We start from the raw sequence: 55,890 nt of genomic DNA on the forward strand, positions 1-55,890 counted from the left end.
GAAGCGGGGGAAAAGCTGGAGATAACTTCAAAGGCTTACCTATCGCTATTTCCGTCAGATTTGGCAACTTACGGCAGGGACGCAAAGGCACTGCTGAAGGAATTGCAGAGCCAGAATGAGCGTATGTTCCTGCTGACCTTTCTGGTGATGAATACCGGCGAGACGGAGCAGGAGCTGGAAACCAATGTGTTTCAAGCTTCCAGTATCGCGCAGAAGTACAACTGCAACCTGCGCCGTCTGGGCTTTCAGCAGGAGCAGGGGCTGATGAGCTGTCTGCCGCTGGCACAGAACCTGATTGAGATTCAGCGCAGCATGACTACCAGCAGCACGGCAATTTTCGTTCCGTTTACCACCCAGGAACTGTTTCAGACCGGGAAAGAGGCTCTGTACTATGGGCTGAATGCTCTGTCCAACAACCTGATTATGGTTGACCGGAAAAAGCTCAAAAACCCCAACGGGCTGATTCTGGGTACTCCCGGTTCCGGTAAATCCTTCTCTGCCAAGCGAGAAATCGCCAATGCGTTTCTGGTGACGGATGACGATGTAATTGTGTGCGATCCGGAAGCCGAGTACACGGCACTGGTGAAGAAATTTGAGGGGCAGGTCATTAAAATCAGCCCTTCCAGCGCGCAGTATATCAACCCGATGGACATCAATGCGAACTATTCGGAAGAGGATACCCTGCGAAGTTCTGTCAAATGTAGATAATCTGACAATACGAACATGGCTCACACGTAGTCTTCGACACCGAATATCAGCCAGCACACATATGAGGACGGAAAATGTAGCAGCTTTTGAAAAATTGCTTTTTCTGCTCAAAGTGCTATAATCGGAATATACCGAATACAAAGGGAGGAAAGCTCCCATGCCAAGACCGCCACGGTGCCGTCGAATTTGTGGCGTACCACAGGTCGATACATTCTGTCCTAACGGGTGCGAGAATACCGAGCCGATCCTGCTGACGCTGGACGAATACGAGGTCATTCGGCTGGTTGACTTGGAGCAGCAAACCCACGAGCAGTGTGCCGCTCAAATGGAGATTTCCCGCTCTACCGTGCAGGAGATTTACGAAAGCGCACGGAGCAAGATCGTAGCGTGTCTTGTCCACGGGAAACCGCTGCACATCACCGGGGGAAACTACCGCATCTGCGGAGGACAGGAGGCAGCTCACTGCGGCCGTTGCTGCCGGATGCAGAGAGCCAACATGGAAAAATCAGGCAAAACTTGCAAAGGAGATTCCATTATGAAAATTGCAGTTACCTATGACAACGGTCAGATCTTTCAGCATTTCGGTCACACCGAGCAGTTCAAGCTTTATGAATCTGTGGACGGCAAAATCGTCCATGCGGAAGTCGTTGATACCAACGGCAGCGGTCACGGCGCACTGGCAGGATTCCTGATGTAGGACGGATTTTGCGGACATTCAAAATAAAAAAGAATGTGGAGGTAACAGACAATGGCAAAATCATTATTTGAGGAACTGGGCGGCAAATACGAAAGGCAAGGGGATTATTTGATACCGTGCTTAACTGTACCCGCCGAAGAAGAACAGGCAATAGGCATCTGGGGGCAACGGCATTTAGATTATCTAAAACAGTACCGTAAAGTTACATACACCAATCTTCTTACAAGCGGCAGGCTAAACGCCTACCTTGCCGACATCAACAGACAGGCACAGGAACGCTTTGAAAGGCTCATAGAGGGTATGAAACAGGCACAGGGCATAACGGAACAGCTAAAGGCAGAAAACGCCTTAGAATGGACAGGATGCCTCAATAACATAAGGGCTTGTGCGAGGGAGATTGTGGAAAAGGAAATTATTTTTGCATAAACAGATGATTAGTGGCAGGGGGAAATCCTGCCGCTTTTTCTGCTTTAGTTTGTCAGCTTGACAAATAAAGGGTTAAGGAATATAATTAGATTCAGTATTATACAAGGAGTTAATAAATATGCGGCAAGGTATTCTTAAATAAACTGTCAATTTGATAGTGGGAACAAAAAGTAGCAGTCTCGTTTCACTTTTAATATGGGGCTTAGTTTTTTGTACCCAGTTTAAGAATACTTTTATCATGTAATTTTATATGCCCGAAAACATATAAGTGTTTTGGGGCTATTGGAGTTATTTACCCAGTGATAGGAGTATTTATCACTGGGTATTTTTATGCCCTTTTTTGGGTGTTGATAGGAGGAAAATCACATGAAAATAATTAACTTAGGCATTCTGGCTCACGTTGACGCAGGAAAGACAACATTAACGGAAAGTTTATTGTATACCAGTGGTGCAATTGCAGAACTAGGGAGCGTAGATGAAGGCACAACAAGGACAGATACAATGAATTTGGAGCGTCAAAGGGGAATCACTATCCAGACAGCAGTGACATCTTTTCAGTGGGAGGATGTAAAAGTCAACATTATAGATACGCCAGGCCATATGGATTTTTTGGCGGAAGTATACCGTTCTTTATCCGTATTAGACGGAGCAGTATTATTAGTTTCTGCAAAGGATGGCATACAGGCACAGACCCGTATACTGTTTCATGCACTACAGACAATGAAGATTCCGACAATTTTTTTCATCAATAAAATTGACCAAGAGGGGATTGATTTGCCAATGGTATATCGAGAAATGAAAGCAAAGCTTTCTTCGGAAATTATAGTGAAGCAAAAGGTTGGGCAGCATCCCCATATAAATGTAACGGACAATGACGATATGGAACAGTGGGATGCGGTAATTATGGGAAACGATGAACTATTAGAGAAATATATGTCAGGGAAACCGTTTAAAATGTCAGAACTGGAACAGGAAGAAAACAGGAGATTCCAAAACGGAACGTTATTTCCCGTTTATCACGGAAGCGCTAAAAACAATCTGGGGATTCGGCAGCTTATAGAAGTGATTGCCAGTAAATTTTATTCATCAACGCCTGAAGGTCAATCTGAACTATGCGGGCAGGTTTTTAAGATTGAATATTCAGAGAAAAGGCGGCGTTTTGTTTATGTGCGTATATATAGCGGAACATTGCATTTGAGGGATGTTATTAGAATATCTGAAAAAGAGAAAATAAAAATCACAGAGATGTGTGTTCCGACAAACGGTGAATTATATTCATCCGATACAGCCTGCTCTGGTGATATTGTAATTTTACCAAATGATGTTTTGCAGCTAAACAGTATTTTGGGGAACGGAATACTGTTGCCGCAGAGAAAATTTATTGAAAATCCTCTCCCTATGCTCCAAACAACGATTGCAGTAAAGAAATCTGAACAGCGGGAAATATTGCTTGGGGCACTTACAGAAATTTCAGATGGCGACCCTCTTTTAAAATATTATGTGGATACTACAACGCATGAGATTATACTTTCTTTTTTGGGGAAAGTGCAGATGGAAGTCATTTGTGCCATCCTTGAGGAAAAATATCATGTGGAGGCAGAAATAAAAGAGCCTACTGTTATATATATGGAAAGACCGCTTAGAAAAGCAGAATATACCATCCACATAGAAGTCCCGCCAAATCCTTTCTGGGCTTCTGTCGGGTTGTCCATAGAGCCGCTCCCTATTGGAAGCGGAGTGCAGTATGAAAGCAGAGTTTCACTTGGATATTTAAATCAATCGTTCCAAAATGCGGTTATGGAGGGGGTTCTTTATGGCTGCGAGCAGGGGCTGTATGGATGGAAAGTGACAGACTGTAAAATCTGTTTTGAATATGGATTGTATTATAGTCCTGTAAGTACCCCCGCAGACTTTCGGCTGCTTTCCCCTATCGTATTGGAGCAGGCTTTAAAAAAAGCAGGGACAGAACTATTAGAGCCATATCTCCACTTTGAAATTTATGCACCGCAGGAATATCTCTCACGGGCGTATCATGATGCTCCAAGGTATTGTGCAGATATTGTAAGTACTCAGATAAAGAATGACGAGGTCATTCTGAAAGGAGAAATCCCTGCTAGATGTATTCAAGAATACAGGAACGATTTAACTTATTTCACAAATGGGCAGGGAGTCTGCTTGACAGAGTTAAAAGGATACCAGCCAGCTATTGGTAAATTTATTTGCCAACCCCGCCGCCCGAATAGCCGTATAGATAAGGTTCGGCATATGTTCCACAAGTTAGCTTAACAGCTTGCAAAAGTCATATAAAATGAGATTTGAAAGGATTAGAGACTAATTATGATGAAATGCGAATGGATATTGTGTCCTGTTTGTGGGAACAAAACCCGTAATAAAATTAGGAAGGACACTGTTTTGGAGAATTATCCCCTTTATTGTCCAAAATGCAGACAAGAAAGATTGATTAAAGTTGACAACTTGAAGATAACTGTCATCAAAGAGCCAGACGCTTAAGACGCAGAGCCGATGAAATTGTGGAACAATTCACGAATCATCGGCTCTTTTTGTTTCGTATTTGAAAGAACAAACTCACCAAATAAAAAAAACGATATTCGGGTGGGTTATTTTGTTATACCCTAAATTACCCTCTGAATTTGTTTTTAAATTTGGAGGGATTTTTTTATGTCCTTTTTTCGGGCAGTTATCTATCTGCTCATACGAAGCAAAATTTATCAATACATAGCATATCAGAGAACGGCAGGAAACCAGTTAAAAAAATTTCTGCCTATGCAACGGCACTTCCTGCCTTGAATGTAGAAGTACAATCTCCATACAACAGAATTAATATTTCCCATAACCGTAAAGGTCATAGAGCCTTTGCGGTTTTTCTTTTGTCGATTTTTGTTGGAAAGTGCCATAGGGCTATTAGTGGTGTTAGGTGTCGTTCGCCACCTCTCCATCTGGATTTTGAACATTTCAAAAATTCAGATGGGAGGTACTTACAGTGAAATACGCACCGAGAAAGGTATATATCAAGGAAAGCGGCAGATATGTGGAACTGTCCTATACGGATTTCTGCCGCCGCAGGGAATCCGACCAGACCTATATGGACAAGCTGTTTATCCCCATTCAAGGCTGTCTGCTTGAAGTCGTGAGGGAGCAATACACGGACTTCTACCGAGATAAGGAACGGTGGCGTTATCTGAAAAAATTAGATACGAAGAACAGCCTGCTTTCTCTGGATGGATTTACGGACAGCGAGGGGAAGCCTTTAGACTTTATCGCTGATGAAGCGGCAGACATTGCGGAAACCGTTGTCAATGCGGTTATGGTGGACAGGCTGAAAGCCGCCCTGCCTTTGCTGTCGGATAGTGAACAGGAATTGATACAGGCAATCTTTTTTGACGGACTTTCTGAGCGTGAAGTCGGGGCGAGGTTCGGCATAACCCAGAGCGTTGTGAACAAACGCAAAGCCAGAATCCTAAGAAAACTAAGAAAGATAATAGAAAATTAAAATTTAAGGCGTTCAGCCCCCTTGTTTTTTCCTTTGGGAAAATGAGGGGGTTTTTCTCTGCCCTCTCAATCAATTCTGATTGGAGGAAAAGAAGCATGGCATATAACCACGGACGGGAGGACAGGAAATGGCGTATCTGGAAAGAAGCGGAGGAAAAGCTGCTGCGTGAGTGCGGCGTTGATGAAGCGACCATTGAGCAGATACGCATTGCGGACAGGGCAGACTTCAATTCCAACAGGCGGTTTTACCGATGGACGAATGACATTGCGGAATACCTTGAGGACATGGCAGACAGGGAGCGGCAGACGGAAGTGGGTACGGTTGCGGAGTTACTGGACGAGATTGAGAGCGAAAATCTCTATCAAGTATTAGTCGCGGTGGACGGGCGTACCTTGAAAATCGTCCTGCTGAAAATGCAGGGGTATTCCACAAAGGAGATTGCCCCGCTCGTGCATTTGACGACTGGTGCCATCTATGCGAGGTTAGACCATCTGCGGAAGAAGCTACGAAAATTTTATAGCGTCTAAAACAGCCTGCCGTCCTGCGGGCTACTGGGTGAGGGATGGAAATCCCCTCACTTATTTTTTGCAGGAGGCAAGCGGGATGGCATACAGAGTTAAGGCGTACACGCTTCGGGAGGAATCCACGGAAAGCGGCACAAGGTATTTTATCAGCTTTAAGGACGGGCAGGGCAAATCCCACGAGTTGGAAGTGTCGGAACAGTTCTTTATGGAGTTTCGGCAGATGGAACGCAGGAACAGGAATCTCCTCCAATGGGACGAGCGGCACAGGGAGTTTTCGGAAGTATGGGACGAAACGCTGAACAGGCGGGCGTTGAAGCTGCCTAAGAGCATAGAGGAACAAATGATTGAGGCAGAACGGGCAGAACTGCTCTGTAAGGCGGTTGACGGACTGCCAGAGATACAAAGGCGGCGTTTCCTGCTCTACTACGAGTATGAGTTCAATTTTTACCAAATCGCCGCTATGGAGCATTGCACCGCTTCGGCAATACAGAAATCTGTTGCGATTGCAAAGGAGAAAGTAAAGGCGGAAATGAGGAAGTATCTCCAACCGTGACCGACACCGCCCGAAAAAGAAATCTGTTTTTTATTTGTGTGGGATTGGCGGCATTACATACTCTCACTTTTTCTTCGTGGGAGTAAATCTATTTTTAAGGAGGTCAACGCCTATGTGCAACGAAAACAAAAACACCGCCCGAAAGGAGGAAAGCCATGCAGAAGTTACAGACAGTCAACGCCGAAACGCTCCTTTATGAACCGCTTGAGAAGCCGTCCTTTGTGGTGGACAGCCTTATCCCCACAGGCTTGTCGCTGTTCTGCGGCTCACAGAAGATAGGAAAGAGCTGGCTCATGCTGAAGCTATGTTTATGCGTGTCGCAGGGACTTCCCTTGTGGGATATGCCGACAATGGAGGGCGACGTGCTTTACCTCTGCCTTGAGGACACGTTCTGCCGTATACAGGACAGGCTGTTCCGATTGACGAACGAAGCGAGCAGGCGGCTTCACTTTGCCGTGGCAAGCTGCAAGCTGTCAGACGGTCTTATCGTGCAGCTTGAAGATTATCTGAAAGATTACCCAAACAGCAGGCTTATTGTCATTGACACTTTGCAGAAAGTCCGTACAGCTTCAAAAGACAATGCCTACGCAAGCGACTATGGGGACATCTCACTAATCAAAGACTTTGCCGACAGGCATTCATTGGCGGTCATTGTCGTACACCACATCCGAAAGCAGAATGACAGCGATGTGTTCAACAAGGTGTCTGGGACGACAGGCTTAACGGGGAGTGCGGACGCTACCTTTGTTCTGGAAAAGGAGAAACGGGCATCCGACACCGCCAAGCTGTATGTGACGGGCAGGGACACGCCCTATCAGGAATACACGCTGCGTTTCCGTGATTGCAGTTGGGAACTTGTGGAGAGAAAAACGCAGGAGCAGCTTGCGAAAGAAACGATACCAGACGTCCTTTTTCGGTTGGTGGATTTTATGAGGGATAAGGAAGAATGGGCAGGCACGGCAACGGAGCTGTTAGCCGCTATGAGGGAAACGGAAACCATACCCACGGTGATTACGAAATGGCTCAATGAATACCGCACCACATTTTTAAATGAGAACCATATCGTTTATCAGTACAGCCGCAAAAAACACGGCAGGCAGATTTCGCTTGCAAAGCGGGCGGGTGACAGCGGTGACGGTGGTGACAGCGATATTGGGATACCCCCTGTTACTGTCATTGACGCTTAAAGCCGTGTAAAGCTGGCGACTCTGCCCTGCGGGTGACAGCGGTGACGGCGGTGACAGTGATTTTAGGATACCCTGCCGCTGTCATCCCTGCGGGAGAACACCCCGTAAACGCAAAGTGCAGGCGTAGGATTTACCCGCCCTTTTCGGCGTGTAAAACCACCCCTGCGGTCAGAAAAATCCTTCCGATTTTTCCGACTGCGTTTACAGGGTGTAACACACTACACTTTGCCCTGCAAAGTCGTGTGCCAGACGTTCCCTCTGGACTCCCTTATGGCAGGTCTTACGCCCTGCTTATCCTACGCTCCACGCTTCGGATAAAAGAATGGCAGCATGACGGTGACGGCTCTTGCGAGGGGGTATTCCAAAAACACCGTCATCATCGACATGACCGTCATGCAGGGAATAAGGGTGACAGTTGAGGCAGTCGGTAGGGGGTATCCCAAAACTGCTGTCACCGCCGTCACCGCTGTCACCCAAAGGGCAGTTTACCCGCCGAAGAAAGGAAGATGATGAATTATGCCCTATGCAATCCTGCGTTTCCAGAAACGCAAAGCGGGCGGCGTTGCGGCTTGCGAACGCCACAACGAGCGTAAAAAAGAAGCCTATAAAAGCAATCCAGATATAGATATGGAACGCTCGAAAGATAACTACCATCTTGTGAATCCGCCGAGGTACACCTACAAGAAAGAGATTAACCGCATGGTAGCCGAAGCAGGGTGCAGGACGAGGAAAGATAGCGTGATGATGGTGGAAACGCTTATCACGGCTTCGCCAGAATTTATGAACAGCCTGCCGCCCAAAGAACAGAAAGCGTATTTTACGATGGCTCTGGATTTCATTTCAGAGCGTGTCGGGGAGAAAAATATCCTCTCCGCAGTCGTCCACATGGACGAGAGAACGCCGCATATGCACCTCTGTTTTGTGCCGATTACACCAGACAATAAGCTGTCTGCCAAAACAATTTTAGGCAATCAAAAGAGCCTGTCCGAATGGCAGACCGCCTACCATGAGCGGATGTCCTCACGGTGGAATCAGCTTGAAAGAGGTCAGTCCTCAATGGAAACGAAGCGGAAACATGTCCCCACATGGCTCTATAAGTTGGGCGGCAGGCTTGATAAACAGTATGAGGAAATTGTGTCTGCACTGTCCGACATCAACGCCTTTAATGCAGGGAAGAAGCGTGACAAGGCTCTGGAACTGATTGCGGCATGGCTCCCAGACGTGGAGAAATTCTCAAAGGAAATCAGTAAGCAGAGTGCCTATATCAATAGCCTAAAGGAGCAAATCGGGCAGGAATCAGACTATGCGGGGCGTATGCGTGATGAAAAGTATGAGCAGGAACTAAAGGTGCAGAAAGCGAACCAGAAGATATTTGAGTTGCAGAGAACCAACGAGCAGATGGGGCGGCTGCTCTCAAAGATACCGCCCGAAGTGTTGGAAGAATTGCAGAAAAACCATAAAAGCAGAGCGAAAGAAAGGTAGATATGTGAATGAAGAAACAGGATTTTAAGGTGTTAAAGACCAAAGACTTGTACCCGTTTCCCGACAATCCGTTTCATGTGGCAGAGGATGAAACGCTGTCAGAATTAGCGGAAAGCATCAAGGAATTTGGCATTGTCACGCCGATAATCACACGCCCGAAAGAGGACGGGAACGGCTATGAAGTGATTGCAGGGCAGCGGCGTGTCCGTGCGTCTGAACTTGCAGGGATAAATACCGTGCCTGCGTTTGTCCTGCCCTTAGACCGTGACCGAGCCATCATCACCCTTGTAGACAGTAATTTACAGCGTGAGAATATCCTGCCATCAGAGCGGGCGTTTGCCTACAAGATGAAATCCGAAGCCATGAAGCGGCAGGGTTTCCGCACAGACTTAACCTCGTCACAAGTTGTGACGAAGTTGCGGACGGACGACAAGGTGGCACAGGGCTTCGGCGTAGGCAGGATGACCGTACAAAGATTTATCCGTTTGACGGAACTGATACCGCCGATTTTGCGGATGGTGGACGAGGGGAAAATCGCCCTCACGCCTGCGGTGGAACTGTCCTTTTTGAAGAAAGACGAGCAGGAAAACCTCTTTGCCACGATGGAGAGCGAAGAAGCAACGCCCTCACTCTCACAGGCACAGCGGATGAAAAGCCTAAGCCAGAGCGGGCGGCTTGACATGGATACGATATTTGCAATTATGACGGAGGAAAAGGGAAACCAGAAAGAAACCTTGAAAATCAACACAAGCAAGCTGAAAAAGTATTTTCCGAAGAACACAACGCCGAAGCAGATGGAGGAAACCATCATTAAACTTTTGGAGCGTGAATTGCAGAGGAAACGGGGCAGGGACAGCCGCTAATCTTCTCTTTTCGGGAGGTAAATGCAGAAAATTGAGGTATGAAGAATGAAAGAAATCCAGTATGAGATTGTAAAGGAAATCGCCGTATTGTCTAAGGGCGACAGCGGCTACACAAAAGAAATCAATCTTATCTCATGGAACGGAAGAGAGCCGAAATATGACATCCGCAGCTTTTCCCCGAACCGTGAGAAGTGCGGAAAGGGTATCACGTTGAACGCTGATGAAGCAGCAGCACTCCTTGAAGCATTACAGAAAGAAGTAAACAGCGGGGATTGATGGTATCTGATTGACAGGGCGGGGCGTTTCCAGACGTTCTCCTGCCCTGTCTGGAAAGGAAGATTTAAGTATGGGCGAGGATAAGAAAGCAGATAAAAAGAGAAAGCGTATCGTGCCGAAAGCACCAGTTCAGATGATAATCAGCCGTGAATATGTCGGCACGCAGACAGTCACAGAAGCGTTTATCCCGATTATTTCCGAGGATATTCGGAAGAAGATTGCCGAGGGCGACACCTTCGACAATGAGGGGCTGTCCGCTTAGAATGTACGCAATGGAACATGAAAACAGATAGGACAGATATGGAGGTTTTACAGTATGGCAGGAATAAGAATGGAGAACAAGATTTATGAAGTCGGCATGTACTGCCGCTTGTCAAAAGACGATGGCACGGATAACGAGAGTGCGAGCATTGCGACACAGAAATCCATCCTCACGGATTATGTGAAAAAGCAGGGATGGCACTTAGCAAAAACGTATGTGGACGACGGTTACTCTGGTACAAATTTCCAAAGACCAAGTTTCCAGAACATGATTAAGGACATTGAAAGCGGTCTGATAAACTGCGTTATCACGAAAGATTTATCTCGTCTGGGGAGGAACTATCTTGATTGCGGACTGTATCTGGAAGTGTTTTTCCCAGAGCATAATGTGAGGTATATAGCGGTCAATGACGGCGTGGACACGCTCAATAAATCCGCTATGGACATCACGCCTTTCCGCAACATCCTAAACGAAATGTATTCCGCCGATGTGTCGGTCAAGATAAAATCGGCGTACCGAGCGAGGTTTCAGCAGGGGAAATTCATGGGGACGACAGCACCATACGGTTACGTCAAAGACCCCGCCGACCACAACCATCTGCTGATAGATGACAAAGTTGCCCATGTGGTAAGGGAAATATTTGACCTTGCGTTAGCGGGCAACGGAATCGCCAAAATCCGCAAGCACATCAACAAACAGCATATCTTACGCCCCGCCGCTTATGCGGCGGAGCAGGGGGCAACAGGCTATGAGAGGTATTTTGAGGAGAATGAGGAGAACCGTTATATTTGGAGCGAGAACAGCGTAAGGGGCATTTTAAGAAGCCCGATATATGCGGGAAACCTTGCAGGCTACAAGCGGATTGCCGCCAACATGAAAAGCAAGAAACGCCCCTCTAAGCTGCCCGAAGAATGGGAAGTGATACCAGACACCCATGAGGGGATAGTCACGCAGGAGGAATTTGATACCGTACAGCAGCTTATTACAAGCCGCAGATTACCAGAAAACAAGGGCGGCTTTGAGAACATCTTTGCAGGCGTTATTAAGTGTGCGGACTGCGGCTATGCGATGCGGGCTATGAGTGCCAACAGGAGGAAACGCCCCGACATCATCGACTGCGTACAATATTCCTGCAATAATTATGGCAGATACGGTAATATCATGTGTACCGCACACAGCATTGAAGCGAGGGACTTGTTCAACGCTGTCCTCACCGACATCAACCGATTTGCGGATATGGCAGTCAATGATGAAAAGGCAGTGAGGGCGATTGAAAAGCGGCTCACGGAAACAGACCAGAGCAAGGCAAAGGCACTGGAAAAGGAGCAAAGAAAACTGAACAAACGCCTTGCAGAACTGGACAGGCTGTTTTCCTCACTCTATGAAGATAAGGTGATGGAGCGTATTACCGAGCGGAATTTTGAGATGATGTCGGGAAAATACCAGAAAGAACAGCTTGAAATTGAAGCAAGGCTGAAAGAGGTAACGGAAACGCTCAGCGACAGCTATGAGAAGACGCAGGGTGTCCGTGATTTCCTCTCCCTAATCCGCAACTATCAAGGCATTAAGGAACTGGACGCAACCATCATAAACGCACTTATAGACAAGATACTTGTTTCGGAACGTGAGAAACTTACAGACGGAATGGTGCGGCAGGAAATCAAGATTTATTATAAATTCATCGGCTTTGTCGGTGAATTACATATCACACCGACAAAGCGGTGGACTGCGTTAAAGCCTAAGAATTGTACGGTGTGCGGTGTTGAATATGTTCCCCGCTCTGGCATATCGAAGTATTGTCCTGCTTGTGCCAAGAAGATACAGAGGGAGAAATCAAACGAGAGCAAACGCAGGAGCAGGGAGCGAAACAGACAGGCATGTATTGAACTGTCCGCAAAAAATGACCGACTGATGCAGAACGGCGTGGACACTTTGATTTGCGGAGGCATCGGCGGCGGTGCGCAGGCAGCACTCGCCGAAGCGGGCATCAAGCTCTACGGCGGTGTCAGCGGGGACGCTGACGCGGCGGTGAGCGCATTGCTCAACGGAAGTTTGGGCTACGATCCCAATGTTCACTGTGACCACCATGACCATGAACACGGCGAGGCTGGTCACTCCTGCGGTGACCACGGCTGCGGCAAGCATAGCTGCCATTGATATGGAACGCACACTGACACAACTTCCGTTCTGGTCATCCTTGACCGAACGCGAAATGGACACACTACGCCGAAGTGCCTTTGTCCGTCATTATAAAAAGGGTGCGTTCGTTCACAGCAGCGACAATGAATGTCTCGGAATGCTGTTTATTCTTTCCGGCGAGATCCGCACCTATCTTCTCTCTGATGAGGGGCGGGAGGTAACGCTGTTCCGCCTGTATCCGGGCGAACTATGCGTGCTTTCCGCCTCCTGCGTGATCAGTCAGATCACCTTTGATACACAAATGACTGCCGGAATGGATACGGACATTCTGATTATCTCTGCAAATGTCATTGCTGCACTCAAGGAGAAAAATCTCCATGTCCGCTGTTTTCTTTATGAACTGGCAACGAAACGGTTTTCTGATGTGATGTGGGCGATGCAGCAGATTATGTTCAAGGGATTGGATCAGCGGCTGGCAGAATTTCTCTTTGCCGAAGCGGAACGTACCGGCTCCGACACGATACGCATGACCCATGAGCAGATCGCCCAGCACATCAGCTCGGCACGGGAGGCAGTGGCACGGATGCTCAAAAGCTTCTCGGAGGACGGGCTGGTGGAGCTGAAGCGTGGTGCAATCACGCTGCGGGATAAGAACAGACTAAATCGTCTAAAATAAAAAGAAATGTGACTTCGTTACAGAAGAAAATCATAGATTTGCTACAATAAAAGCAGAAAAACAGGAAGGAGTATCCGCCATGAAAGAAACGAAATACGCAGGAACTCAAACCGAAAAAAACCTGATGGCTGCCTTTGCCGGTGAGTCCGAGGCGCGCAACAAATACACCTATTTTGCATCCAAGGCCAAGAAGGAAGGCTACGAGCAGATCGCGGCGCTGTTCCTCAAAACCGCTGATAATGAGAAGGAACACGCCAAGCTGTGGTTCAAAGAGCTGAACGGCATTGGCGACACCGCCGAAAACCTTCTCTCCGCCGCTGAGGGCGAGAACTACGAGTGGACGGATATGTACGACGGCTTTGCCAAAACCGCCGACGAGGAGGGTTTCCATGAGCTGGCCCAGCGTTTCCGCCTGGTAGCCGCCATTGAAAAGCATCATGAGGAGCGCTACCGTGCCCTGCTGCACAATGTGGAGATGGCGGAGGTCTTCGCCAAGAGTGAGGTCAAGGTATGGGAGTGCCGCAACTGCGGGCATATCGTGATCGGTGAGAAAGCACCGGAGGTCTGCCCGACCTGCAACCATCCCCAGAGCTACTTTGAAATTCACGCAGAAAACTATTAAAGAGAAAAGGAGAACGAATCATGGAGCAGAAGTTTTACATTTGCAAGCATTGCGGCAACATCATTGCCAAGGTCAAGGACACGGGCGTTCCCGTCATCTGTTGCGGTGAGCCGATGAGCGAGATCATCCCCGGTACCACCGACGCCGCCGTGGAGAAGCACGTCCCTGTCTGGACTGTGGAAAACGGCATCGTTCATGTCAAGGTCGGCTCCGTAGAGCATCCCATGCTGCCGGAGCACTACATCGAGTGGGTGTCCCTCCACACCAATCAGGGCAACCAGCGCAAGGAACTGCACCCGGGCGAGAAGCCGGAGGTCTGCTTTGCGCTCTGCGAGGGCGACGAAGTCGAGGCGGTCTACGCCTACTGCAACCTCCACAGTCTGTGGAAAGCGTGATCGTTCCGCGCATGGTATCTTAGAACCAACATAGAGAACTGAATGTCATGTATTGCAGGCAGGAGGCAAACAAGTCATGAAAGCACATAAATATTGGTCAATCGGAGCGGTAATTACCATGTTTGGAACTTTTTGCACTGGATATAAAGGCTCAAAAACAACGCATAAGTACCTTGCGCTTAGTTCCTTGATCTGCATGGTTATGGCAGTATATACGGGTCATAAAATGATTTCAGGGAATAAGAAAACAAAGAGAGTAAAACAAGCGGAAGCTGTGGATATTCTTTGAGTAAGATAGGAATCGTTATTGTTTCTGATGACGATAAAGTCGGGCTAATGTTGTGTGCGAAATAAAAAACAAGAAAGAAGAATTTCATTATGAAATATGTATGCGATGTGTGTGGTTGGGAATACGACGAAGAAAATGGCTATCCGGAAGGCGGCATTGCACCGGGTACAAAATGGGAAGATATTCCGGATGATTTTGAATGCCCCTTATGTTTTGTTGGCAAAGACCAGTTTTCTGTGGCTGAGTAAGGAAGCACAACAAAACCTATAAACAAAGAGCCGTGAAGCAGTATGTAAGATACCGCTTCACGGCTCTTTCTCACTTATATAAAAATTTGCCGTAACGTAACCTCGTCACAGAAAAATGCTTTGTACTGCGGTATGATAAAGCCACAATCAATCAACAAGAAAGAGGTGGCGAACATGAAAATCAAGCTCAATTCCGATCAGGAGATTGTCAGCACCATCAGAGAAGGACTCAAGCGCACCGGCGGGTACTGCCCCTGCCGCAGGGAGAGCACAGAGGCGACCAAATGTATGTGCCAGGAGTTTAAGGATCAAATTGCAGATCCGGGCTTCGAGGGATTCTGCCACTGTATGCTCTATTACAAATCCTTGCAGGATTAAGGGAGGAACGCTATGCTGTCAAAGAAACTGGCCGCCATAGATAAGACGCGGTGCGTCGCCTGCGGCGTGTGTGAAAATACCTGTCCACTGGGGGCCGTCAAGGTGCGCCGCGGCTGCTACGCCGCTGTGGAGGCGGAACGATGCGTAGGCTGCGGCAAGTGCGCAAAGATCTGTCCCGTCGGCTGCATTGAGGTGAAAGTGAGGGCTGACGCATGAAAGTAAAGCATTGGTACGATTACCTGTTGGTATATGCAATCATCTATTTTGCACTGGGCTTTTTCAATATCCTGTTCGCGTGGCTGGGCATGATCGATTTTCTTCTGCCGCTGTTCTTAGCCATCTTTGGTGGGAACAAATACTTTTGCAACCACCTCTGCGGACGGGGTCAACTGTTCAGCAAGCTGGGGACAGACCTTAAATGCTCCCGCTGCAAGCCCACGCCCCGCTGGATGTCCTCCAAGTGGTTCCGTTATGGCTTTTTGATCTTTTTCCTGACGATGTTCGGCAACATGGTGTTTCAGACATATCTGGTCGCTGCGGGTACTTCGTCCCTGCGGGAGGCCATTAAGCTGTTCTGGACCTTCCGTGTGCCGTGGGGCTGGGCCTACACCGCCGGAACGGTGACAGACTGGGTAGCCCAATTCAGCTTCGGCTTTTACAGCCTCATGCTGACCTCGCTGCTCATCGGCCTCATCGTCATGGTGCTCTACAAGCCCCGTACATGGTGTGCCTTCTGCCCCATGGGAACCATGACGCAGGGGATTTGCAAGCTGAAAAACAAAGAATAAACAAAGATAACAGAAAGGAGCCTTACTCATGGCTGAACTGAAAATTACTGCTGCGAATTTTGAAAATGAGGTACTGCGTTCCGACAAGCCCATTTTGCTGGACTTCTACGCCGACTGGTGCGGACCGTGCAAAATGCTCTCTCCCATACTGCATGAGCTTGCCGAAGAAAAAAGCGGCGCGCTCAAGGTGGGAAAGGTCAATGTGGACGAGCAGATGGAGCTGGCAATGCGTTTTCAGGTGTCCAGTATCCCGATGCTGGTCGTATTCAAGGATGGAAAGGCCGTTGCCAAATCGGTGGGCTATCGGCCTAAGTCGGAGATTGCCGCAATGGTGGAGGGCGCAAGATGAAAGTTGTAATCGTAGGCGGTGTGGCGGGCGGTGCTTCTGCCGCCGCCCGCATCCGCCGTTTGGATGAACACGCGCAGATCATCATGATCGAGCGCAGCGGCTATGTGTCCTATGCCAACTGCGGTCTGCCGTATTATGTGGGCGGTGTGATCAAGGAGCAGGAAGAATTGACGCTGCAAACTCCGGAGAGCTTTTGGGATCGCTTTCGCATTGATGTGCGAGTACGGCAGGAAGTAACTGCGATCAATCCCGCAGAGAAAATCGTCACCGTCCACGCACTGGACAGCGGGAAGGTCTACACGGAAACCTATGACAAACTGCTTCTTGCCCCCGGCGCAAAGCCGACGATTCCTGCGCTTTCCGGCGTGGACAGCGAGCGGGTCTTTTCCCTGCGCACCGTGGAAGACACCCTCCGCATTCGACGCTTTGTAGAGGATCAGAAGCCGAAAACCGCTGTTTTGGCTGGCGGCGGCTTTATCGGTCTGGAAATGGCGGAAAACCTTGTGGAGATGGGCGTTTCGGTTACCATCGTCCAGCGTCTGAAGCAGCTATTAGCGCCGCTGGATGCGGATATGGCCAGCTTTGTCCATGCGGAAATGCGCAGACACGGTGTGGCTCTGCGGTTGGATGAAACCGTCACCGGATTCCGACAGGACGGAGATTCCGTGCTGACGCTGCTGGAGGAAAGTGAGCCGCTGCGCTCCGACATGGTGCTGCTGGCCATCGGCGTCACGCCGGACACCCATCTGGCAAAAGAGGCCGGACTTGAGCTGGGCATCCGGGGCAGCATCGCTGTCAACGAGCGGATGGAAACCTCCGTGCCGGATATCTACGCTGTGGGCGATGCCGTAGAGGTCACCCATTTCGTGACCGGCCAAAAAGCATTGATCTCGCTGGCGGGGCCTGCCAACAAGCAGGGACGCATTGCCGCTGACAATATCTGCGGCGGAAACAGCCGCTTTCACGGCTCTCAGGGCTCGTCTGTTCTGAAACTGTTTGGCTTGACAGCGGCCTCCACGGGGATCAATGAGAAGGCAGCGCAGGCAGCAGGGATCGCTTACGACAAAGTCGTATTATTCCCGGCATCCCACGCTACCTATTATCCCGGCGCACAGTCTATGGCAATGAAGGTGATGTATGAAAAAGAAAGCCTGCGGCTGCTGGGTGCGCAGATCGTTGGCGGCGAGGGCGTGGACAAGCGCATTGATGTACTGGCAACGGCCATTCGCGCAAAAATGACAGCCTTGGAACTGACGGAGCTTGACCTTTCCTATGCGCCGCCCTATTCCTCTGCCAAACACCCGGTCAATATGGCCGGTTTTATGATCGAGGATTTGGAGAGCGGGAAGGTACGGCAGTTCCATTGGAATGAGGTTGAGGACTTGCCTTGCGATGGCAATGCGACACTGCTGGATGTCCGTACAGAAGGCGAATATCGGCGTGGGCACTTGAATGGATTCCGCAATATTCCACTGGACGATCTGCGGGAGCATTTGGACGAGTTAGACCGGGGTAAGCCTGTTTATGTGAATTGCCAGACAGGGCTTCGCAGTTATCTGGCCTGCCGACTTTTGACGCAGTACGGTTTCACCTGTTCCCATCTCTCCGGCGGATACAGTTTTTATCAGGTCGTAATACAAGAGCGGCAGACAGCGCGGAGCGCCTATCCCTGCGGAATGGAGAAGCTATGAGTGAGAATTTATTTGGCTTGACGGTTGCGGCAGATAAAGGCTTAGATGATTTGCAGTGCCAGCGCCTTTTAAGCGAAAATCGCAGGTATCAGGAAGTCATGCTGCAATACCGATGTGCGCTGAAAGCACTGGAAAGCAGGTTGGAAATTCTAAACGAAGAGTTTTCATTGCAGCATGATCGCAATCCGATAGAAAGTATAAAAAGCCGCTTGAAGTCGCCGTCCAGCATTATGAATAAGATGCAGAAACGCGGACTTCCTCTGGATTTTCCGACCATGCAGACAAATATCATGGATATTGCCGGTGTGCGGGTGATCTGCTCTTTCGAGGAGGATGTGTTCTTTTTGGCAAAGTGCTTAAAAAAACAGTCTGACATTGAAATCATCACAGAGAAAGATTATATTTCACACCCTAAGCCAAATGGCTATCGCAGTCTGCACCTGACGCTCCGGCTGCCGGTATTCTTTGCGGAAAAAGTGATCCATGTGCCGGTGGAGATACAACTCCGTACAATCGCTATGGACTTCTGGGCAAGCCTTGAGCATACCATCCGCTATAAGAAAAACTTGCCGATAAATGCTGAAGTCGAAACTGAACTGAAAGAGTGCGCCGATTCCAGCAGAGAATGGGACGGTAAGATGGAACATTTACTGCATATCATAACATAATGTGTCGAATATAAAATGAAAAGCACGCACTTTGGTGCTTGCCTTGGACTTGCCAGGGACCGCCTTATCCGCCTTGGGTGGGCGACCCCTGCGAGCCCCAACCAATTTCTCCGCTTTCTGGTTTTCAGGCATAGTCTTTTCTGCTTTCGGCGGACTGCCACGGCACAGCTTTTTCGGCTTCTATATTGTAAGGAACATGGCTTTTCGCTGAATGGAAAGCGAAGCTGACCCGGGCTGGAGCGGTCTGTGTTAAAACGATATATTTTTTTGGAAATTATCTTGATAAAATTTATCAAGATTGATATAATGGCATTAACAAGCAAGCGAAAAGAGGATGTGGAGCATGATCATCACCAAAGAGACGGACTACGCACTGCGCATTTTGCGGGTGCTGCTGGACGGGGAGAAGCATTCGGTGGCCGAGATGTCGGAAACGGAATTGATCCCCAATCAGTTTGCCTACCAGATTCTGCGCAAGCTCTCCGCCGGCAATTTGGTGCGGGTGAGCCGCGGCGCCCTCGGCGGCTGCGCGCTGTCCTGCGATCTGGACGCGACCTCCCTCTACGATCTCATGGGGGTCGTGGGGGAGCGGGGCATCCTGTGCGCCTGCATGGAGCCGGGATATGAATGCCGCTGGCAGGACAAGCATGGGCGGTGCGCCATCCACTGTCAGCTGGCGGCCTTGCAGCAAAAGCAGGACGAGGCGTTCCGTGCCGTGAGCCTGCGCAGGCTGCTGACCGGCGGATCCGATCCCCAAGATACAAGCAAGCTGTAAAATTTTAAGAGGAGGTACCCATATGCTGTTTCAAACCACGGCGGCGCACGAAGAGCTGCGCGCGAAGATCCGGAGTTTTGCGGAGGAGGAGATCAAGCCCCTCGCATTTTTAATGGATCAGAACAATGAGTTTCCCGAGGAGGCTGTCAAGAAGCTGGGTAAGCTGGGCTGGATGGGCATTCCCTACCCCAAGGAGTACGGCGGTGCCGGTCTTGATGCCCTGAGCTACGCCATCGCGGTGGAGGAGCTGGCCCGTGTGGACGGCGGCGCGGGCGTAATCCTCTCCGCCCACGTCTCCCTCGGCTCATGGCCCATTTTCGCCTATGGCACCGAGGAGCAGAAGAAGAAATATCTGGTTCCGCTGGCCAAGGGCGAGAAGATCGGCGCCTTCGGCCTCACGGAGTCCAACGCCGGATCCGACGCCGGCGGCACGGAGACCACGGCGCTGGATAAGGGGGACTACTACCTCCTCAACGGCGGCAAGATCTTCATTACCAACGCCCCTAAGGCGGACACCTATGTGGTTTTCGCCGTCACCACGCCGGACATCGGCACCCGGGGCATCTCCGCTTTCATCGTGGAGAAGGGCTGGAAGGGCTTTGAGTTCGGCGACCACTATGACAAGATGGGCATTCGCTCCTCCTCCACGGCGGAGCTGATCTTCAACGACGTGAAGGTTCCCAAGGAAAACCTATTGGGCAAGGAGGGCGAGGGCTTCAAGATTGCCATGTCCACGCTGGACGGCGGACGCATCGGCATCGCCGCGCAGGCGCTGGGCATCGCCCAAGGCGCGTTTGAGCACGCGTTGAGCTATTCCAAGGAGCGCGTCCAGTTCGGCAAGCCCATCGCGGCCCAGCAGAGCATCGCCTTCAAGCTGGCGGATATGGCCACCAAGCTGCGCTGCGCCCGGTTCCTCATCTACTCCGCGGCGGAGCTGAAGGAGCAGCACGCGCCTTACGGCATGGAGTCCGCCATGGCGAAGATGTACGCCTCGGACATCGCGCTGGAGGTCACCAACGATGCCTTGCAGATCCACGGCGGCAGTGGCTTCCTCAAGGGCATGGAGGTGGAACGGGCCTACCGCGACGCCAAGATCACCACCATCTACGAGGGCACTAACGAGATCCAGCGGGTGGTCATCGCCTCTCATCTGGTGGGCAGGCTGGGCAAGAGCTCCGGCGGCGAGAGCCGTTCGGCGGCCAAGAAACCCGCGCCCATCACCGGCATTCGCAAAAAGACCATCTTCCGGGAAGGGGATGCTGCCCAGCAGGTGGCCGACCTTGTAGCGGCGCTGAAGAAGGATGGTCACGACTTCTCCGTGGGCATCCCTATGGATACGCCCATCCCGCAGGCGGAGCGGGTGGTCTCCGCGGGCAAGGGCATCGGGGAGAAAAAGAACATGAAACTGGTAGAGTCGCTGGCCAAGGCTGCCGGCGCGGCCATCGGTTCTTCCCGCCCTGTGGCGGAGACTCTCAAATATCTGCCGCTGAACCGCTATGTGGGTATGTCCGGTCAGAAGTTCACCGGCAATCTGTACATCGCCTGTGGCATCTCCGGCGCATCCCAGCACCTTAAGGGCATCAAGGACGCCTCCACCATCGTGGCCATCAATAAGAACGGTAACGCGCCTATCTTCAAGAACTGCGACTACGGCATCGTGGGCGATGTGGAGGAGATCCTGCCCCTGCTCACTGCTGCGCTGGATAGCGGCGAAAAGCTGCCCGCGCCGCCTATGGTAAAGATGAAGCGGCCCACACCGCCGAAGCCCGCCCCCATCGGCGACCGCTACGTCTGCAGCGGCTGCGGCTACGAGTATGTGCCGGAGTTGGGCGACGAGGACGGCGAGATCGCGCCGGGTACGCTCTTTGAGCAGCTTCCCGCCGAGTGGGTGTGCCCGGAGTGCGCGGAGACGAAGGATCAATTTGTAAAGGCTTGAGCCGTGAAGGAGGTAAGATAAGATGTATTGCGTGCGTAAAGTAACAAACGACCTCTACTGGGTGGGCGCCAACGACCATCGCCTGGCCCTGTTTGAAAACTGCTTTCCCATTCCCCGGGGCGTAAGCTACAACGCTTACTGCCTGCTGGATGAAAAGACGGTGCTCTTTGACACGGTGGACTGGTCTGCCTGCCGCCAGCTTTTGGAAAATCTGGCGTATGTGCTGGATGGCCGCGAGCTGGACTACCTGCTGGTCAACCATCTGGAGCCGGATCACGCCGCCTGCATCGAGGAGATCCTGCTGCGCCATCCTAAGGTGAAGCTGATCTCCAACGAGAAGGCATTCATGCTCATGCGGCAGTTCGGCTTCCATGTGGACGGACATGAGTGCATCGAGGTGAAGGAGGGCGACACCTTCTCCTTTGGCAAGCACACCGTCACCTTTGTGGGCGCGCCTATGGTTCACTGGCCGGAGGCCATGGTGACCCTCGACGTCACCGACGGCGTCCTCTTTTCCGCCGACGCCTTCGGCACCTTCGGCGCGCTGGACGGTAAGCTGTTCGCCGACGAGGTGGACTTCGAGCGGGACTGGCTGGACGACGCCCGCCGCTATCTCACCAACATCGTGGGCAAGTACGGCCCCCACATCCAGCTCCTGCTGAAAAAGGCCGGCGGCGTTTTGGATCAGATCCAGTACATCTGCCCGCTCCACGGCCCCGTGTGGCGCAAGGATCTGGGCTGGTTCATCGAAAAGTACGACACATGGAGCCGCTATGCCCCTGAGACCCAGGGCGTGCTCATCGTCTACGCCTCCATGTACGGCAACACGGAGAACGCGGCGCAGGCGCTGGCGGCGTCGCTCTGCGATAAGGGCATGAGCAAGGTGGCGATGTACGATGTGTCCTCCACTCATGTCTCCCAGCTGATCTCCGAGGCGTTTAAGTACAGTCACATTGTCCTGGCCTCTGTGACCTACAATCTCGGCATCTACCCCGCCATGCATGACTTCCTCATGGATATGAAGGCACTGAATCTGCAAAACCGCACCTTTGCCATCATTGAAAACGGCTCATGGGCGGTGAAGTCCGGTGACCTCATGCAGAAATTTGTCAACGATGAGCTTAAGAACATGACGGTGCTCAACGAGCGGCTCAGCCTCGCCTCGTCCATGGGCACGGACAAGCGCACTGAGCTGGAAGCACTGGCGGACGCCATTCTGGAATCTATGAAGTAACTGGCAGGAAAGCCAAAACCAAGACAACAGACAACAAACAGCCCCGCCGTGTCGGCTGCAGAAAAACCGGCTTTCAAAAATAGAGCGGGCAAGCGTGATACTGCGCTTGCCCGCTCTTTGCCCAAAAGGACATGAAAAGTGACCGGAGAAGATGAGAGGATCGAAATGGAGATCAGAAAACGAAACGGGAAGTCTGTTCCTTTTCAACAGGAGAAAATTTTCAACGCCATGAAAAAAGCGTTTGATGGACAGGGAAGGGAGATTGGGGGCGGAGAACTGGAGGAGATCCTCGCCGCCGTTCTCAACAATCTCTCCGTCACAGTACCGCTCACCGTGGAACGTGTGCAGGACGAGGTGGAGCGGACGCTCATGGAGCGCGGACACTATGAGGTGGCCAAGGCGTACATCCTCTATCGCGAAAAGCGGTCTGCGCTGCGCCGCGTCCGGCATACCATCGCGCAGACGGTGGGGGATAACTCGCTTGACGAGGTGCTGCGCCGTATCCAGATGGATTTTACCGAGGAAATCTACTCCCTCGCGGCGCTTCAAATGAAGTTTGAGAGCTTCTGTCGCCCGGGCATGACGGAGGATGAGAGGGCTGAGGCACTGACCAAGGCAGCGGTAGAGCTGACTACGGCAGAGGCACCCAAGTGGGAGTTCATCGCGGCGCGGCTTCTGAACCACTCCTTTCGCTGTCGCAACGCACAGGAATGGGAGGGGCGCGGCGTCGGCGACCTCTATGGCAGGCTTCGCTATCTGACGGATAAGGGACTCTACGGTGACTATATTCTTGCCCACTATACCCACGAGGAGATCGCTATGGCGGAGGACTTTCTCTGCCCGGAACGGGACGAGTTGTTCACCTACTCCGGCCTTGACCTGCTGCTCAAACGCTATGTGATCCAGTCACGCAGCCGCGTGCCGCTGGAAACACCGCAGGAGATGTTTTTGGGTATCGCGCTGCATCTTGCTATGAACGAAGGCTCTGACCGCATGGGGTGGGTAAAACGCTTTTACGATATGCTCAGCCGTATGGAGGTCACGATGGCGACACCTACCATGTCCAACGCACGAAAGCCCTACCATCAGCTTTCAAGCTGCTTTGTGGACACTGTGCCGGACAGTCTGGACGGCATCTACCGCTCGCTGGACAACTTCGCAAAGGTCTCTAAATTTGGCGGTGGAATGGGGATGTACTTCGGTAAGGTGCGCGCTGCAGGCAGCACCATCCGCGGCTTTCAAGGGGCGGCGGGCGGTGTTATCCGCTGGATCCGGTTGGTCAACGACACCGCCGTGGCGGTGGATCAGTTGGGGATGCGGCAGGGCGCTGCGGCGGTTTACTTAGACGCATGGCACCGGGATCTGCCTGAATTCCTTCAACTGCGCACCAACAACGGCGACGACCGCATGAAGGCGCATGATGTGTTTCCCGCCGTGTGCTATCCGGATCTCTTCTGGCGGCTGGCGGAGGAGAACATAGACGCGCCGTGGCATCTCATGTGTCCGCATGAGATCCTCACGGTCAAGGGCTACGCACTGGAGGATTACTGGGGTACGGAATGGGAGAAGCGGTATCTGGACTGCGTCAATGACCCGCGCATCGAAAAGCGTAGCGTCACCGTCAAGGACATCGTGCGGCTGGTGCTTCGCTCGGCAGTGGAGACCGGCACGCCCTTCGCCTTCAACCGCGACAGCGTAAATCGTATGAACCCAAACGGCCACACGGGAATGATCTATTGCTCCAATCTCTGCACGGAGATCGCACAGAACATGGCGCCCATCGAGCATATCAGCACTGAGGTGCACACGGAGAACGGCGACACAGTGGTGGTGACGGCCACACTCCCCGGTGAGTTTGTGGTCTGCAACCTGGCGAGTCTGTCTCTCGGTAATCTGGCGGTGGAGGACGAGGCCTATATGGAACGCACGGTGGAAACGGCCATCCGCGCACTGGATAATGTGATCGACCTCAACTTCTACCCGTTGGAATACGCGCGGCTTACCAATCAGAAGTACCGCAGCATCGGCCTGGGCGTCAGCGGCTACCACCACATGCTGGCAAAGCGCGGCATCCGATGGGAGAGCGATGAGCACCTTGCCTTCACCGATGCGGTATTCGAGCATATCAACTACGCCGCCGTCAAGGCGGACACAGCACTGGCACGGGAAAAGGGCCGCTATGCGCTCTTTGAGGGCAGCGACTGGCAGACAGGCGCGTATTTTGAAAAGCGAGGTTATACCTCAGAAAAGTGGCGGGCGCTTGCGGAAACGGTGGCGGTGCAGGGAATGCGCAACGCCTATCTTCTGGCTGTCGCACCCACTTCCAGCACATCCATCCTCTCCGGCACGTCGGCGGGCATCGATCCAATTATGAAGAAATTCTTTTTAGAGGAAAAAAAGGGCAGCATGCTGCCCCGCGTTGCTCCGGAGCTTTCTATGGATACATGGTGGTACTATAAGGCGGCGCATCTGATCGACCAAAGCTGGTCGGTACGCGCCGCGGGCTTTCGCCAGAGACATATTGACCAGGCGCAGAGCATGAATCTCTATATCACCAACGACTATTCCATGCGTCAGGTGCTCAGACTGTATTTGGAGGCGTGGAGGGCCGGCGTCAAGACCATTTATTATGTCCGCAGCAAGGCCCTTGAGGTCGAGGCCTGTGAAAGCTGCTCGTCATAAGGAGGATAGCATGATGGAACTGAAGAAAAAGCCCCTCTTTAACCCGGAGGGCGACCCTGATGTGCGCCTGCGGCGCATGATCGGCGGCAATACCACCAACCTCAACGACTTCAACAATATGAAGTACGCTTGGGTCAGCGACTGGTACCGGCAGGCCATGAACAACTTTTGGATCCCTGAGGAGATCAATCTCTCGCAGGATGTGAAGGACTATCCCCGCCTGCTGTCAGCCGAGCGCAGCGCCTACGATAAAATTCTGAGTTTTCTTGTCTTTTTGGATTCCATTCAGACAGCGAACCTGCCTAATATCGGCGCCTACATTACAGCCAACGAGGTCAATCTCTGCCTGTCCATTCAGGCGTTTCAGGAGTGTGTCCACTCACAGAGCTACAGCTATATGCTCGACACCATCTGTTCCCCCGTGGAGCGCAATGACATCCTCTACCAATGGAAAACGGACGAGCATCTGCTGCGCCGCAACACCTTCATTGGGGACTGCTACAACGAGTTTCAGGAGCGGAAGGACGCTCCCACGCTGCTGCGCGTGATGATGGCGAACTATATTTTGGAGGGCATCTATTTTTACAGCGGCTTTATGTTCTTCTACAATCTCTCCCGAAACGGGAAGATGCCCGGCTCGGCGCAGGAGATCCGCTATATCAACCGCGACGAGAACACGCACTTGTGGCTGTTCCGCAATATCATCACGGAGCTGCAAAAGGAGCAGCCGGAGTTGTTCACCGCCGAGAGCGTACAAGCGCTGCGCGAGATGATGCGTGAGGGCGTGGAGCAGGAGATCGCATGGGGGCATTATGTGATCGGCGACGACATCCCGGGGTTGAACCGGCAGATGATCAGCGATTACATCCGCTATCTCGGCAATCTTCGCTGGACGAGCCTGGGCTATCCGGCATTGTATCCGGGCTTTGAGAGCGAACCGGAGAGCATGGAATGGGTCAGCCAGTACGCTGACGCCAATATGGTCAAGACCGATTTCTTTGAGGCACGCAGTACCGCCTACGCCAAGAGCACCGCACTGATAGACGATTTATAAGAAAACCAAAGACATCAGAATAGGAGGTATTTTTTATATGGATATCCGAACGGTAACAGATGCCATCCGCTATGTAGGGGTGGATGATAACACATTGGCACTCTTTGAAAACCAGTACCCCGTCCAGCCTATGGGAGTGAGCTACAACTCCTATGTCATTCTGGACGAGAAAATCGCCGTGATGGACAGCGTGGACGCACGGGCGGCGGAGGAATGGCTTTCCAATGTAGCGCAGGTGTTGGGGGGGCGCAACCCCGATTATCTTGTGGTCACACACATGGAGCCGGATCATTCCGGCAGCCTCATGCGGATAGCGCAAGAGTACCCGGAGATGAAGATCGTGGGAAACGCGAAAACATTTACCCTGATCAAGCAGTTCTTTGGCACGGGTGCATTGTCGGAAGACCGTATGCTGGAGGTTGGCGAGGGCAGCACGATCTCTCTGGGCTCACACCGGCTGCGCTTCCTGCTGGCACCGATGGTACACTGGCCGGAGGTGATGACGGCGTATGAGGAAACGGAAAAAATCCTGTTCTCGGCGGATGCCTTCGGACGCTTTGGCTCACTGGAACGGACTGCCCGTGCCCCCTGGGTGCCGCAGGCCCGACGGTATTATTACAATATTATCGGGAAATATGGCGCACAGGTGCAGGCTCTGCTGAAAAAGACCTCCGCGCTGGAGATCCAAACGATCTGCCCGCTCCATGGTCCCGTGCTTACAGAAGGGCTGGAGGAGTGTCTGCGGCTCTATGATCTCTGGTCACAATGGGAACCAGAAGAATCGGAGAGCATACTGATTGCCCACGCATCCATCCATGGAAATACTGCCCATGCGGCGAAGACCCTCAAGGGTAAATTAGAGAAAAAAGGCGTGCAGGTCAGCATATGTGATCTCACTGTGACAGATCTTTCCTACGCTGTTGCCAGTGCGTTCTACTGCGGGAAACTGGTGTTGGCCTGCTCCACTTATGACGGAGGACTGTTCCCGCCCATGAAGGCCTTTTTGGATCATTTACAGACAAAGGGATTCCGAAACCGCCGGATCGGCCTCATGGAAAACGGCTCATGGGCCCCTGCTGCCGCGCGGCTGATGCGCGCCGAGTTGGAAAAGATGAAGGAACTCCGACTGTGTGAAACGGAGGTATCGCTGCGCGGCGCACTGAACCAAACCAGCGAAGCGCAGATGGACGCTCTTGTGGCGGAGCTCTGCGCGGAATAAGCTGCAACAAACCGCAGCTATTCTCGTACAGATGATGGTCTTACTCATCTGCTTTATGTCCCAAGGGCAGAGTACCGTCATCTCAGGTTGAGGTCACGATGTGGTGTGGGGCGAGAACGGAGTCTTGAGAATACCCAAACAAAAGAAAGGAGCTGACAGATATGGCAGCTATGAATATGAATCAGGAGCAGTTTGAGCAGGCGACCCGGGGCGAAAAGCCCGTTTTGGTGGATTTCTGGGCGCCCTGGTGCGGCTATTGCCGGAGGATCGGCCCTGCGTATGAGAAGATTGGAGAGGAATACGCGGACAGCCTCGTTGTCAGCAAGATCAATATTGACGAGGAGCCGCGGCTGGCGGGGGCCGAGGGGATCGAGGTCATCCCAACTCTGGTGCTGTACCGGAACGGAAAGGCCGTGGATTCCATCACCGCGCCCGGCTCAAAGGCAGAGATCGACCGCTTCATTCAGGAAGCCTTGGCGAAATAACGGAGGATTCAGATATGAACAACAATCATGTTTATGATATGCTCGTGGTGGGCGGCGGCCCGGGCGGCTACACCGCCGCCCTGTACGCGGCCCGGGCGGGGCTGGACACCGTCGTGCTGGAAAAGCTGTCTGCTGGCGGGCAGATGGCCCTGACCGAGCAGATCGACAACTACCCCGGCTTTGAGAACGGGATCGACGGCTTCTCTCTGGCGGAGAAGATGCAAAAGCAGGCGGAGCGTTTTGGGGCACGCAGCGAATACGCGGAAGTTCTCCGCATGGATCTGACGGCGGTTCTCAAGCTCGTGGAGACCAGCGAGGGGATCTTCCGGGGGAAAACCGTGGTGCTGGCCACCGGCGCAGACCCCAGAACGCTGGGCGTTGCCGGAGAGACGGAGCTGTTGGGCCGGGGCGTGGCCTACTGCGCCGCCTGCGATGGGATGTTTTACAAGGACAAAACGGTGGTCGTGGTGGGCGGCGGCAATTCCGCCGCGGCAGATGCCCTCCTTCTCAGCCGCGTGGCGAAAAAGGTGATCCTCGTCCACCGCAGAGACACCCTGCGGGCCACCAAGATCTATCACGAGCCACTGGAACAGACCGAAAATGTGGAATTCCGCTGGAACAGCACCGTTTCCGCGCTGCTTTCCGGGGACAGGCTGACCGGCGTACGCCTGCGGGACACCGTCACCGGTGAGGAAAGCGTGGTGGACTGCGACGGCGTATTTGTCAGCGTGGGCCGACAGCCCGCCACGGCGCTGGCGGTGGGTCAACTGGCGCTGGACGGCGGCGGCTATATCGTGGCCGGAGAGACCACGGAAACCAGTATTCCCGGCGTTTACGCCGTGGGCGACGTGCGGACGAAGCCCCTCCGTCAGGTGGTCACCGCCGTGGCGGACGGCGCGGTGGCAGTCCACATGGCGGAGAAATATATCGCGGAAAACCGATAAGGAAGGTAGATTGAAAAAGCCATGTTTAAGGTCAGGCCGGATACGACCGCAGTGGGGATGCCGACATATCTGCAAGGAAAACTGCCAGAGTGATGGCAGATAAGATCACCCATGTAAGATCGGGAGATATGTTGTCTCTCCATATCCAGTCCACGCAACAGTGAGCAACTGAACACAAAACACAGCCACAGATGTACTCTGCGGCTGTGCTTTTATGCATAGTACTTACGGAAAGGATTCGATGAGCAGATTTCTGTGATACGGATTTTGGATTCTCGCAGAGAGGAATTTCGATTGAGTAAAGCATATGAGCAGAAAATTGACGTGGTAAATGTCATTACTGCTCCAGAAATTGAAATGCTGATTATTCATGCAGAAGGAGCATATGATCAGTTTAAGCGTTCTGGAAAAAAACAAGCGAATTTTGTAAAAGAAATCTTCGGATGCATGATGTGAAGTCGTATGAGATAGAATCGTCTTCGATGCCTCGTTGGGAAACCAACGAGGTATTTTTTTTGCCCCAATCCGACTGCATAGGACACTGAAAAAATCAAAACAAACCATATGTAGTCCTGCAAGGACAACCAAAGTGCGCCTACGAGGCCAACGCGAAACCGGAGGATTCTTGTTAAACTTACTTTGTAAGGACGAAAGTCCGGATGTCCCTTGAAAACTGAATACTCATTCTTCAGGTACATTCCTGTTTGGTCGAGCCATCGACTGCACGCCATGAAGCCCATCGGGGCGATAGCGGTTTCGCAGAAGCAAATGCCGGATTGCAACCGGCGGCGGTGCTAAAGCCAGACAGGGACAATGATACTTCCGTAATTCGCGGTCCGGCCATAAGGAAGGCGGGATGGTTAAATTCCAATGGAGCAGTGAAGCACACTGCCGCCTGTGAGAAATCCTACATCTCTGGGGTGATAAGAAAAAGTACAGAGAAACCATATTTTCAGAAAGCACTGCTGGGTGCTGTATCAGCATGATACCTGGCAGGCTTGTTCTTCCAGTTTTGGTAATGGCACAACCCGTCTAAGTGTATCTGATACGGATATTCTTAAACGAATTTCCATAATACCCTTGGCATATTTCCGCAGCTCTTTCTGAAAACCTACAGTGCTAAAGATGTAACTAATAAACCTTAAATCAGCATCTTCTGTTTCCTTGAAAACATAATAGACAGGGCTAACACATCCGAAATAATGGGATATGCCAACTGATCCGATTATGACATTCATACTGTTTCTCTTGATGATGTTGTCAAAATCGAATTTGGACAGAACATCCTGGACATTGGGAGAGAACCCAGCCAGATAGTCCCGGAAGTTGGCTTCGATGTTATCCGGGTCAGCCAGCAGCTTTTCAAATGTGAACTTGCTGGTATTGTAGAACTGATAACCGGAAGCCTTGGTCAGAAAGCCATCAATGACGGCCAGCTTCTTGACCTTTTCATACTGTGCCAAGACTGCTTCGTGGGTGGGAAGCAGACAGTCGTGGAAACGTTTAACCACGGTCATAGGAAGGATTACAAGTCCGTACTCATGGGGCTTAAAGGGGCCACGGAGCATATCTGCCACATTCCAGATCATCGTTGCTTTTTCTGCAATATTTACTCCTACCGCTTGGATTTTATCGTTAGACATCGTGTGTACCTCGATTCGTATTTTCTTTATGCACTGGCCTGGGTGCCTTCAAGTGGCTCCAGACCAATTATGAAGTCGGTAAGCAAAATAGCATTCAGAGAAGCTTTTTTGCTCGGATAGCTGTGATACCAGCTGTGAGAAACGCCATGCCGGTTCGGCACACCATCAACCACATCATCAACCTTATTGCACTGAGAAACAATGAAGGTATTAAAATAATCGCTGAAGATCTTGTCGTAGTCGTTTGCCTCGATCAGATCTTCCAGTTCTTTTTTAGTGATCGCCATCCTTTGCCGGTGACGATCCTGCATGGTAGCATTGTTTGCCTTTATGTAGATTAAGCCCTCCCACATAGTTGCCAAGCTGGAAATACACAGGGCATATTCACCACGGAGATGTGCTTCAAGAGCCTGTCCCAGAATTCGTTTGATATGTGGTTCTAAATCAGATTCTCTCCATATTCGCTTGATGAATTTGATTTCATTCTTGTCGTAATAGTCGAGAATGACCTTGTCGATACGCTTTTCTCGTCGCTTACTTGCACCTCGGCTTGTTGCCAGGATGTCCGATATTTCCGCTGTCATGGTAATATCCGCTGCCCAGCCAGCGTAGGGGAACCATTTGCATTCATACATAGCCGTCAAGTACGCTTGATTGAACTTCTTGTATCTCCCAAGAATATCCGGTTCCAGTGCAAGATTCTCCAACACAGAGCGCATTGGAGAGATGTCAATGCTCTGAAGCCAATCCATCACAGGCGAATGAATTGTCGCTGTAAGTGCAGACCCAAAGGAGCTTATAATTCCATGAACAGAATCCGCAAGTAGTTTTACCGCACTATTATTGAAAGACTGGAGCATCGCCGTCATCCCTAAATTGGCTTGTTCAAGCAGCGGATTCTTGAAAGTATAGTTGGGGACATTAGCGACTATTGCAAGTTCTCCTAAAGTCTGGATGGTACTACTGTGTTGTAGGGCATCTATTGCAGTACCTACGCTGGTAGCCAACTTCATAGCTTTACTCTGTTCAGCAATCGCTTTCATAGCTGGCGAAGGTTCTGAAATTGCATCCAACGCAAGCGTCGGAATCTCAAAATTGGGGATGTGTGCAGTAGCACCTTCTGCGATTCGCTTGAGTTTTTCCTCTTGCTCCAGAATGGGCGCTAAACTATCTGCTATTTTTTTGCTGGCTTCCATACTTTCCAGCAACTGATCAGAAATAGGGTTATGTTCAAAATCTTTGATCGGGTGCTTATTTCGTTCATACATCAGGATAGTTGCGGGTACAACATCTATTTGCTCTGCAAGCTGTCTGGTAGTCAGAGACTTTCTCTGTCTGTAATACCTCAGATTGTCACCGGGCAGATTACTTGTGGGCTTTTCCTCAAAAGGTATCGTGACCTGGGGCAAAAGCCTTCCTTGGTAAAATTGACACAACGATGTGTGATTGAAAATACCATTGCAAAGACGAATTATCATATTCATCTGGTATTTAGTGAACGGAAAATGTTGGAACAACCCGAAGTAAAGGTTGCTACCCGAAATATGTTTTATGATGAGCAGGGAAAGCATAGACGCACAAAGAAAGAGGTTTTAGACGAGAATGAGTGATATACAAGCATGTGCAAGGGAGATTGTGAATAAAGAAATGATTTATCAATAAGGAAGATGATATGGTGGAAAGCAAGTCTGAAAATGGCTTGCTTTTTACTTTAAAATGATGTTAAGTGATGATAAAGAAAATTGAATTTCCCAAAGAAATTAAAAATAATCGGATTTTATGTTTTACATAAATTTAACACACTTTTGCTTTTTTCGAATTGATTATGTTAGGTCTTTTTGTTATACTGTACTACAATACTATTTGAGAGGAGGAATATTTAACATGGACGAAAGTGATAATGATTCTGAAGCGAACCAATTCAATAGAATTTTTATTTATATATCGCAAGGCATGGACTATGTATTCGGAACATAGACCATGTCTTTTGTTGCTTTTAAGTAAGTGTGATATTTAGATAATTTTATTGTAGAAAGGTTTTATTTATGAGTACATCAATTTTTATTCTTTTAGTAGTGCAGATTATTTTAATTATATTAAACGCGATTTTTGCGAGTGCAGAGATCGCTGTTTTATCAATGAATGAAACAAAGCTAGAACGAATGGCAGAACAAGGTAATGGTCGGGCAAAGAGATTAGTACGATTAACGCAAGAGCCGGCACGATTTCTTGCGACAATTCAGGTTGCAATCACATTGTCGGGATTTTTAGGAAGTGCTTTTGCAGCAGATAATTTCTCAGAACCTTTAGTTGATTGGGTTGTTGGGATGGGCGTGAATATTCCACGTTCTACTTTAGATACCATAGCTGTTATATTGATTACATTGATTTTATCATATTTCACGTTGGTTTTTGGCGAATTAGTTCCAAAGAGAATCGCAATGAAAAAATCTGAAGAACTGGCAATGGGGATTTCAGGATTGGTTACGGGAATCTCTATCCTATTTAAGCCAATCGTTTCATTTCTTTCAATATCGACCAATATTGTCTTGAGGATTTGTGGTATTGATCCAAATGAAGCGGAAGATCAAGTGGGTGAAGAAGAAATACGTATGCTTGTTGATGCGGGAAGTGAAAAAGGAACAATAGATCATCAAGAAAAAGAATTTATTCAAAATGTTTTTGAATTTAATGATATTATGGCTGGTACGATTGCTAAACATCGAACAGATGTGACAATATTATGGATGTCTGATGATGTGAAGGAGTGGGATGAAACAATCCACAATACACGACATACCCTTTATCCCGTCTGTGGAGATTCGATAGATCATGTTATTGGCATTTTAAATGCAAAAGACTATTTTAGATTAAAAGAAAAAAGTAAGGATATGGTTATAGATTCTGCAATTTCTGCACCATACTTTGTTATGGAAACTACAAAAGCAGATGTGCTTTTTAAAAATATGAAACAATCGAAGCAATCTATGGCGATTGTATTAGATGAGTATGGTGGAGTGGTTGGAATAGTAACTCTTTTTGATTTATTAGAAGAAATTGTTGGCGATTTAAACGATATTGAACCAATATCGTCGGAAGAAGAAACTGTTATTATAAGAATAAGCGATAACAAGTGGGAAGTGAAAGGAAATATACGATTAAGTGATATTGAAGACGCTATAGGTGTTACATTTACAGCAGAAGATTGTGACACATTTACTGGATTTGTATTTCAAAAATTTGGTATGGTACCAAAGGATGGGGATACAAAAATAGAATTAGAAATAGAAAATATGCATATAATCATTGACAAAATAAAAGAACATCAAGTTGAACATGCAATTATAGAAATTTTAGAATAAAATTTTGAAATGCATTTGAAAATTATTTTAGAAACAAGGGGATATATCAGAAGAGTACATATACATTTTCAAATACAACAGGGATAGAATGATGTTGCGATAAAAAAGAGGGAGACACACATTTGTTTAATCCATGAAGTCCAATTTTGCTGTTGACGGACGAACACATGCAGAGTACCGCAAGACCAAATCGGAAATGCAGGATTGGCTTGTGGCGCAGAAGATTATGCAGGAAAACCTGAAAGAGGACGAGCAGAAAAAGAGCAGCTGCATGAGCAGGAAGTGCGGCAGGAAGAAGAAAATAGACAAAGCAGTCGATGATGGAATGTCCGGTGCAGTGTGGGTGTAATGCTCATGCTGCACCGGGCTTTTTTCTTTGAAAATGATTTTTTATAATGTTGATCTTTGACTGCTCTTAACTCAAATATTGTATCTTAACTCAAAAAAAGTTATAATACAGAAAAAGAGTTAAGAATGCAGGTGATGACATGGAATATCTCGATAAAGTTCTTGGAGTCAAGGTTACCTATGAGGACGTAGAGTTTAAGCACGGAGTGACTGTCTTGGATGCGGCATATTTGATTCCATTTAAGGCAAAAGCATGGATGGATTTGACAGATCGTAAGGCCGCAGGAGAACATGTTGATAGCAAAAATATTAAGAAACATAACAGTATTTTGCGAACTCATTCCTCGAACAGATACAGAAGATATCCGTAACCCTCTGCTTTCATCTTTGCGTAAGGCACAAAGCGCAGGGCCGCACTGTTGATGCAGTAGCGCACGCCATTGGGGGACTCCGGATCGCCAGTGAACACATGACCAAGGTGAGAATCTCCGGCACGGCTTCTGACCTCTGTACGGCGCATGCCGTGGCTCAGGTCCTCCAGTTCCACCACGGCAGGCTCTTCAATGGGCTTTGTGAAAGCCGCTCAGCAGCAGTACCGCGGTGAGCAGAAGCGGCAATACTCTCCGATACATGGTGTATCCCTCCTTTCGGAGAAGATAAATTCGTTTGTCAGCCCATATCGGCGGCGAGCGCCTTGTCGATCTGGGCTTGCAGCGCCTCAGCCTGCGTCTTGCCGGTAACAGCGCCTACGATGGGTTCACCCACGATATTGCCGCTGCGGTCGACCACATAGGTGGTGGGATAGGCAAAGATGTTGGTGGTAAACTTTCCCGCCTCACCGTCGGAGTCAAAATACACATTCTGATAGGTGGCGCCCTTCTTGGCAAGCACATCCTTCGCCTCGGAAATTGCCGTTTCGTCGCCGTCCAGCGTGAAGGTGTTGACGCCGATGAGGGAGCCGCCCTTCTCCGCCAGTTCCTTGTTCAGCGCATCCAGCTCGGAAAGCTCGCCTACGCAGGGATTGCAGGTGGTGAACCAGAAATTCACCACGGTGACGGCGTTGGCGGAGAACAGCTCGTCGCTCTTCACCGTGTTGCCATCCAGGTCCTTGCCCTCAAAGGCGGGGAATTTCTGCATGCTGCCGTCATCAGGCGGCGTGGTCATGTCGCTGCCCGCGGGCACGCTCATAGCGCCATCCGTAGATTGCTGTGCCGCCTCGGGGTACTTTTTCTCTATCATGGTCAGCTTGTTTTCAATCTCGCGGATCTTCTCTGCCGCCTCCTTGAGCAGCTTCAGCTCATCCTCCGTAAACTGATCTTTGGAACCTTCGATGGTGTCCAACAAGAACTCACCATAGTTTTTGCCGTCCTCCTGCATGGTCATGCCCTTGTCGGCCGCTATGAAAACTTTTTCCCAAAGCGCTGTGTTCTCCGAGAGAATGGCATTTTCCTGCGCCATCAGCTCCTTGTGCATGGCAACCGCTTCCTTGGCATTCTTCGGTTCGCTACTCATTTCGTCCATTTTGTCTCCGCCCTTTGTGGCGCAGGCTGCCAGAGAGAGCACCATCAGTGCAGTAAGCAGCAGAGCCAGAATTCTGCCGGCAGTATTCGTCCTATTCATATTCATTCGTTTTATTCCTCCCTGTTAGTGTTGTTTGTTTGTAGTGTTTCCGCTGCTTTTGCCTTATCTTTACCGTCTCCGAAGCCGTAGCGGAAGCACACGGCTTTCGTCGGACAGGCGCGGATGCACATTCCGCAGCGGATGCACTCGGTATGGTTGGGCGTTTTCGTCACATCCACATCCATCTTGCAGGCTCTGGCGCATTTCCCGCAGGAAACGCACTTATTCTTATCCACCTTCATCTGGAAGAGGGACACCCGGTTGAACAGCGCGTAGAACGCGCCCAGCGGGCAGAGCCACTTGCAGAACGGTCGGTAGAACAGTACGCTCAGCGCAATCACCGACAGCAGGATGCTGAATTTCCATGTAAACAGCTTGCCCAGCGCCGCCCGGATGCCGGAATTGGCAAGGGACAGCGGGATGGCTCCCTCCAGCACGCCTTGGGGGCAGAGGTATTTGCAGAAGAACGGATCTCCCATGCCAACATCGTTCACAAGGAACGCCGGTAGCAGGAAAACCATCACCAGCAGGACAGCGTATTTCAGGTATGTCAGCGGCTTCAGCCTCTTTGTGGAAAGCTTCTTAGTGGGGATTTTGTGCAGCAGCTCCTGAAACCAGCCGAAGGGGCATAGAAAGCCGCAGATAAAGCGCCCCAGCAGCACGCCCAGCAGAATGAGGAAGCCTATGATATAGTAGGAGAAGCTGAACTTGGAAGACCCCACCACCGCCTGAAACGCACCAATGGGGCAGGCCCCAGACGCCGACGGACAGGAGTAGCAGTTCAGCCCCGGCACGCAGACGGTCTTCCCCGCCCCCTGATACAGTCCGCCCTTGAGAAAGTTCGGCAGATGCAGGTTGGTCAGCAGCGTCGCCCCCGCCTGAATCCAGCCCCGGAAGCGGGACATTGTCTGTGAAACGCCTGAAAACTTTTTACCCAATGCCCACACACTCCAGACATAATTTGATTGCTTTGCTCAGCACTGTCGCCGCCTCGCCCCGCCAGACACCGAAGCACAGCATGGCGGCTCCGGCCATCAGCAGCGCGATCTGCGCCGCTGCCTTTTTCTCGCAGCTCATTTTTCATCACCCTTTCCGATTTTCTGTCCCCATCATAGCGCGGGAGAGTTAAAGTCTCTGTTAAGAACGAAAACTTAACACAAACCTTATCTGTTTTTGCTATAATGAAAGCAACACAAAAACGAAGAAATAAAAAGGAGGGCTCTCATGCACCTTTTAGTAATTGAAGATGAACGCGCCCTGTGCGAGACCATCGTCCGCAGCCTGCGGCGGCTGGCCTACAGCGTGGACTACTGCTATGACGGGGAAAAAGCGCTGGCGCTTCTGGGCGTGGAACGATACGATCTGGTGCTTCTTGATCTGAATCTGCCGAAAAAGGACGGCATGACGGTGCTGCGCACCCTGCGGCAGACCGACCGGGAGACGCGGGTGCTGATCCTCTCCGCCCGCAGCGAAGTGGAGGACAAGGTGCAGGGGCTAGATGCCGGGGCGAACGACTATCTGGCGAAGCCCTTCCACTTGGCGGAGCTGGAGGCCCGCATCCGCAGCCTGACATTGCGGCAGTTTACCCAGCAGGATGTGCTGCTAAGCTGCGGAGACCTGACCTTTGACACCCGTTCCCGTACCGCCACCGTCAACGGGCAGACGCTGACGCTCACCCGGAAGGAAACAGGAATCCTGGAATACCTGATGGTGCATCAAGGAAGGCCAGTAAGTCAGGAGGAGCTGATGGATCACGTTTGGGACAATAGCGTGGACAGCTTCAGCAATTCCATTCGCGTCCACATCTCCGCCCTGCGCAAAAAGCTCCGCACCGTGCTGGGCTATGACCCCATCCGCAACCGCATCGGCGAGGGCTATCTGATGGGAGGTGAGGAGGAATGAAGCGGCTTTCCCTGCAGTGGCGCATCACGTTGATGTCCGTCCTGCTCATCGGTGTCACCTGCGTGGCCATGAATCTGCTGCTGTGCTCCTCCGGTGTGTATTATATGGACACCATTGCGGACAACTTACAAGGCGGCGGCACGGTGATCCTGAATGATGGCGGAGCGGCGAGCTTTGACCCACAGCTCATAGCCCCTGACGAGGATCTGACGATCATTGTCGATGGGGTGCAGGGGCGCTTCCGCACCACCAACTGGTACATCACGGCGGCGATAACGCTGCTCAGCGGCATCCTCGCCTATTTCGTCAGCGGACGCGCTCTCAAGCCCCTGCGCAGCTTTACCTCGCAGGTGGAGCAGGTGCAGCTGAACAATCTTGCCGATATGAGGATCGATGAAGACGCTATTTCGGAGTTCCGGCAGCTGAGCCGCTCGTTCAACCAGATGCTGGAGCGGCTGAACAACGCCTTTTCCGCTCAGCGGCAGTTCACCGGCAACGCCGCCCACGAGCTGCGCACGCCACTGGCACTAATGCAGGCGCAGTTGGAGCTGTTTTCCGCGGAGCATCCTGATGTGCGACCGGAGACGGCGGAGTTCCTCACGCTTTTGCGTGAGCAGACGGAACGGCTGATACAGATGACCAGGACACTGCTGGAGATGAGCAATCTGCAGCAGGTGGCGCGGAACGAGCGGATCCAGCTCGCTCCCATGATCGAGGAGATCTTCACAGATCTTGCGCCGCTCTCAGATAAGCTCGGCGTCACGCTGACGGCGGAGGGCGACGGCATTATGACCGGCAGCGATGCACTGATTTACCGGCTGATCTTCAACCTGACGGAGAATGCTGTCAAGTACAACCGGCCGGGCGGCTCGGTACGGGTTTCTGTCACTCAGGAGTTGGAAAAGCTCCTGCTCCGCGTCTCCGACACCGGCTGCGGCATCCCGGAGGTGTATCAGCGCAGTATTTTCCAGCCCTTCTTCCGGGTGGACAAGTCTCGCAGCCGGGAATACGGTGGCGCAGGACTGGGGCTCTCACTGGTATGGGAGATCGCCGACCTCCACGGCGGCTCCGTTTGGGTGGAGAAAAGTTCGGAGAAGGGCACTACCATTGCGGTGGGGTTGCCAACGCAACAATCAACGAAGCCCTAAAACACTTTTATTCGTTTTTCGCTGCTTCGCTTGCCGCCCTGCGGCGTCCCTCTCCGTATTTTCACGCTCCAATTCCGCCGCACGGAGCTTGCTGTGGACAGACTTATAATCAGAAATTTCCTGTTTCAAACTGTCAATCTCAGCCTTGAGCTTTGCAATTAGCTTGTTTGCCGCATCCACCGCCTTTTGCAGTTTGGATTCCTTTTTCTCTGCTGTAACGTACTTCTTTGCCAGAGTGGAAAGTCGGTCAAAGTCCTCACGCTCCACGGCAACCATGCTCGTCCAGCGCGGGCTTGGAATCCCACTTTTTGCTCATGCTGATCTGCTGTATTTAAATAACCCTATTAACACAATTTTATTAGGCGCAGTATAACTGCTGACGGCGTAGAATCTTGGTGGCTAACTTGGTGGATACCTTGATGGGTGTCATCCTCTAAGTTATCATGGGTTTTGAAGAAGCATTTTATGGGAAAAAGAATCTGGATCCAAAGATGCGGGCATTGCTTAATTCACTGGCGAAAACAGATCATAGCTTGGCAAATAAAATAGAAGCTCCACATGCGATTTAAAAAAAATCCTGTTCAATATATGAATATGAGCAGGATTTTTCTATTTACAACGATATTTTTTACAATATTTCCTTCGATTATCCGGAAAATTTTTCACTGTAATGACTTTTCATATCCTCCCAGTCCATGAACAATACATAAAATACTTTGCCATATTGCTGGCTCTCAACAATTCTCCCATGGTCAAGCACAGACAGATACGATCCATCCGCTCTTCGTAAATGAAAGTGGATATAGTCATTTCCATTGCCATTATCAATCTGTTTCCAAATGCTTGCTTCTATCTTCTTCTTCTCATCTTCCCGTATCAGGTTGCTGAAACTTTTCTTTGTAAGTCTGAATAGTTCATCCATATCTTTATATCCGGCCATATGAAGAAACTCCTGATTTGCATAAAAGAGTTCATCATCTTCTTTGTCTGCTCTGTATATGATAAATGCTCCTGGAAGGTGCTCGGAGATATCCCTAAATGCAAATCCCAGTTGTTTACGAACCCTTAATTCAAGTCCTTCCCTATAAGCCATGCAGCCATTTTTTCCATGAAGTTTTATTTCGTAAAGGGCTGCATCTGCACAGCGCATAAGCTGTGAACGGTTAGACGCAAATGTCGGATATTCCGAATATCCAAGAGAAATATAAAATGGATATTCTTTTCCCTTATATGAAAATGTCTTTGGAGCCATAGTGAATTGCTGTAGCTTCTCTTTTACATCCTCGTAGGAATAATTTTTTAAAAGAATACAGAACTCATCTCCACCATTTCTTCCTAGTAACGCATCAGACGGGAAAAAAGCTTTCATACTGTCTGCCAGACTCCTTAATGCTTTGTCTCCGTAAACATGTCCATAGATATCATTAATAAATTTAAAATCATCAATATCAAGGAGTACAGCCACAAATTTCGCTTTCGGATTTTTATTAATCATCTTTTCTGCCAGTTCATCGAATCCATAGCGATTGTAAATACCTGTAAGAGAATCTGTGTGTGCCAGTATTTGAAATTTGTTTTTATTTTCTTTTGATACCAGCCACATCCGGGTAAGAGTTACCAAAAGCATGGTAATCGCAATAAAGAAAACACTGATTACTGCTATTAATGTATTGTTTCCCCAGCCATTTTCAGGCATTACTTCAAACTTCCAGTTCTCCGTTCCTATCGTAAAGTCATAGGAAACCGGATTCGTTAATTGACGATCTGACTGATAAACAACTTTATAATTATCACTCCATGGATTATCCGTTTTTGAAAGACTATATTCATATCCAAATTTCGAAAGTGCACTTATCGCATCTGAAAAAATATCCGGAACACGAAGGATAACAATGGTAAATCCCCAAAAATATTCCTGCCCGTTTTCATCTTTCAGATAAATAGGATTGCGGACAGCAATTCCATATCCACCCTGTTTCAATTCAAAAGGTCCCTGTGTAACGATTGTATGATGATCTCTTGCATATATGGAAATTTCACCACGTTCTGTATCATGAATTAGATCAATCTTACCTGCCTCATTTCCATCGGCCGGATAAATATCCGTTACAATACCAGCCGGAGCAAGCTGTACGCTTTCAACAGAATCCGACATAATATTTTTTGCAATTGTGTCAAATTGATTGATTTCTCCAGTTCCGCTGATCAAAAGCTGTTTCAGAACATCTGTAATCTCTATTCCATTTATAATCTCATTCTCTATACGTTCTCCATAGGTTGTTGCATTTAATTGTGCTGTTGTGCGGCTCTGCTCTTTTTCATGAGTATCTGTGTTGTATACGACTAAACTAACAAGGCATATGCCCATTAAAAAAACGAGAAGAGGCACAAGTGTCTTTTTTTTCACCTGATTCACCTCGTTTTATCTCAGTCGAGAAGACTCTCACCTCTTCAGGTGGTGAGTAATAGCAAATTTGTCTCAGTGGGAGTTGGGTCTCTGACTGATGTTTTTATAATTAAGCATTATATCACGGAAGTAAAAAAATTGAATAAATTTTGCCAAAAAAGTTATAGAACGTTTTTCCAGTGTACTGATAACGTTTTCCTTGCGTACAATGGAAAAAAGAAGCAGTGCTCCTAAACAAATAAAAAAAGTACAGTTTGATTGTTTGATTGCTTGTTTTTATGGTATCTTTTCTTTTGGAATTCAACATGGCGGTTACGCTTCTTTATGGACAGCCGACTGAACAAAAATGGCGGAACGCTTATTTTCACTACGCATTATCCGGAACTGCTGGATGAATATGACCGAAATGACGGAATTTGTATTGTAAGAAACCGTAATGGCATTACAGCAGAAAATTTGAGCCATATATTGAAACGTAATGATATTAAAAAGAGTGATGCCTACCAGAGCGGTTTCCTTGAGGGAACAACGCCAGCATATGAAGCGTATATGCGCTTGAAGAAAAGCCTGGCTGCTTCAATCAATTAAGGAGGCAGCAGAATGGAATTAGCAAAATATAAGGCGTGTATATGTGAAGGATCTACCGAAGAAGCTATTATCGACATACTGGTTGATAATGATCTTCTGATTTTCAAAAGAGAAGAAATGTTGGAAGAATGTGTTATCCGTTGCAGAAGTGCTAAACGATTTGAGGAGCGATACTTACGGAAGGGATTCGATGAGCAGATTTCTGTGATACGGATTTTGGATTCTCGCAGAGAGGAATTTCGATTGAGTAAAGCATATGATCAGTTTAAGCGTTCTGGAAAAAAACAAGCGAATTTTGTAAAACAAATCTTCGGATGCATGATGTGAAGTCGTATGATTTTGTGAAGCAGTATTTCAGTAACCCACAGCTCTTGGTGAAAGCCATAAAAGAGTATCGCAGAACAGCAAATATCCCCAAAGGAGAATACAGCTTGTCTGATTTGCTGAGATGAGCTTTGCTTTTTTAATACATTGGCCGTGACTCAAATGGTCACCAGGAGATAAACGGGTACCAGTTTACAGAAAACAGAATAGAATCGTCTTCGATGCCTCGTTGGGAAACCAACGGGGTATTTTTTTGCCCCAATCCGACTGCATAGGACACTAAAAAAGTCAAAACGAACCGTAGGTAGTCCTGCAAGGACAACCAAAGCGCGCCTACGAGGCCAACGCGAAAACGGATGTTCCTTGAAAACTGAATAGCTTATATGCTACCCATATTCGTAGGAGAATATTTCATCATTCTTTATCGTTTAAATATTGAATATACTCGTTTCCCCATATTTCCAACTCCTTCAGTACTTTCCTGAATTTTTCTCCAATATCACTTAATTTGTATTCTACTTTTGGTGGAATCTGCTGATATTCTATGCGTTCAATCAAGCCTTCTTCTTCCAACTTTTTCAGCTGTCTTGATAGCGTTGTATGTGTCATTTCTTCTGGCATTTTTCTTTGTAATTCATTAAACCGGATGGGACCATCTGTTAACAAATACATAATATACATAGACCATTTACCTGTTAAAACTTTTTGCGAAGTCACATATGGGCAAAGCCCAAATAGATTTTTCTTTTCCATATATACGTTCCTTTCTGATACCAGTATCGTAAAATATCGTACTTATTTGTTTGCTCCTATGATATATAATTATACGCATAAAAAATAAAAATACAATTTGTTTTCAGGAGGATTTTGAAATGAATGACGTAGTAAAATATTTGCAGGAATGCGGAACTTTTTATCTTGCCACGGTAGAAGGAGACCAGCCACATGTACGCCCATTTGGTGCTGTATGTGAATTTGAAGGAAAACTTTATATTGTAACGAATAATAAAAAAGATGTTTACAATCAGATGAAAGTAAATGGAAAAGTTGAAATGTGTGGAATGAACAAAGGTACTTGGATTCGTGTGAAAGGTGCAGTAAAAGAAGATACTCGCCGTGAAGCTCGTGTAGCCATGATGGAAGCAAATAAAAATGCTCTCCAGTCTATGTATACGGTTGATGACAATTTGATGACGGTATTCGTTTTTGAAAGTGGCATCGCAACTATTTATTCATTCACAGAAGAACCGAAGGTTATCAATCTGTAAAATTTTGAGTAATGTACATTACGGTTTGTCAGACTGGAAATTCCCCGGCTGATGTTTGGCGCTGCGGGCGGCGGCACATATTCTTTATTATCCGGAAGCGTGGTATACGCTGCACATAGACGCACCTGAGGGAGGAACGAAAATGGAAACTGAAAAAGTATATGCCATGCCATTTGCAAAAATATATCCCATGCTGGTGGATGAGCTGGCTAAGGGCAAAGTGATGGAGAAGATCAAGCGGAGAAACAAATGAGGGAGGGGAAAGCAGCCTATTACACACCGACAGAGAATGTGGTATAATCCTTGAGGAAACATTGTATGGAAAGGACAAACACGATGAACGCTCTGGATATTATGAAACGCCCTGCCGCCTACGTAAGCGGCTATGAAAACACCCCCACGGAGGAACAGAACCGTGCAAAGCAACTGTGCTGGGAGTACAACCGCACCGCTCCCAACGAACAGGAAAAGCGGCGCAGCATCCTGCAGACCCTGCTGGGCACCTGCTCTCCCATGACCGGCATTCAACCGGATTTCCACTGTGACTATGGCTTCAACATCCATACCCACGGCTTGGCGGTCATCAACTATAACTGTGTCATTCTGGATACCTCTCCGGTAAACATCGGAGCAGGTGCCTTTATTGCCCCCGGCGTATGCCTTGCCTGCTCCGGTCATGCCATCGACCCGGAGCAGCGCAGCCACGGCATTGGAACCTCAGCACCTATTACGCTGGAGGAAAACGTCTGGATCGGTGCAAATTCCACCGTCTGCGGCGGCGTTACCATCGGGGCAGGCTCGGTTATCGGGGCGGGAAGCGTCGTCACCCATGACATTCCCGCCGGTGTCATCGCAGCAGGGGTGCCCTGCAAGGTGATCCGCCCCATTACCGAAAAAGATAAGTTCAAGCCGGAGGATATTCTGTTCTGAGAAATTCAGATCGGAAACGCTGAAAAAACATACGCACAAGCTCTCCGGGGACATTTTTGTTTTTCGCCATGCTTTTCTGCGGGGAGAAGGCATGTTATACTGGGAATGACAATTCGGGATTTTTCATTACAGTGTTTTGCTAAAGGAATCCAATGGAGCTATACCCTGGATTTTTCTGTATTCTCTGGGTGACATTTTGACGATAGACTGAAAAGCGCTTGAAAACTTTCCCTGGGTTTGGTAGCCTACCTGGGAAGCAATATCCGCGATAGTGTCATTTGTTTCTCGTAATAATTTCATAGCCTGACGCACTCGAAATTCCTTCATATAGGTGGCGATAGGCTGACCGTAGACTGCCTTGAATATCTCCTTTAGAGTGGAGGTATTTATCAAATACTGTTTGGAAAGTTCTGCAATCGTAAATCGTTGCTCCAAGTGCTCTGTCAACTGTTGATGAATTTCTTTTATCAATTCGGTTTGCTGGGAGAAGTATTGAGTCAATTCTTTATGCTCCGATTTCATGTTGCTCAAATAAATCAAAATTTCCAGCACCTTCAATTTCAAGAGGGAATTTCGAACGGACATAGGAGCAGAAAAGAGTGGGGCAAAAATATGCTCTAAATCGGAACAGGACGGGATTGCGGATGGCTTTCCGGAGCAAAATCGATTCTGTAACTGGTCTGCTTCCACACCGGCATTCTTTAAAACTTCTGGGCAAATGGAAGAGAGCTGTTTCAGATCCACGGAAATGGAAATTCCCTCTGAATATCCTAGGGGAAACATCATGGCGGAATCCGCGCAGCAGGCCATACTGTGTGCTGTCACATCACCTGTACCTAAATAGACGGCAGTACCGCCGTGCATATTCCAACCCACGCGACCACTGCGACAATAGTAAATTTCTAAAACAGAATCCGAAGCATCATGCCGAAACTTGACCTCTGAAGCAAGAAAAACATTGAAGGATACCTCTATTCCAGGAAAAGTTTCATATGCCTCCATACACCCTTTTCCAGCGGTAACCGCTCGAAACTGTTCTCCAAAGAGTGTAGTACCCGTTCCACCAGCCCGGCAATGCTTCAAGGCGAGGGTGCCGTTTGGGATCTTTTGAAGTTTTTGAGCGATAACTTTGGATTCTTCTTTTTTCATGGCGTTCCTTTTTGTTTTTCTACTTGCGACGGACAGGCGATTTTTACAAGCCACTCAATCATGTGGTGGAAATTTCGGGCCTGCTCGGTATCAGCTGCTTTATAATAGACCTCTTTTCCGTCCCGGCGGTTAACGATCAGACCCGCTGATTTCAACTGCTTGAGATGGTGAGAAACTGCAGGACTGCTCATATTTACCATGGCTGAAAGATTGATAACACATTCCTCACAGTGGCAAAGCAACCAAAAAATGCGAATACGGCTGCCATCTCCCAGCTGCTTGAAAATATCAGCTACGGTTTGAAAGTTTTCTACGCTGGGCATATATTCCAGTTCATGCTCGATAGTTTGTCCGTGGTCGTGGGGTAAGTGGTTCTGAATCATTTAGCACTCCTCCTTGAAGTCTATCTTATCATAGACCGGAGAGAAAAGAAACTTTACTTTTGAGATGTTTCTGGTTCAGGGCCAGCGTCATGGGTGTAATCCAAGATACGGACACCATCGCCTACCTCTTTCTGCACCAGCTCTCGCATACGCTTAGCAAAAGGACAGGGGTAACCAATGGGAGTCCCTTTGCTGATGCAAGAAGCAAAAGCAATGGTGTCAGCGCCCTGTTCTACCAGAGAACGGGCCCGCAGCACCGCTTTTTTTCCGGGGCAGCCGCCGCAGTTGATGAAGCCCACTAACTGAATATCATCCTCTCCCATAAAAGCGCCTTTTCTCTCTCGGATTGTCCGAAAATCCCGGCTTCCGGGGCAGTAATCCTCTGTCTGCATACAACGAATAATGCCAAGTTTCATATTAGTTTCCTCCTTAATTTAGGGCCTGCCATTCAGATTTGGCCGGTCCATTGTCTATTATTATGTAACCAGATTTTCCAACAGCTGGATGGAAATGTCCTCGTAGTAGCGATCCTCTTTAATCATTCACAAAATACGGGGTATAGGTCTCTCCGGTTCTCAGTATAGCTCCGCAAGGAGGTTCTGTATTTCCCGTTCAGAAGAATTTTTCTCCCAAATGGAAGAGTTTCTGAAAATCAATCCGTCATAAACGCTGCAAGAGCGTCCCTTCTAACTTCATGTGATATTGTTCCAGTACATCTTTCAGTGTAATTTCTTGCATTCTTTGTTCCGCTTTTTTTTGAATGTCCAAGTAAAAATCCCGCAGCACCAGTTGAATGTTCACGCCCACGCCACAAGCGGGGTTGGTGTGGATGTCCTGATGGAGCAGGGGCTTGTTGCCCTCTACTGCTCGATAGACATCCAGTAGAGTGATTTTCTCCGGCTCACGAGCCAGAGCAGGTCGGGGATGTCCCTTCACGCTGATCAGCAGTCCACCTTTCCGCAGGGCGGACATGAGCTGGCGCACATAGGCAGGATTTGTCTGAATGCTCTCTGCCAGCTTGTTACTGGTCAGATCGCAGTCTGGGTACAGAGCGATAAAAGCTAGAATATGAACAGCATCGCTAAGGCGGGTTGGATATTTCATGGCCTGATCTCCTTTTTTGTTTTGATGTTATTTTTATTATAACAGCATATTGACAGTGACGCAAGGGGATGCTAAAATAATTTGAAGTAAGAATAAAAATAACACCCACTTGAAAGGAATGGTGACAATGAACTTCTATGATGATCTGGTCATGCAGACCCAGATGAATTATTCCAGACACTATCCTATCTATGCTTCCGGCAGTACGCCTTATCAGCTGACTGACAAAAAGCCGCTGCCGTATAGCGAACAGATCCATCGTTTGGTACAGGAGGTAAAGGAAGCTGATTGTGTGGTAGTGGGCGGGGCCTCCGGCCTGTCCGCTGCCGGTGGCGGAGATTTTTACTACGAGGACAACGACTCCTATCGCAAATACTTCCGACCTTTTGCCGAGAAATACCACTTCAAAGGTGCTTTTGCAGGGATGATGCACCCCTGGAAGACAAGGGAAGAGTATTGGGGGTATCTCGCCACCTTCCTTCACACCACCCAGACCGCACCTGTGCGTCATCCCTATCTGGATCTGGACGCTTTGCTGAAAGGCAAGGACTTCTTCATCCTCACCACTAACCAGGATACCCAGTTTGTCAAACTCTACCCGGAGGAGAAGGTGGCGGAGGTCCAGGGGGATCACCGCTTCCTCCAGTGTGCCGCCTGTTGTACCGATGACACTTGGGATGCGGTAAAGCCGGTGGCTGATATGGTAGCCGCTATGGGGGATGGCACGAAGATTCCTACGGATCTCATTCCCCGGTGCCCCCACTGCGGCGGTGAGGCATTCCCCTGGGTGCGAGGATATGGGAATTTTCTGCAAGGAAAGAAATACGAAGAACAGTACGAAAAAATTTCTCGCTATGTGCTGGAACACAAAGACAGCAAAATTCTGTTTCTGGAACTGGGCGTTGGCCGAATGACTCCCATGTTTATTCAGGAGCCTTTCTGGAACCTGACCCTCAGCTTTCCCCATGCCCGGTATATTGCTGTCAACAACAAGTATGACTTCCTGCCCAAACAGTTGGAGGACAAGGGCATGACCATTGTGGCCGACATTGCTCAAGTGCTACGGGATGCACGAAAACTCTAGCTGCCCTCCGGCAGGTGCGATCCATCGCAGCAACCATAAAATAGAAAGGAGCGAACGAATATGATTGATTGGAAACCCATTGCCGAAAAATTCAGAGAAGCGGACGCTATCCTGATCGGGGCCAGTAACGGCCTGTCCATCACCGAAGGACTGCATTTGTTTGCAGATAATGCAGCCTTTGATGAATTGTTTGGAGATTTCAAACAAAAATACGGCTTACATTGTATTTTGCAGGGAATGATGGCCGGATGGCCCAGCGAGGAGAAAAAATGGGCCTTCTGGGCCCGGCTCATCCATCATTACTGCGGGCAATACCAGCCTACGCCGGTGATGAACGATTTGAAGGCCATTGTGGGAGAGAAGGATTACTTTGTCGTCACATCAAACGGAGAAGGTCACTTTGAACGGTGTGGTTTCGATCCGACGAAAATCTATGAGATTGAGGGCAACTGGTTTACGATGCAGTGTCCCCGCCCCTGCCACGACACCCTCTATTCAAGTTTAGAGGTGGCCGAAAAATTATCGGCTGCCGAACAGGGCGGCCATGTGCCTACAGAGTTGGTGCCGCGTTGTCCCAAGTGCGGAGGTCCCATGGACATCCACATGGGCGCGGGTCAGAGAATGATTCCGGATACCGCTGCCCAGGCACGGTTCCAAAACTTTCTGAAAACCTACCACGGAAAGAAACTGGTGGTTCTAGAGCTGGGCATTGGCTGGCGCAATCAGCTGATCAAGGCCCCGATGATGCGCCTGGTGGCCGGCGAGCCAAACGCCACTTATGTGACCATCAATCTGGGGGAGATCTACATTGCGGACAATATCAAAGAGAAGTCCTTCGGACTGGACGGGCGGCTGGATGAGCTGCTGCCTGCTCTCCGGGAGGCGTGCGAGGCATGAAGTTTGTGGGGACCATAATCATCTATGCCTATTTGCAGGCGGTGGGAGCTATCAACTCTCATGAATCAATTTGCTTTCTGAATCCTTTGCAGCAGTAGAAAATGCAGAAAATAAAACGCCGGGAAGTTGACTCAAATTGTCAATGCCTCCCGGCTTTTTACCGGGTACTGGAATGTGCCGATAAAAGCTGCATTTTGCCCAAACAGAAGAACCCTTTTCCCGAATAGCAGGATATGGGTTCAAAGCGTTGACGAGGACGGTTTTCCTGCGTATGATGAAGATACAATTAAACGATGATTTAATTGTTCTGACAACAGGAACAAATTAAGAGAGGAGATTTTCAAAATGAAAAAGACTTACAAAATCGATGTGGATTGCGCTAACTGCGCCAACCTGATGGAAGATGCCGCCCGCAAGACCAGCGGCGTACAGAGTGCTACGGTGAACTTTATGACCCTCAAGATGAACGTGGAGTTCGAGGAAGATCAGGATCCCAAGGCTGTTATGCAGGAGGTTCGCAAAGCCTGCAAGAAGGTGGAACCCGACTGCGAGATATTTCTGTAAGCCAGCGAAACGAAATGCCCTGTCGAGCGGCAGCTTGCAGGGCATTTTTTCTCTTAGATAAATAAACGAATAAGCAATTGTGAAAGGGGTAAAACGAAATGCAGGAGTATATCATCAACGGTCTACTGATCGTGGTGGCTCTGCTGGCCGTGATCCTTCAGATCATCGGCATGCGGCCCTCCGCCGGTATGACCAAAAAACAAAAAGTGATGTTGTGGCGGATTCTGACTGCTACGGTTCTACTGTTAATTTTGCAGGTCCTGGGCGCAGGCGCATTTGAAGTGTTTGGCTCGGCAGGCCGCTGGGTACGTCTGGCTGTGTTCCTGGTGGATTATCTGGTTATTGGCTACGACATTCTGAAAAAAGCCGGAAAAGGTATCCGTAACGGTCAGGTGTTCGATGAGCACTTTCTGATGGCGGTGGCTACGCTGGGGGCTCTGGCACTGGCTGTATATGAAAACGGCGACTATCTGGAGGCCATTGCGGTGATGCTGTTCTACCAGGTGGGCGAATGGTTCCAGTCCTACGCTGTGGGCAAGAGCCGCCGGAACATCAGTGATCTGATGGACATCCGTCCTGATTATGCCAATATCGAACGGGAGGGAAAACTGGAACAGGTAGACCCGGACGAAGTGGGTATCGGCACCATTATTGTGGTACAGCCCGGTGAGAAAGTTCCTATTGACGGTACCGTAGTGCAGGGAGAATCCACTTTGAACACTGCCGCTCTCACTGGTGAAAGTTTGCCCCGTGAGGTCAAGACTGGCGATGAGATCATCTCCGGTTGTATCAACATGACAGGTTTGCTCCATATTCAGACAACCAAGGAATTTGGCGAGTCCACTGTCTCCAAGATTCTGGATCTGGTGGAGAACGCCTCCTCCCGGAAGTCCAAGTCGGAGGACTTCATTTCCCGCTTTGCCAAGATCTACACTCCTGCGGTGTGCTATGCCGCGCTGGCGCTGGCTGTATTGCCGCCGCTGGTACGGATGTTTGCCATGGGGCTGGATGCAGGCTGGGAGACCTGGATCTATCGTGCGCTGACCTTCCTCGTTGCCAGTTGCCCCTGCGCTTTGGTCATTTCCATTCCTTTGTCCTTCTTTGCAGGAATTGGCGGAGCCAGTAAGGCGGGCGTTCTGGTGAAGGGGTCCAACTATCTGGAGACCCTGTCACAGGCTAAGATCGTGGTCTTTGACAAGACCGGTACTCTGACCCAGGGCGTGTTCGAGGTCAACGCCATCCACCACAACGAGATGGACGAACGCAAGCTGGTGGAGTACGCGGCCCTGGCAGAGAGCGCTTCCAGTCATCCCATCAGCAAGAGCTTACAGAAAGCCTATGGCATGGAAATTGACCGCAGCCGTGTAACCAATATTCAGGAGCTCAGCGGCAACGGTGTCATCGCCACAGTGGATGATCATCAGGTCGCGGCTGGAAACGACAAGCTCATGAATCGTCTGGGGGTCCAGGCTATTCCGTGCCACAGCGTAGGCACCATTATTCACATGGCGATTGACGGGAAATATGCCGGGCACATTGTTATTTCCGATATCGTGAAGCCTCACTCCAAGGAAGCCATTCAGACATTAAAGTCGGCTGGGGTTCGCAAGACTGTGATGCTTACTGGTGACGCCAAGAAGGTGGCTGATAGTGTAGCCTCCGCACTGGGGCTGGATGAGGTTTACAGTGAACTGCTTCCTGCCGACAAGGTGGAGAAAGTGGAGCAGTTGATTCAGAACAAGCCGGAGAAAGAAAAACTGGCTTTTGTGGGAGATGGCATCAACGATGCCCCGGTGCTTCGCCGGGCAGACATCGGCATTGCTATGGGCGCTATGGGTTCTGACGCTGCCATTGAAGCTGCGGATGTAGTACTGATGGATGACGATCCAATGCAAATTTCCAAAGCAATCAAAATCTCACGCAAGTGCCTTGGCATCGTCTATCAGAACATCGTGGTGGCCATCGGCGTAAAACTGGTCTGCCTCGTGCTGGTCGCTCTGGGCTTCGCCAATATGTGGCTGGCCGTGTTTGCGGATGTGGGCGTGATGATTATAGCCGTCCTCAACGCTATCCGGGCACTGTTTGTGAAAAATCTTTAAAGTTCAGAAATAAACAAAAACAAAAGGGGGGACCCTTCCCGCATGAAGGCTTTATTTTAAATTGGTCCCTCAGAAGCATGTGTCAGTGAAGTTGCAGACAAACTGAATAGGTCAGAGTCCGCTGTTTCTCACCATATCCGTATTTTACGCATGAAAGGTTTGGTTCGCTGGCGCAGGAGTGGAAAGGCTATTTACTATGTTCTAAAACGCTTATTTTCACTACGCATTATCCGGAACTGCTGGATGAATATGACCGAAATGACGGAATTTGTATTGTAAGAAATCGTAATGGCATTACAGCATAAAATTTGAGCTATGCGGTGAATTTGCGGCAGTAGAGACCTTGGCAAGGATATGTAAAACGTATAAAGAAAAATACCCACTGATTCAGATTGAACTTCATACCGCAACAGCAGATACGGTTTATGAGATGATGAAAAAAGGACTTGTAGATAGAATTCAATATAAGCATTAGACATAATAAAATAATGGGTATAAAATAGATGTATAAGAGAAATTCAAATCTTATACATCTATTTTTATACAAGAAATTTGCAAAGAAAGGGGCTTTTTATTATGAGTAAAAAATTAGTGGCATTTTTCAGTGCAAGCGGAACAACAAAAAAAGTAGCAGAGATGATTGCAGAGGAAGCAAAAGCTGATTTATTTGAGATTGAGCCAAAAGTTCCATATACAAAGGCTGATCTTGACTGGATGGATAAAAAATCTCGGAGCAGTGTGGAAATGAGTGATAAGAAATACAGACCGGAGATTATGAAGAAAGAGATAGATATGAGCTCTTATGATGAAATCCTTCTGGGATTCCCTATCTGGTGGTATGTAGCTCCAACAATTATCAATACATTTTTGGAAGCCTATGATTTCAGCGGTAAAAAGATCGTTCTTTTTGCAACATCCGGTGGAAGTGGATTCGGTAATACTGTAAAAGAATTGCAGCCATCCGCACCAGAGGCTGTTATCACAGAAGGCAGTCTGTTAAACCGCGGAACAAAACAGAAAGTCAGTGAGTGGGTAAATTCTTTATAAACAGCAGTGTTATGGAAGTATACAGAATATGGAAAAAATGGTACAGACAGCAGGAAGAAATGCGCTTGGCGAATTTGCGCCGGAGTTTGCACATTTTAACGAAAGGGCATAATTTTTTCATTCGTTCTTGACAAGTAACCATTCGGTAACTATAATGTAGTTACCGAATGGTTTCTTTGATAAAGGAGATAATTATGGCAGAGGGTACAAAGGAACGGATTTTGAGAACAGCACTGGAACTGTTTGCGCAGAACGGCTATCTGGGGACATCTATGAATGATATTGCAGGGCAGTTGGGAATTACGAAAGCTGCTTTATATAAGCACTATGCCAGCAAACAGGAAATCTTAGATAAGATCGTGGAGCGAATGAACAAGATGGACTATGAGCGCGCTGAGGCGTATGAAATGCCGGAAACGGAACCAGACGGCTTTGCGGAAGCATATCTGCATACACCAATTCAAAAAATTCGCACATACAGCCTTGCCCAGTTTGACCATTGGACAAAGGAGCCGTTTTCCTCCAATTTCCGTAAAATGCTGACGCTGGAGCAATACCGTGATTCCAAGCTTGCACAGCTTCACCACGACTATCTGGCGGGCGGTCCTCTGGAGTATATGGCGGCCATCTTCCGCAAATTGGCAGATTCTGATGAGGAGGCTATGCAGCTGGCGTTGGAATTCTATGGGCCAATGTATCTTCTATACAGTGTCTACGACGGTGCGGAGGAAAAAGAATCGGTTTCTTCCTTATTGGCGACACACATTGATCGCTTTATTGCCAAGGTTGAGGCTGGTTACAGATCAGAAGCTGCCGGGACAGCTGTTTTAAGCAGGAGGAATAACGGATGAACTATATTCGGATCACCAAAGACAATATTGACAAGGAACATATCTGCTGCGCCATGTCCGGTAAGCAGAGTGTTGTAAAAAAGGAATGGCTGCGGCAGCGCTTTGATGATGGACTTGTTTTCTATCGCAGTGAGGAACGCGGTAAATGCTTTATTGAATACATTCCGGCTGAAAACGCCTGGGTGCCGATTGCGGCAGATGGTTATCTTTACATTAACTGTCTATGGGTATCCGGCTCCATGAAGGGACACGGATACTCAAATGATCTGCTGGAGGCGTGTATCTGTGATGCCAGGGTGCAGGGAAAGAAAGGTATTTGCATTTTGTGCGCGGAGGGCCGAAAGCGGGAATTCCTCGCTGACCCGAAATTCCTTACTTATAAGGGTTTCCGTGTGGCAGACATATCCGACTGCGGGATCAATCTTATGTATCTTTCCATTGAATCGGGGGCACAACCGCCGTATTTCAAGGAATGTGCGAAACATCCGGTGATTGAAGAAGCAGGTTTTGTTCTTTATTACACCGATCAATGCCCATATACCTATTATTGGGTACCAAAGGTGCAGGAGGCGGCGAAGGAACATGGTATCCCGTTTAAGGTTATCCATATCACTGACAAAGAATCAGCACAGAATGTACCTGCACCGGTCACGACCTATGCATTGTTTCGGGACGGTCAGTTTCTGACACAGAGTATCCAGTCAGATAAAAAATTCCTGGCGCTGGCAGGTTTACAAAATTGATTTTACTCCGCTATTTTTGAGTCGCAACATAATGTTATCAAATGAAATGGAGAAAAAACGAATGAAAAATATATTGATTATTTCAAGCTTGCCAATGTGACGTGTCTTTGACCTGCGCACAATAAAGCTATCGTGCGATTCACAAGGAGTGAGTATAAAGCCCTGCAAAAGTGCTTTCGGATTTAAAAAAGGGATTCCGATACTGACAGAAAGGAAAAACATGGAGAAAAAATTGCAAAATCCAACCTCTAACAAAAATGAAACACCCGCACCGCAGGGAGGCAAATGGTCGGACGAGACGATCATTCGCTATATCATCCGTGCTTTTTTGCTGCTTATTGTATTCGCATGGGCTCTGGTAAACCTTGACGCTGTTTTGTGTTTTCTCGGCAAGGTGCTTGCACTGTTTACTCCGTTTCTGATCGGCGGCGCGATTGCTTTTTTGATCAACGTAGTTCTTCGACCAATGGAATGCTGCTGGAACAAGGCGTGCCGCAAAGCTCCTGCAAAGCTGACTCGCCCCGTGTGCCTGACAGCAAGCACCGTGCTTATCCTTGGAATTCTATTTGCTGTGGTGTTTATGATGCTCCCCAGCTTGCGGGAATCCGGCGATGAGTTTATCCAAAACATTCCGGTCTATGTGGAGGAAATCGGGCGGTGGTGGGCTGGCGTTGTCCAGTTTGCTGCAAAATATAACATTGTCCTGCCCGAATATGTCATAGACTCTGACCTGTTGATTGAGAAGGTCACCGCCTTGATCAGTGACGAGAAAAGCGGGATTCTCACCGTGACATGGGGCGCGGCAACCTCTGTCCTGTCGGTTTTTGTAGACGTTCTCTTGGGGCTTGTTTTTGCACTTTATTTGCTTGCAAAGAAGGAGGTCGTCGCGGCACATTTGAAAAAACTCATTGTGACAGTCCTTCCGCAAAAGACGGCGCAGCGGCTTCTTAGTATTGCCGCGCTGACCAATCAGACCTTCACAAATTTTGTCAGCGGGCAGCTTACCGAAGCGGTTATCATCGGTGTTCTGTGCTTCTTTGGAATGCTGATTCTTGGGATTCCGTATGCCGGTGCTGTCTCCGCGTTTGTGGCCGTCACTGCGCTGATGCCGATTTTTGGCGCATGGATTGGCGGCGGCTTTGGTGCGTTTTTAATTCTGCTGGCAGAACCTGGCAAGGCTCTGTGGTTCATTCTCTTTCTGGTCGTTTTGCAGCAGGTGGAGGGCAATCTGATTTATCCCAAGGTGGTCGGCAAGTCCGTCGGACTTCCTGGACTGCTTGTGCTGATGGCTGTTACGATTGGCGGCGAAGCATTCGGCATCTTAGGGATGCTGTTCAGCGTTCCCGTCTGCGCCGTGCTGTTCAGCCT

The 55,890-nt window shown here is 49.2% G+C and carries 63 protein-coding genes and 5 pseudogenes (1 of these 68 only partly in view); 55 read left to right on the forward strand and 13 right to left on the reverse strand.

Features of this window, described 5'->3' with window-relative positions; genetic code table 11:
- The 36 genes and pseudogenes from DWX68_RS08435 to DWX68_RS14895 all read left to right on the forward strand — a co-directional run.
- Positions 1–678: pseudogene (locus DWX68_RS08435) on the forward strand (DUF87 domain-containing protein); the annotation flags it as partial.
- Positions 679–865: 187 nt separating this feature from the next.
- Positions 866–1,405 (forward strand): DUF134 domain-containing protein, encoded by a 540-nt coding sequence (locus DWX68_RS08440; RefSeq protein ID WP_182432165.1) that lies wholly within the window; start codon positions 866–868, stop codon positions 1,403–1,405.
- Positions 1,406–1,456: 51 nt separating this feature from the next.
- Complete coding sequence (locus DWX68_RS08445) at positions 1,457–1,831, forward strand: TnpV protein (protein WP_001129922.1); 375 nt, start codon at positions 1,457–1,459, stop codon at positions 1,829–1,831.
- 366 nt (positions 1,832–2,197) lie between these two features.
- Entirely contained in the window at positions 2,198–4,117 is a 1,920-nt protein-coding gene (gene tet(O), locus DWX68_RS08450) for a tetracycline resistance ribosomal protection protein Tet(O) (RefSeq protein ID WP_002596250.1), read from the forward strand.
- A gap of 51 nt (positions 4,118–4,168) precedes the next feature.
- Complete coding sequence (locus DWX68_RS08455; protein WP_008724758.1) at positions 4,169–4,342, forward strand: cysteine-rich KTR domain-containing protein; 174 nt, start codon at positions 4,169–4,171, stop codon at positions 4,340–4,342.
- 490 nt (positions 4,343–4,832) lie between these two features.
- Positions 4,833–5,342: a sigma-70 family RNA polymerase sigma factor gene (locus DWX68_RS08470; protein ID WP_002596252.1), complete on the forward strand. Its 510-nt coding sequence runs from the start codon at positions 4,833–4,835 to the stop codon at positions 5,340–5,342.
- 95 nt (positions 5,343–5,437) lie between these two features.
- Positions 5,438–5,869, forward strand: coding sequence for a sigma-70 family RNA polymerase sigma factor (locus DWX68_RS08475; protein ID WP_002596253.1), 432 nt, complete (start codon positions 5,438–5,440; stop codon positions 5,867–5,869).
- Between the two features lie 76 nt (positions 5,870–5,945).
- Positions 5,946–6,419, forward strand: a complete 474-nt coding sequence (locus tag DWX68_RS08480) for a sigma-70 family RNA polymerase sigma factor (protein ID WP_002596254.1) — start codon at positions 5,946–5,948, stop codon at positions 6,417–6,419.
- A 155-nt stretch (positions 6,420–6,574) separates the two neighbouring features.
- Positions 6,575–7,606 carry an AAA family ATPase gene (locus DWX68_RS08485; RefSeq protein WP_002596255.1) on the forward strand — a complete coding sequence of 344 codons (1,032 nt, stop codon included), beginning with the start codon at positions 6,575–6,577 and terminating at the stop codon, positions 7,604–7,606.
- A 330-nt stretch (positions 7,607–7,936) separates the two neighbouring features.
- Entirely contained in the window at positions 7,937–8,116 is a 180-nt protein-coding gene (locus DWX68_RS08495; RefSeq protein WP_004613323.1) for a hypothetical protein, read from the forward strand.
- A 6-nt stretch (positions 8,117–8,122) separates the two neighbouring features.
- Positions 8,123–9,088 (forward strand): MobV family relaxase, encoded by a 966-nt coding sequence (mobV, locus tag DWX68_RS08500; protein ID WP_002596256.1) that lies wholly within the window; start codon positions 8,123–8,125, stop codon positions 9,086–9,088.
- An 8-nt stretch (positions 9,089–9,096) separates the two neighbouring features.
- Complete coding sequence (locus tag DWX68_RS08505; protein WP_002596257.1) at positions 9,097–9,951, forward strand: ParB/RepB/Spo0J family partition protein; 855 nt, start codon at positions 9,097–9,099, stop codon at positions 9,949–9,951.
- A gap of 45 nt (positions 9,952–9,996) precedes the next feature.
- Entirely contained in the window at positions 9,997–10,227 is a 231-nt protein-coding gene (locus tag DWX68_RS08510; RefSeq protein WP_002596258.1) for a PC4/YdbC family ssDNA-binding protein, read from the forward strand.
- A gap of 70 nt (positions 10,228–10,297) precedes the next feature.
- Positions 10,298–10,489 (forward strand): hypothetical protein, encoded by a 192-nt coding sequence (locus tag DWX68_RS08515; RefSeq protein ID WP_002596259.1) that lies wholly within the window; start codon positions 10,298–10,300, stop codon positions 10,487–10,489.
- Between the two features lie 54 nt (positions 10,490–10,543).
- A pseudogene (locus tag DWX68_RS08520) lies at positions 10,544–12,401 on the forward strand (recombinase family protein).
- Positions 12,401–12,646 (forward strand): NifB/NifX family molybdenum-iron cluster-binding protein, encoded by a 246-nt coding sequence (locus DWX68_RS15110; protein ID WP_270706396.1) that lies wholly within the window; start codon positions 12,401–12,403, stop codon positions 12,644–12,646. Before DWX68_RS08520 ends, DWX68_RS15110 begins: the two are co-directional and overlap by 1 nt.
- 1 nt (position 12,647) lies before the next feature.
- A complete protein-coding gene (locus DWX68_RS08525; RefSeq protein ID WP_107000764.1) occupies positions 12,648–13,304 on the forward strand; it encodes a Crp/Fnr family transcriptional regulator in 657 nt (218 codons plus the stop codon).
- Positions 13,305–13,383: 79 nt separating this feature from the next.
- A complete protein-coding gene (rbr, locus tag DWX68_RS08530) occupies positions 13,384–13,926 on the forward strand; it encodes a rubrerythrin (RefSeq protein WP_107000763.1) in 543 nt (180 codons plus the stop codon).
- Between the two features lie 20 nt (positions 13,927–13,946).
- Entirely contained in the window at positions 13,947–14,321 is a 375-nt protein-coding gene (locus tag DWX68_RS08535) for a desulfoferrodoxin family protein (protein WP_107000762.1), read from the forward strand.
- A 76-nt stretch (positions 14,322–14,397) separates the two neighbouring features.
- Entirely contained in the window at positions 14,398–14,610 is a 213-nt protein-coding gene (locus DWX68_RS08540; RefSeq protein ID WP_107000761.1) for a DUF6219 family protein, read from the forward strand.
- Positions 14,611–14,699: 89 nt separating this feature from the next.
- The gene (locus DWX68_RS08545; protein ID WP_107000760.1) at positions 14,700–14,858 is read left to right on the forward strand and encodes a rubredoxin; all 159 of its coding nucleotides are present in this window, start codon (positions 14,700–14,702) and stop codon (positions 14,856–14,858) included.
- Between the two features lie 132 nt (positions 14,859–14,990).
- Complete coding sequence (locus tag DWX68_RS08550; protein WP_107001011.1) at positions 14,991–15,236, forward strand: ferredoxin-thioredoxin reductase catalytic domain-containing protein; 246 nt, start codon at positions 14,991–14,993, stop codon at positions 15,234–15,236.
- A gap of 12 nt (positions 15,237–15,248) precedes the next feature.
- On the forward strand, positions 15,249–15,452 hold the full coding sequence (locus tag DWX68_RS08555; RefSeq protein WP_107000759.1) for a 4Fe-4S binding protein: 204 nt from the start codon (positions 15,249–15,251) through the stop codon (positions 15,450–15,452).
- Positions 15,449–16,024: a 4Fe-4S binding protein gene (locus DWX68_RS08560; protein WP_118569951.1), complete on the forward strand. Its 576-nt coding sequence runs from the start codon at positions 15,449–15,451 to the stop codon at positions 16,022–16,024. Before DWX68_RS08555 ends, DWX68_RS08560 begins: the two co-directional genes overlap by 4 nt.
- A 28-nt stretch (positions 16,025–16,052) precedes the next feature.
- Positions 16,053–16,373, forward strand: coding sequence for a thioredoxin (gene trxA / locus DWX68_RS08565; protein ID WP_107000757.1), 321 nt, complete (start codon positions 16,053–16,055; stop codon positions 16,371–16,373).
- On the forward strand, positions 16,370–18,064 hold the full coding sequence (locus DWX68_RS08570; RefSeq protein ID WP_118538454.1) for an FAD-dependent oxidoreductase: 1,695 nt from the start codon (positions 16,370–16,372) through the stop codon (positions 18,062–18,064). The genes trxA and DWX68_RS08570 overlap by 4 nt, the downstream gene beginning before the upstream one ends.
- Positions 18,061–18,732 (forward strand): GTP pyrophosphokinase family protein, encoded by a 672-nt coding sequence (locus DWX68_RS08575; RefSeq protein WP_107000755.1) that lies wholly within the window; start codon positions 18,061–18,063, stop codon positions 18,730–18,732. Before DWX68_RS08570 ends, DWX68_RS08575 begins: the two co-directional genes overlap by 4 nt.
- 343 nt (positions 18,733–19,075) lie before the next feature.
- Positions 19,076–19,507 carry an Rrf2 family transcriptional regulator gene (locus DWX68_RS08580; protein WP_015553424.1) on the forward strand — a complete coding sequence of 144 codons (432 nt, stop codon included), beginning with the start codon at positions 19,076–19,078 and terminating at the stop codon, positions 19,505–19,507.
- Positions 19,508–19,529: 22 nt separating this feature from the next.
- A complete protein-coding gene (locus DWX68_RS08585) occupies positions 19,530–21,443 on the forward strand; it encodes an acyl-CoA dehydrogenase family protein (RefSeq protein ID WP_107000754.1) in 1,914 nt (637 codons plus the stop codon).
- A gap of 22 nt (positions 21,444–21,465) precedes the next feature.
- On the forward strand, positions 21,466–22,677 hold the full coding sequence (locus DWX68_RS08590; RefSeq protein WP_107000753.1) for an FprA family A-type flavoprotein: 1,212 nt from the start codon (positions 21,466–21,468) through the stop codon (positions 22,675–22,677).
- Between the two features lie 165 nt (positions 22,678–22,842).
- The gene (locus DWX68_RS08595) at positions 22,843–25,359 is read left to right on the forward strand and encodes a ribonucleoside-diphosphate reductase subunit alpha (protein WP_181357201.1); all 2,517 of its coding nucleotides are present in this window, start codon (positions 22,843–22,845) and stop codon (positions 25,357–25,359) included.
- 10 nt (positions 25,360–25,369) lie between these two features.
- Complete coding sequence (locus DWX68_RS08600) at positions 25,370–26,413, forward strand: ribonucleotide-diphosphate reductase subunit beta (RefSeq protein ID WP_098924544.1); 1,044 nt, start codon at positions 25,370–25,372, stop codon at positions 26,411–26,413.
- Positions 26,414–26,450: 37 nt separating this feature from the next.
- The gene (locus DWX68_RS08605; protein WP_117470959.1) at positions 26,451–27,632 is read left to right on the forward strand and encodes an MBL fold metallo-hydrolase; all 1,182 of its coding nucleotides are present in this window, start codon (positions 26,451–26,453) and stop codon (positions 27,630–27,632) included.
- Between the two features lie 161 nt (positions 27,633–27,793).
- Positions 27,794–28,117 carry a thioredoxin family protein gene (locus tag DWX68_RS08610; RefSeq protein WP_107000750.1) on the forward strand — a complete coding sequence of 108 codons (324 nt, stop codon included), beginning with the start codon at positions 27,794–27,796 and terminating at the stop codon, positions 28,115–28,117.
- Positions 28,118–28,131: 14 nt separating this feature from the next.
- A complete protein-coding gene (trxB, locus tag DWX68_RS08615) occupies positions 28,132–29,061 on the forward strand; it encodes a thioredoxin-disulfide reductase (RefSeq protein ID WP_118469100.1) in 930 nt (309 codons plus the stop codon).
- A 294-nt stretch (positions 29,062–29,355) separates the two neighbouring features.
- On the forward strand, positions 29,356–29,517 hold the full coding sequence (locus tag DWX68_RS14895) for a hypothetical protein (protein ID WP_227589447.1): 162 nt from the start codon (positions 29,356–29,358) through the stop codon (positions 29,515–29,517).
- A 521-nt stretch (positions 29,518–30,038) separates the two neighbouring features.
- Here DWX68_RS14895 and DWX68_RS15115 read toward each other — a convergent pair.
- Together DWX68_RS15115 and DWX68_RS14675 are read right to left on the reverse strand one after the other, a co-directional pair.
- On the reverse strand, positions 30,039–30,704 hold the full coding sequence (locus DWX68_RS15115; RefSeq protein WP_333491304.1) for a type I restriction-modification system subunit M N-terminal domain-containing protein: 666 nt from the start codon (positions 30,702–30,704) through the stop codon (positions 30,039–30,041).
- A gap of 26 nt (positions 30,705–30,730) precedes the next feature.
- Entirely contained in the window at positions 30,731–31,972 is a 1,242-nt protein-coding gene (locus tag DWX68_RS14675; RefSeq protein WP_181357200.1) for a hypothetical protein, read from the reverse strand.
- 777 nt (positions 31,973–32,749) lie between these two features.
- Between DWX68_RS14675 and DWX68_RS08645 the strand changes: the two genes are divergently transcribed.
- Entirely contained in the window at positions 32,750–34,066 is a 1,317-nt protein-coding gene (locus DWX68_RS08645) for a hemolysin family protein (RefSeq protein ID WP_118469102.1), read from the forward strand.
- 133 nt (positions 34,067–34,199) lie between these two features.
- Positions 34,200–34,415, forward strand: coding sequence for a hypothetical protein (locus DWX68_RS08650; RefSeq protein ID WP_227589448.1), 216 nt, complete (start codon positions 34,200–34,202; stop codon positions 34,413–34,415).
- A gap of 336 nt (positions 34,416–34,751) precedes the next feature.
- Here the strand turns inward: DWX68_RS08650 and DWX68_RS08660 are convergent.
- The 4 genes and pseudogenes from DWX68_RS08660 to DWX68_RS14680 form a co-directional block, all read right to left on the reverse strand.
- Positions 34,752–34,994, reverse strand: a pseudogene (locus DWX68_RS08660) (peptide-methionine (R)-S-oxide reductase); the annotation flags it as partial.
- Positions 34,995–35,083: 89 nt separating this feature from the next.
- Positions 35,084–36,034 (reverse strand): TlpA disulfide reductase family protein, encoded by a 951-nt coding sequence (locus DWX68_RS08665; protein WP_118469123.1) that lies wholly within the window; start codon positions 36,032–36,034, stop codon positions 35,084–35,086.
- A gap of 11 nt (positions 36,035–36,045) precedes the next feature.
- Positions 36,046–36,939, reverse strand: coding sequence for a 4Fe-4S binding protein (locus DWX68_RS08670; protein WP_182426669.1), 894 nt, complete (start codon positions 36,937–36,939; stop codon positions 36,046–36,048).
- 25 nt (positions 36,940–36,964) lie between these two features.
- Complete coding sequence (locus tag DWX68_RS14680) at positions 36,965–37,111, reverse strand: CD1871A family CXXC motif-containing protein (RefSeq protein WP_182426666.1); 147 nt, start codon at positions 37,109–37,111, stop codon at positions 36,965–36,967.
- 147 nt (positions 37,112–37,258) lie between these two features.
- On the opposite strand from DWX68_RS14680, the gene DWX68_RS08675 reads away from it, so the two are divergent.
- Both DWX68_RS08675 and DWX68_RS08680 read left to right on the forward strand, forming a co-directional pair.
- Positions 37,259–37,936 carry a response regulator transcription factor gene (locus DWX68_RS08675; protein ID WP_118469106.1) on the forward strand — a complete coding sequence of 226 codons (678 nt, stop codon included), beginning with the start codon at positions 37,259–37,261 and terminating at the stop codon, positions 37,934–37,936.
- A complete protein-coding gene (locus tag DWX68_RS08680) occupies positions 37,933–39,084 on the forward strand; it encodes a HAMP domain-containing sensor histidine kinase (protein WP_118469108.1) in 1,152 nt (383 codons plus the stop codon). Before DWX68_RS08675 ends, DWX68_RS08680 begins: the two co-directional genes overlap by 4 nt.
- On the opposite strand, the gene DWX68_RS08685 is transcribed toward DWX68_RS08680, so the two are convergent.
- Complete coding sequence (locus DWX68_RS08685; RefSeq protein WP_182426667.1) at positions 39,070–39,360, reverse strand: hypothetical protein; 291 nt, start codon at positions 39,358–39,360, stop codon at positions 39,070–39,072. The two genes, DWX68_RS08680 and DWX68_RS08685, sit on opposite strands and share 15 nt — an antisense overlap.
- Before the next feature lie 370 nt (positions 39,361–39,730).
- Complete coding sequence (locus tag DWX68_RS08690; protein WP_118469125.1) at positions 39,731–41,491, reverse strand: diguanylate cyclase; 1,761 nt, start codon at positions 41,489–41,491, stop codon at positions 39,731–39,733.
- 324 nt (positions 41,492–41,815) lie between these two features.
- Here DWX68_RS08690 and DWX68_RS08695 point away from each other — a divergent pair, with 324 nt between their 5' ends.
- Both DWX68_RS08695 and DWX68_RS08700 read left to right on the forward strand, forming a co-directional pair.
- A complete protein-coding gene (locus DWX68_RS08695) occupies positions 41,816–42,079 on the forward strand; it encodes a hypothetical protein (protein WP_333489792.1) in 264 nt (87 codons plus the stop codon).
- 12 nt (positions 42,080–42,091) lie between these two features.
- On the forward strand, positions 42,092–42,406 hold the full coding sequence (locus DWX68_RS08700; protein WP_347475177.1) for a hypothetical protein: 315 nt from the start codon (positions 42,092–42,094) through the stop codon (positions 42,404–42,406).
- A gap of 411 nt (positions 42,407–42,817) precedes the next feature.
- Here DWX68_RS08700 and DWX68_RS08705 read toward each other — a convergent pair whose 3' ends face one another.
- Positions 42,818–43,156, reverse strand: coding sequence for a helix-turn-helix domain-containing protein (locus tag DWX68_RS08705; protein WP_107000743.1), 339 nt, complete (start codon positions 43,154–43,156; stop codon positions 42,818–42,820).
- A gap of 119 nt (positions 43,157–43,275) precedes the next feature.
- On the opposite strand from DWX68_RS08705, the gene DWX68_RS08710 reads away from it, so the two are divergent.
- From DWX68_RS08710 to DWX68_RS08720, 3 genes are all read left to right on the forward strand, one after another.
- The gene (locus tag DWX68_RS08710) at positions 43,276–43,671 is read left to right on the forward strand and encodes a pyridoxamine 5'-phosphate oxidase family protein (RefSeq protein WP_107000742.1); all 396 of its coding nucleotides are present in this window, start codon (positions 43,276–43,278) and stop codon (positions 43,669–43,671) included.
- Positions 43,672–43,813: 142 nt separating this feature from the next.
- Positions 43,814–43,924, forward strand: coding sequence for a DUF2200 domain-containing protein (locus tag DWX68_RS14900; RefSeq protein WP_147341939.1), 111 nt, complete (start codon positions 43,814–43,816; stop codon positions 43,922–43,924).
- A 65-nt stretch (positions 43,925–43,989) separates the two neighbouring features.
- Entirely contained in the window at positions 43,990–44,601 is a 612-nt protein-coding gene (locus tag DWX68_RS08720) for a sugar O-acetyltransferase (protein ID WP_015553463.1), read from the forward strand.
- Positions 44,602–44,727: 126 nt separating this feature from the next.
- Here DWX68_RS08720 and DWX68_RS08725 read toward each other — a convergent pair whose 3' ends face one another.
- The 4 genes from DWX68_RS08725 to DWX68_RS08740 all read right to left on the reverse strand — a co-directional run bounded on the left by DWX68_RS08725 (position 44,728) and on the right by DWX68_RS08740 (position 47,237).
- Complete coding sequence (locus DWX68_RS08725) at positions 44,728–45,750, reverse strand: AraC family transcriptional regulator (RefSeq protein ID WP_118629118.1); 1,023 nt, start codon at positions 45,748–45,750, stop codon at positions 44,728–44,730.
- A complete protein-coding gene (locus DWX68_RS08730; protein ID WP_107000740.1) occupies positions 45,747–46,133 on the reverse strand; it encodes a metalloregulator ArsR/SmtB family transcription factor in 387 nt (128 codons plus the stop codon). The genes DWX68_RS08725 and DWX68_RS08730 overlap by 4 nt, the downstream gene beginning before the upstream one ends.
- A gap of 53 nt (positions 46,134–46,186) precedes the next feature.
- The gene (locus DWX68_RS08735) at positions 46,187–46,549 is read right to left on the reverse strand and encodes a CGGC domain-containing protein (protein ID WP_107000739.1); all 363 of its coding nucleotides are present in this window, start codon (positions 46,547–46,549) and stop codon (positions 46,187–46,189) included.
- 244 nt (positions 46,550–46,793) lie between these two features.
- Entirely contained in the window at positions 46,794–47,237 is a 444-nt protein-coding gene (locus tag DWX68_RS08740) for an Rrf2 family transcriptional regulator (protein WP_117796831.1), read from the reverse strand.
- A 118-nt stretch (positions 47,238–47,355) separates the two neighbouring features.
- Here DWX68_RS08740 and DWX68_RS08745 point away from each other — a divergent pair, with 118 nt between their 5' ends.
- The 10 genes and pseudogenes from DWX68_RS08745 to DWX68_RS08800 all read left to right on the forward strand — a co-directional run.
- A complete protein-coding gene (locus tag DWX68_RS08745; protein WP_118629120.1) occupies positions 47,356–48,321 on the forward strand; it encodes an NAD-dependent protein deacetylase in 966 nt (321 codons plus the stop codon).
- A 60-nt stretch (positions 48,322–48,381) separates the two neighbouring features.
- On the forward strand, positions 48,382–49,218 hold the full coding sequence (locus tag DWX68_RS08750; protein ID WP_118629122.1) for an NAD-dependent protein deacetylase, SIR2 family: 837 nt from the start codon (positions 48,382–48,384) through the stop codon (positions 49,216–49,218).
- Positions 49,209–49,316, forward strand: a pseudogene (locus tag DWX68_RS08755) (DNA-3-methyladenine glycosylase I); the annotation flags it as partial. The gene DWX68_RS08750 and the pseudogene DWX68_RS08755, both read left to right, overlap by 10 nt.
- 247 nt (positions 49,317–49,563) lie before the next feature.
- Positions 49,564–49,782, forward strand: a complete 219-nt coding sequence (locus tag DWX68_RS08760; RefSeq protein WP_107000734.1) for a cation transporter — start codon at positions 49,564–49,566, stop codon at positions 49,780–49,782.
- 98 nt (positions 49,783–49,880) lie between these two features.
- Positions 49,881–51,881 (forward strand): heavy metal translocating P-type ATPase, encoded by a 2,001-nt coding sequence (locus tag DWX68_RS08765; RefSeq protein WP_117796834.1) that lies wholly within the window; start codon positions 49,881–49,883, stop codon positions 51,879–51,881.
- Between the two features lie 316 nt (positions 51,882–52,197).
- Positions 52,198–52,335 (forward strand): annotated as a pseudogene (locus DWX68_RS14905) (LysR family transcriptional regulator); the annotation flags it as partial.
- A gap of 122 nt (positions 52,336–52,457) precedes the next feature.
- Positions 52,458–52,928, forward strand: a complete 471-nt coding sequence (locus DWX68_RS08780; RefSeq protein WP_107000731.1) for a flavodoxin — start codon at positions 52,458–52,460, stop codon at positions 52,926–52,928.
- Between the two features lie 194 nt (positions 52,929–53,122).
- Positions 53,123–53,779: a TetR/AcrR family transcriptional regulator gene (locus DWX68_RS08790; RefSeq protein ID WP_107000730.1), complete on the forward strand. Its 657-nt coding sequence runs from the start codon at positions 53,123–53,125 to the stop codon at positions 53,777–53,779.
- Entirely contained in the window at positions 53,776–54,522 is a 747-nt protein-coding gene (locus tag DWX68_RS08795) for a YoaP domain-containing protein (protein ID WP_117796836.1), read from the forward strand. The genes DWX68_RS08790 and DWX68_RS08795 overlap by 4 nt, the downstream gene beginning before the upstream one ends.
- Positions 54,523–54,742: 220 nt before the next feature.
- Positions 54,743–55,890 carry the 5' portion of an AI-2E family transporter gene (locus tag DWX68_RS08800; RefSeq protein WP_118629124.1) on the forward strand. It continues 37 nt past the right edge of the window, so only the first 1,148 of its 1,185 coding nucleotides appear in the window; the start codon lies at positions 54,743–54,745; its stop codon lies off the right edge, out of view.

This window comes from Clostridium sp. AF20-7, from assembly GCF_003479275.1.
GTDB lineage: Bacteria > Bacillota > Clostridia > Lachnospirales > Lachnospiraceae > Otoolea > Otoolea fessa.

Coding starts and splice junctions, on each gene's coding strand:
- DWX68_RS08605 (WP_117470959.1), top strand. CDS start 26,451: ATGGATATCCGAACGGTAACAGATGCCATCCGCTATGTAGGGGTGGAT.
- DWX68_RS08695 (WP_333489792.1), top strand. CDS start 41,816: ATGGACAGCCGACTGAACAAAAATGGCGGAACGCTTATTTTCACTACG.
- DWX68_RS08515 (WP_002596259.1), top strand. CDS start 10,298: ATGGGCGAGGATAAGAAAGCAGATAAAAAGAGAAAGCGTATCGTGCCG.
- DWX68_RS08795 (WP_117796836.1), top strand. CDS start 53,776: ATGAACTATATTCGGATCACCAAAGACAATATTGACAAGGAACATATC.
- DWX68_RS08585 (WP_107000754.1), top strand. CDS start 19,530: ATGCTGTTTCAAACCACGGCGGCGCACGAAGAGCTGCGCGCGAAGATC.
- DWX68_RS08735 (WP_107000739.1), bottom strand. CDS start 46,549: ATGAAACTTGGCATTATTCGTTGTATGCAGACAGAGGATTACTGCCCC.
- DWX68_RS08610 (WP_107000750.1), top strand. CDS start 27,794: ATGGCAGCTATGAATATGAATCAGGAGCAGTTTGAGCAGGCGACCCGG.
- DWX68_RS08595 (WP_181357201.1), top strand. CDS start 22,843: ATGGAGATCAGAAAACGAAACGGGAAGTCTGTTCCTTTTCAACAGGAG.
- DWX68_RS08645 (WP_118469102.1), top strand. CDS start 32,750: ATGAGTACATCAATTTTTATTCTTTTAGTAGTGCAGATTATTTTAATT.
- DWX68_RS08445 (WP_001129922.1), top strand. CDS start 1,457: ATGGCAAAATCATTATTTGAGGAACTGGGCGGCAAATACGAAAGGCAA.
- mobV (WP_002596256.1), top strand. CDS start 8,123: ATGCCCTATGCAATCCTGCGTTTCCAGAAACGCAAAGCGGGCGGCGTT.
- DWX68_RS08525 (WP_107000764.1), top strand. CDS start 12,648: ATGGAACGCACACTGACACAACTTCCGTTCTGGTCATCCTTGACCGAA.
- DWX68_RS08455 (WP_008724758.1), top strand. CDS start 4,169: ATGATGAAATGCGAATGGATATTGTGTCCTGTTTGTGGGAACAAAACC.
- DWX68_RS15115 (WP_333491304.1), bottom strand. CDS start 30,704: ATGTCTAACGATAAAATCCAAGCGGTAGGAGTAAATATTGCAGAAAAA.
- DWX68_RS08650 (WP_227589448.1), top strand. CDS start 34,200: ATGAAGTCCAATTTTGCTGTTGACGGACGAACACATGCAGAGTACCGC.
- DWX68_RS08495 (WP_004613323.1), top strand. CDS start 7,937: ATGACGGTGACGGCTCTTGCGAGGGGGTATTCCAAAAACACCGTCATC.
- DWX68_RS08550 (WP_107001011.1), top strand. CDS start 14,991: ATGATAAAGCCACAATCAATCAACAAGAAAGAGGTGGCGAACATGAAA.
- DWX68_RS14680 (WP_182426666.1), bottom strand. CDS start 37,111: ATGAGCTGCGAGAAAAAGGCAGCGGCGCAGATCGCGCTGCTGATGGCC.
- DWX68_RS08545 (WP_107000760.1), top strand. CDS start 14,700: ATGAAATATGTATGCGATGTGTGTGGTTGGGAATACGACGAAGAAAAT.
- DWX68_RS14900 (WP_147341939.1), top strand. CDS start 43,814: ATGGAAACTGAAAAAGTATATGCCATGCCATTTGCAAAAATATATCCC.
- DWX68_RS08700 (WP_347475177.1), top strand. CDS start 42,092: ATGGAATTAGCAAAATATAAGGCGTGTATATGTGAAGGATCTACCGAA.
- DWX68_RS08480 (WP_002596254.1), top strand. CDS start 5,946: ATGGCATACAGAGTTAAGGCGTACACGCTTCGGGAGGAATCCACGGAA.
- DWX68_RS08760 (WP_107000734.1), top strand. CDS start 49,564: ATGAAAAAGACTTACAAAATCGATGTGGATTGCGCTAACTGCGCCAAC.
- DWX68_RS08740 (WP_117796831.1), bottom strand. CDS start 47,237: ATGAAATATCCAACCCGCCTTAGCGATGCTGTTCATATTCTAGCTTTT.
- DWX68_RS08580 (WP_015553424.1), top strand. CDS start 19,076: ATGATCATCACCAAAGAGACGGACTACGCACTGCGCATTTTGCGGGTG.
- DWX68_RS08440 (WP_182432165.1), top strand. CDS start 866: ATGCCAAGACCGCCACGGTGCCGTCGAATTTGTGGCGTACCACAGGTC.
- DWX68_RS08475 (WP_002596253.1), top strand. CDS start 5,438: ATGGCATATAACCACGGACGGGAGGACAGGAAATGGCGTATCTGGAAA.
- DWX68_RS08750 (WP_118629122.1), top strand. CDS start 48,382: ATGATTGATTGGAAACCCATTGCCGAAAAATTCAGAGAAGCGGACGCT.
- DWX68_RS08745 (WP_118629120.1), top strand. CDS start 47,356: ATGGTGACAATGAACTTCTATGATGATCTGGTCATGCAGACCCAGATG.
- DWX68_RS08600 (WP_098924544.1), top strand. CDS start 25,370: ATGATGGAACTGAAGAAAAAGCCCCTCTTTAACCCGGAGGGCGACCCT.
- DWX68_RS08575 (WP_107000755.1), top strand. CDS start 18,061: ATGAGTGAGAATTTATTTGGCTTGACGGTTGCGGCAGATAAAGGCTTA.
- DWX68_RS08535 (WP_107000762.1), top strand. CDS start 13,947: ATGGAGCAGAAGTTTTACATTTGCAAGCATTGCGGCAACATCATTGCC.
- DWX68_RS08540 (WP_107000761.1), top strand. CDS start 14,398: ATGAAAGCACATAAATATTGGTCAATCGGAGCGGTAATTACCATGTTT.
- DWX68_RS08730 (WP_107000740.1), bottom strand. CDS start 46,133: ATGATTCAGAACCACTTACCCCACGACCACGGACAAACTATCGAGCAT.
- DWX68_RS08555 (WP_107000759.1), top strand. CDS start 15,249: ATGCTGTCAAAGAAACTGGCCGCCATAGATAAGACGCGGTGCGTCGCC.
- trxB (WP_118469100.1), top strand. CDS start 28,132: ATGAACAACAATCATGTTTATGATATGCTCGTGGTGGGCGGCGGCCCG.
- DWX68_RS08485 (WP_002596255.1), top strand. CDS start 6,575: ATGCAGAAGTTACAGACAGTCAACGCCGAAACGCTCCTTTATGAACCG.
- DWX68_RS08570 (WP_118538454.1), top strand. CDS start 16,370: ATGAAAGTTGTAATCGTAGGCGGTGTGGCGGGCGGTGCTTCTGCCGCC.
- rbr (WP_107000763.1), top strand. CDS start 13,384: ATGAAAGAAACGAAATACGCAGGAACTCAAACCGAAAAAAACCTGATG.
- DWX68_RS08790 (WP_107000730.1), top strand. CDS start 53,123: ATGGCAGAGGGTACAAAGGAACGGATTTTGAGAACAGCACTGGAACTG.
- DWX68_RS08710 (WP_107000742.1), top strand. CDS start 43,276: ATGAATGACGTAGTAAAATATTTGCAGGAATGCGGAACTTTTTATCTT.
- DWX68_RS08505 (WP_002596257.1), top strand. CDS start 9,097: ATGAAGAAACAGGATTTTAAGGTGTTAAAGACCAAAGACTTGTACCCG.
- DWX68_RS14675 (WP_181357200.1), bottom strand. CDS start 31,972: ATGTATGAACGAAATAAGCACCCGATCAAAGATTTTGAACATAACCCT.
- DWX68_RS08780 (WP_107000731.1), top strand. CDS start 52,458: ATGAGTAAAAAATTAGTGGCATTTTTCAGTGCAAGCGGAACAACAAAA.
- DWX68_RS08705 (WP_107000743.1), bottom strand. CDS start 43,156: ATGGAAAAGAAAAATCTATTTGGGCTTTGCCCATATGTGACTTCGCAA.
- DWX68_RS08510 (WP_002596258.1), top strand. CDS start 9,997: ATGAAAGAAATCCAGTATGAGATTGTAAAGGAAATCGCCGTATTGTCT.
- DWX68_RS08590 (WP_107000753.1), top strand. CDS start 21,466: ATGTATTGCGTGCGTAAAGTAACAAACGACCTCTACTGGGTGGGCGCC.
- DWX68_RS08680 (WP_118469108.1), top strand. CDS start 37,933: ATGAAGCGGCTTTCCCTGCAGTGGCGCATCACGTTGATGTCCGTCCTG.
- DWX68_RS15110 (WP_270706396.1), top strand. CDS start 12,401: ATGCAGAACGGCGTGGACACTTTGATTTGCGGAGGCATCGGCGGCGGT.
- trxA (WP_107000757.1), top strand. CDS start 16,053: ATGGCTGAACTGAAAATTACTGCTGCGAATTTTGAAAATGAGGTACTG.
- DWX68_RS08675 (WP_118469106.1), top strand. CDS start 37,259: ATGCACCTTTTAGTAATTGAAGATGAACGCGCCCTGTGCGAGACCATC.
- DWX68_RS08670 (WP_182426669.1), bottom strand. CDS start 36,939: ATGTCCCGCTTCCGGGGCTGGATTCAGGCGGGGGCGACGCTGCTGACC.
- DWX68_RS08765 (WP_117796834.1), top strand. CDS start 49,881: ATGCAGGAGTATATCATCAACGGTCTACTGATCGTGGTGGCTCTGCTG.
- DWX68_RS08685 (WP_182426667.1), bottom strand. CDS start 39,360: ATGGTTGCCGTGGAGCGTGAGGACTTTGACCGACTTTCCACTCTGGCA.
- DWX68_RS08665 (WP_118469123.1), bottom strand. CDS start 36,034: ATGAATAGGACGAATACTGCCGGCAGAATTCTGGCTCTGCTGCTTACT.
- DWX68_RS08720 (WP_015553463.1), top strand. CDS start 43,990: ATGGAAAGGACAAACACGATGAACGCTCTGGATATTATGAAACGCCCT.
- DWX68_RS08725 (WP_118629118.1), bottom strand. CDS start 45,750: ATGAAAAAAGAAGAATCCAAAGTTATCGCTCAAAAACTTCAAAAGATC.
- DWX68_RS08560 (WP_118569951.1), top strand. CDS start 15,449: ATGAAAGTAAAGCATTGGTACGATTACCTGTTGGTATATGCAATCATC.